This window comes from Methylophaga sp. (assembly GCF_030651745.1).
In genome coordinates, this window is sequence record NZ_JAUSCC010000086.1 from 1 (window position 1) to 49871 (window position 49871).

A 49871-nucleotide genomic window follows, 5' to 3' on the forward strand; every position below is an offset into this window, starting at 1 on the left:
ATGCGGGGTTTTTTGTTTGTGGCAATTATTAAAAAATTATCTGGTCGGCAGTATGAAATTTGTTGATGAAGCGAAAATAAAAATCAGCGCGGGTGCCGGCGGTAATGGTTGCCTGAGCTTTCGTCGTGAAAAATATATCCCTTTCGGTGGTCCGGATGGTGGTGATGGTGGCGACGGTGGCGATGTGTATTTGCTGGCAGACACGCAAGTAAATACGCTGATTGATTTCCGCTATAAACGTAACTTTAAAGCGCAACGCGGTGAACATGGTCGCGGCAAACTATGCAGTGGCGCCCGCGGTGAAGATTTAATTATCAAAGTACCGGTTGGCACCGAAGCCTGGGATGAAGACACCAATGAGTTAATTGGTGATTTAGCTAAGCATGGCGATAAACTGATGGTGGCAAAAGGTGGCTGGCACGGTCTGGGCAATGCCCGTTATAAATCCAGTATCAATCGCGCTCCACGTCAAACATCAGATGGAACTCCAGGCGAAGAACGCACTTTGCGTTTGGAAATGAAATTACTGGCTGATGTTGGATTGCTGGGTTTACCCAACGCCGGAAAATCGACATTTATCAGTCAGGTTTCTGCCGCTCAGCCCAAAGTAGCTGATTATCCGTTTACTACATTGCATCCAAACCTTGGCGTGGTAACGCTGAAAGATGTGCGCAGCTTTGTTATTGCCGATATTCCCGGTCTGGTGGAAGGCGCAGCAGAAGGCGCCGGTTTAGGTATCCAGTTCCTGAAACATTTAACGCGCACTCGTTTGTTATTACATCTGGTTGATATGGCACCCGTTGATGTAAAACAGGATCCAGTAGAAAGCGTTAATATCATTAACCGTGAATTACTTCATTACAGTGATGCGCTGGGCAAGCAGCCGCAGTGGCTGATTCTGAATAAAATGGATTTGGTTCCGGATGATATCCGTGACGAACTTACACAGGAAGTCTTGACTCGACTCAATTGGCAAGGCCCAGTCTATAAAATCAGTGGACAGACTGGTGAAGGTTGCACAAAGTTGTGTGAAGATATCATGCAATATCTGGATGATTTACGTCAGAGTGAGCAGCCTCCCGCTAACCCCATTGAGGAATAATTGTGGAACATCCGCATCAGCAACTTTTATCAACCAAACGTTGGGTGATTAAAATTGGTAGTGCTTTATTGACCAAGCCTGGAGAAGGTTTGGATGTGGATCGCATTCACTGGTTAAGTGGTGAAATCGCCGAGTTAAGAAAGCAGGGCAAAGAAATTGTATTGGTCACCTCCGGATCCGTTGCTGCAGGTATGCAGAGACTGGGTTGGCGTCGGCGTCCACATGCTTTGCATCAATTACAAGCCGCAGCCAGTGTCGGTCAGATGGGTCTTATCCATGCTTACGCTACTGCTTGTGAGCAACATGGTATTCATACTGCCCAAATTCTACTGACCCATTCTGATTTAGCCGATCGTGGCCGTCATTTGAATGCCCGCAGCGCATTACATACTCTTTTAGAAATGGGCATTCTGCCAGTGGTTAATGAAAACGATACCATCGCGACCGATGAAATTCGTTTTGGTGACAATGACACGTTAGCGGCAATGACCGCCAATCTGGTTGAAGCCGATGTGTTGGTCATTCTCACCGATCAGGATGGCTTATTTGATAGTGATCCGCGTTTAAATCCCAATGCCAGAATGTTGGCAGCTTCCGCAGCCAACAATCCAAATCTCGACGGTATGGCCGGTGATAGCAAAGGTGAATTAGGCCGTGGCGGTATGGCAACCAAATTAGCAGCGGCCAGACGTGCAGCTCGCTCTGGTGCGACCACCGTGATTTTATCTGGCAAACATCCGTTGAATTTACGTCATCTGGCAGCAGGGCAGGGCGTTGGCACATTATTATGGCCGGATATCAAACCGATTAAAGCACGCCAGCAGTGGCTTGCCGGACATTTGATTCCCAAGGGCCGATTAATGTTGGATGATGGCGCCGTAGCAGTAATCAAACAGCATGGTCGTAGTATTTTACCGGTAGGTGTACGTCAGGTAGATGGTCAATTTACCCGTGGTGAGCTGGTTTTATGTACCGACTTACAGGGGCGTGAAGTGGCCCGTGGTCTGGTGAATTACAATGCCGATGAAGCCGTAAGAATTATGGGACAACCCAGCCAGGCGATTCAAAGTTTGCTGGGATATGTTGATGAGCCAGAGTTAATTCATCGTGATAACTTGGTTGTGACCGGATAAACCAGAAAATTACAGACATAAAAAAACCGGCAAGAGCCGGTTTTTTTTAGCTGATTCTATAGAACAGTCAATTACATTGCGCGGACAGCGTTATTTAAACGACTTTTGCCACGAGCAGCTGTATTTTTGTGGATGATGCCTTTGCGAGCCATACGATCCAGAACTGGTACAGCCGCTTTAAATGCAGCAACTGCTTGTTCTTTATCACCAGCGATAATCGCTTTTCTAATTGCTTTTACTTTAGTACGCATCGCAGAACGCTGACTAGCGTTTAACTGACGGCTAACTTCTGCCTGACGGGCGCGTTTCTTTGCTTGTGCTGAGTTTGCCAAAGTGTTTCTCCTAAGAATCAGCTATTTGTATATGAACCGGGCATTATCCTGATTTTGCTACCATTTGTAAATGGTATGATGCTTTCTTTTTTCAAGTACGAGTGAATGATGCGAATTATAACAGCGAATTTGAATGGGATCCGAGCCGCTGCACGAAAAGGATTCTTTGTCTGGTTAACCAAGCAAGACGCGGACGTAGTGTGTATTCAAGAGACTAAAGCGCAAATACATCAACTTGAAGACAATATTTTTACTCCGGAAGGCTACCATTGCTATTACCACGATGCAGTTAAAAAGGGTTACAGCGGTGTGGCCATTTACAGTCGACAAAAACCGGACGAAGTCATCACAGGTATGGGTAACGCTGAATTCGATATTGAAGGCCGTTATATCGAAGCCCGATTCGGTAAGCTCAGTGTTATCTCGTTGTATCTGCCGTCAGGTACCTCTGGTGATGAACGCCAACAAGCCAAATACCGTTGCATGGCTTTTTTTGAAAACAAAATGCAGGAAATGAAAGATTCGGGCCGGGATTACATCATTTGCGGCGATTGGAATATTGCCCATAAAAATGAAGATATCCGAAACTGGAGAGGCAACCAGAAAAACTCCGGCTTTTTACCAGAAGAACGTGCCTGGCTGGACAAGTTGTTTTACGAGATGAATTTTGTCGATGCGTTTCGTGAACTACCGCAAGCCGAACATGAGTACACCTGGTGGTCAAACCGCGGCCAGGCCTGGGCTAATAACACAGGGTGGCGTATTGATTACCATATCCTGAGCCCAAGCTTAAAAGGCAAAGTCAAAGCCAGTGACATATATCGAGATGAACGCTTCTCAGATCATGCACCGCTGACTATTGATTACGATTACGAACTCCCAAAATAATGAACTTTCCTGGTTTGTTTCTCTCTGATTAGCACCTATCACTGAGAAACAAATCATGTTTTCATTCTTTAAGTCAGACCCGGTCAAAAAACTGAAAAAGCAATTAGCTGAAAAACAGCATCAGGCAATGTTGGCGCAACGAAATGGTGATATGCGAAAGTTTGCTGTGCTTACTGAGGAATCTCAGGAGTTGGTGGATAAAATTAAGCGGCTTGAATCTTAATCCAGGGTAGGTTGGGTTGAGAAACGAAACCCAACAATCTGATTAATATTTTTGACCTTGTCGCTGCCGCTGGGCGTTCATTTATTTTGCTTGCCCATAAATTCATCAGGAATGAATTTGGATGCCGGAGGCACCCGAAGGGCGAGCGACATGTATGTCGCGAATCAAAATAAACGAACCAAACAAAAGGGCATATACGGTTCACATACATCGGTAACAGTTTAATTCAACTACATGGGTTACACCCGAATCGCCCCATAACTTGTATTGTGACTTCCAACTTAGCAATGTCGGACTAAAGCCCGAGTTCATTTCTTTTGTTTGCCCAAAATAAACGAACCAAACAAAAAGACAGCCCATGCTCGCCCTGCGGGTTCCCTGCGCTTCTCGATCTGGTCGGGCATGACGGAAACTCCCTTCGGTCAAACAACCGTCATGTTGATCCGACCAGCTCTGCGATGCTCGGCGTCGCATAAGGGCGTTAGGGAAAACCGTTGAGGTTGGCGACAAAATCCCCTTTTGTGTTGACGAGTAGCGGCTTTTTGTCAGGATTAGAGACTTACCTGTTTGAGCGAAGCGAGTTTGGTGAGTCTCCCTGACAAAAAACGCAACGCAGTGAAGCCGCAGGCCAACACAAGGGGTGCCCTTGGGTTGTTAGGGAATTGGGCACGCAATTCCCTGACTCGCATTCATGCGAAATCTGAGTGATGAAGTCCTTCGGACTGGTTGGGGATAGCAATAAGCTGGTTCACGGCATCCACGCCATTCCCTAGACAGCTTCTGCGTCAAACTTAGCTGCTGAAAATATTAATAAATCGAAGCCCTAACACAACGAATAACCCCATAATCATAGGCTTCATCCAACGCTTCAAAAACGTTTTTTAAGCTATCAGCTTCATCACCTAATGATTCAATGGTCGAGATGATTTCATTGAATTCGTTATCTTGCAGATCCAGCACATTTTTAACATCCAGCAGCCCGGCTTCAATGCCATCTGACAGATGACTGTATACCGTGCTGACTTTTAATTCGCGTTGTTTGGCAATCTGCTCGGGATTCAAGCCTTGTTCATGCAGCATCAACGTCTGATTCACCGTGTCACGTAAGCCGTTATTCAATAATTCCGATAACGGATATTGCTGGACCACGGCCAAAAACTGCTGACCATAACGCTCCAGCTTTTGGGTGCCAACCCCGGAAATACGTGACATAGCTTGCATATCGCCAGGGCGGGTCTGACACATTTCCTGCAGGGTGGTGTCATGAAAAATGACAAATGGCGGCACGCCATTTTGCTTGGCGATATCAGAACGTAACTGGCGTAACGCTTCCCAGAGCTCCTGATCCTGAGGTCGCACGGCGGATTGTTTTTTATCCTTTTTATTGAGCGTTTGTTTGGCTTGTTGTTTGCGTAGCAGTAATTTTTGCTCGCCGCGTAAAATTGCCCGGCATTTTTCAGTCAGACGCAGCGCTCCATAGCGATTGATATCAATATCAAGATAGCCGGTGGCAATCAGTTGGCGAAAAATACCGCGCCACTGCGTGGCTGTGAGATCTGCACCAATACCAAAAGTGGTGAGCTGATCATGCTGATTGGTTTTGATACGTTCATCATCGCTGCCAATCAACACATCGATTAAGTAATTCACCCCAAAACGCTGGTCAGTTCGATACACACATGACAAGGCTTTTTGAGCAACTTCGGTGGCATCAAAATGTTCTGGCGGATTCTGGCAGTTGTCACATTGGCCGCAGGTTTCTGGTGAGACTTCATCAAAATATGCCAACAAAGCATGTCGTCTGCAGTGAATGGATTCGCATAAACCCAGCATGGCATCCAGTTTGTGATGTTCGACCCGTTTGATAAGGTCCGGCGCATCGGAATTCTGCATAAACTGGCGCAAGGTGATCACATCCTGCAGGCCGTAGGCCATCCAGGCATTGGCTGGCAAACCATCACGGCCAGCGCGGCCGGTTTCCTGATAATAGGCTTCGATATTTTTTGGTAGATTCAAATGCGCTACAAAGCGCACATCGGGTTTATCAATGCCCATACCAAAGGCAATGGTGGCGACAATAATCACGCCTTCTTCGCGCAAAAATCGTTGCTGATGCTGCGCTCGCATTTGTGACGACAAACCGGCGTGATAAGGCAAAGCAACCCGACCTTGATCGGTCAGCCACTCGGCAATGGCTTCGACTTTTTTCCGCGACAGACAATAGACAATCCCGGCGTCATTGGCATGCTGACTTTCAATAAACTGCCAAAGCTGTTGTTTGGCCTGATTGGCTTCAGCAATTGCGTAAAAGATATTACTTCGGTCGAAACTGTTCAGATAGACATTGGCATCGTGCAGGTTGAGTTGTTCGATGATTTCAACACGAGTGCGTTTATCGGCTGTGGCGGTCAGGGCGATACGCGGGATAGTTGGAAAACGTTCATGCAGCATGCTCAGCTGCTGATATTCGGGCCGGAAATCATGACCCCATTGCGATACACAATGCGCTTCATCAATGGCAAATAGCGATACCGGAATACGTGACAGCATCGCCAGCGTACGTTCATTTAATAAACGTTCGGGTGCCATATACAGTAAATCGATCTGCCCGGCTTCGAGCTGCATTTCAACATCACGGGCTTCGGCTGCCGATAAACTGGAATTCAAAAAAGCCGCGTTTACTCCCAGTTGTTGCAGCGCCATCACTTGATCCTGCATTAAGGCAATCAGTGGTGACACAACGATTCCAGTGCCAGGACGGATTAATGCCGGAATCTGGTAACACAAGGACTTACCGCCACCGGTCGGCATCAGTACCAAGGCATCGCCTCCGGCAATCACATGATCAACGATTGTTTGCTGGTTATGACGAAAAGCACTGAAACCAAATACGTTTTGTAACACTTCCAGCGCGGGTTGCCCGACGGTTTGCATAAGCACTTCAAATGAAAAAGGAAAGGGGCATTATGGCAAATTGGCCTTGTTTTAACATGACAGACGGTCGATAAATTCGGTTTATCGTTAAAAGGCAGGCAAAATAGGCCCAGCAAAACACAATGAGTCATCCCAAATCATTCAAACTTTGGGAGTAAATCTAAATTTTAGGAAGATAAATGAAAGAAATTACAGTTGATAGCAACCCTAGTGCAGCACGTTTAAAAGAATTGGGCGTTGCTCACTGGCCTACATGGCAAAAAGAAGTCTCTGTCTTCCCTTGGGCATTTGTAACCACAGAAGTAGCGTTTATTGTTGAAGGTGAATGCGTCATGACACCTGCTGATGGTGGCCCCGCAACGACATTCAAGGCCGGTGATTTAGTAGTATTTCCGAATGGTTATAAAGGTACTTGGGAAGTTAAAAAAGCTTTGAAGAAGCAATTCAAGCACAAGGATGGCAATTTTGTGAAATGTGCTCTCAGCCGTTTTAAAATTTTGAAAAATCGCTTTAAATCAAAATCTTAAATTAATCCATGTTGCTTGTTAGATTTGGATAAATGCAATTAATCTCAACAGAAAGCTGTCATTCCCGCGCAGGCAGGATTTAAAACAGTGGGTGTTGGATTGAGGAACGAAACCCAACAATCTGATTGAGGTTTTCGACTTTGTCGCTGCCGCTGGGCGTTCATTTATTTTGCTTGCCCAAAAGAAACGAACCAAAGAAAAGGGCAGCCCATACTCGCCCTGCGGGTTCCCTGCGCTTCTCGATCTGGTCGGGCATGACGGAAACTCGCTGCGCTCAAACAGCCGTCATGCTGATCCGACCAGCTCTGCGATGCTCGGCTTCGCATAAGGGCGATCAGGGAATGAATGTTCAGTTAAGTCCCCGAAATCCCCTTTTGTGCTGCCGATAAAAATGGCTGTCTCAGGAGCAGAAATCGGAATGTTTGAGCGCAGCGAGTTTTTTCGATTTCCCTGAGATAGCCATTTTTATCGGGAAGCCGCAGGCCAGCACAAGGGGTGCCTTTTCTTTTGGTTCGTTTTCTTTGGGCAAACAAAGAAAATGAACTCGCCCCATAGGGCGAAACTTTGTGCCAAAAACATTTTGATTTTTTGGGTTTCGCAAGCTCAACCCAAACTACGGGCTTTTGGGAATGTTATGGTCTGTGACATGTGTATAATTTCATACACAAAATATTAAATGGAAATGCCAACTTTGAATACAAGGCTTGATAGTCCAACACATGAAACGTATCAATTAAGTAGTGAAGATGCTGTTCATTGGCTGAAAAGTCTTGAAGGAGGATCTGTTGATTTAGTCATAACGGATCCTCCATACGAGTCTTTGGAAAAACATCGAAAAATCGGTACAACCACTAGACTAAAAAATAGCAAATCATCTAGTAACCCATGGTTTGAAATTTTTCCAAACTCAAGATTTGAAGAGCTTCTTATTGAAATTTATCGAGTACTCAAAAATAACAGTCACTTTTATCTTTTTTGTGATCAAGAAACGGCTTTCTTTATTAAACCAATAGCGGAGTCTGTTGGCTTTAAATTTTGGAAACCAATTATATGGGACAAAATGGCGATTGGCATGGGATATCATTATCGAGCGAGATATGAATTTATTTTGTTTTTTGAAAAAGGCAAGAGGAAGCTCAATGATTTATCTATTCCAGACATATTGAGCGAAAAAAGGATTTGGAGAGGATACCCTACTGAGAAGCCGATAAATTTAGCTAAAACACTGATTCTTCAAAGCACTTCCGTCAGGCAAATGGTTATTGATCCATTTTGTGGCGTCGGTTTTGTGGGATGTGCTTCTGTAGAATTAAATAGAATATTTAAAGGAAACGACATCAACTCTGACGCGGTCGGCATAACTAAAAAAAGAATAGATACGATTAAACAAATTCTTTAAATTTTCTTACCCATGCTTTAAGCGTTTGTGCTCTTCTACTGCTTGTCGAATCACTAAGTCCATTGCAGTTATGAATAAGGAATTCGGTGGCAGTTTCTTCGTTGATATCGACAATATTATTCACATTCTGATTTCTCATCCAAAGGAACCCACATTCTGTTTCCTCGAACTGCCGTTGAATAACGTTAATGTATTCTTGCTCGGTTGGAGAGTGAAGAGCCTTGGCACCGATAGGAGTAAGTTTCGAGTAATCATGGATTAAACCTAATATTTCACATGCATCCCTGTAATAACTTACTTGTCGTGGAGCCATATTTAACAACTCAGATGTTACAAATCCGTTTTGCTCTAATATTTGTAGATACAATTTAAGCCTTTCTAAGCTATCAGCTTGAGGCACCATTGTACTGTCTAAATATGTTCCAAGCCTATCGCTCACTTCTTCAATTAACTCTTCAACATATTGATGAGTAAGGTCTACGACTGGTTCGGTAGACTCTTCATCTATGAGTTGAATATTTAATTTATTAGATAATATGAGTGAAAATAATCTGTGAACAGTTCTTAGGTCTATATCTTTATTGTCTAATGCCTCAATAAACTCTTCTTTACTACTAATCTTTATTAAAGCTTCATATCCCTTTGTTTTGAACTCTTCTAGGTTATCGGCTTTAACTCTATATACGAATGAGCCAGCCAAGGCATCTTTTGCAAAAAATTGGGATGACAAGTCGAAATTTTTTAAATAGTTTTTGCAAAAACGACTAAATGCTTCTGATACTTCATTTAATGTTTCGGAAACGATATCGTTGTTGTTATTTTTGGCTATGCGAATCCGATGAGTATGTTTGCGTTTCCCATCAACATTAATATTTTCACTAATGAAAATAGTATTATTGGGTAATAAAAAGGGTAGATTTTTTGATTTCTGCTCTTCTTGTAGTATCTGGCCGGTCTCAAGATCCTCTTTCAGAACTAATATTCGAGATTGGCCAGTTTGTTTTATAACATCAATTATAGGAATGCTTTTTTGTTCAAGTTTATTGGCTCTCTCTGCAGATACCGGAGTTATAAGCCATCTATCGTGTGTATCATCACAGCCCAGGCTATAACAAAAATAAATTTGATCATATTCGTTTAGTGCACTGAATATAATCGGTTGGTCATAGAAGCTATAAACATTGTGATAATACAATGTTCCGAAGCAACATCTCTTGAATTCAAGATCAGATTTTTTCATATTAATTCAAAACCATTTGGGAATTGGCCCTCATATAACCACACAGTAATATGCTTGCTTTTCCTCAAGGCTAGACCGTGATTTTCCAAGATATATCCAGCAGCAACTTCCTCATTTTTAAATCTCTCAGGACTTTCTTCTTTTTTTGCTCTGATTGCATTTTCTGAGTTAAAAAATGACGTGCCATAAAATTCCGGCTTATTTCGTATTTCATCTCTATTAATCAGATGTTTTTGTTTAGGATCTTTATAGCTTGGAAGAAAGTCATCAGCAACAGGGGGAGAGTTTTGAACAAATCTAAAAAGATATGCCTCAATTGGGGTTGCGTTTGAAGGGGGAATAGTTAAGTGTGTGGGATAATCTTCCGGCCACTTATTTTGTGTCATTCCATAACCTCCATCCTTATCAAAGCTAGGGAATAATAAGTGGATAAACCATTAATTTCAATATATTTTCAGTTGCAGTTTTTACAAGGTGAGCATTTGACTTACAACTATTAACTCAGGTTTTTGATTTCAATACTACAACCATCTCAGATTAATAGCTGATTATAGTTTTTGATAAATGGAGAATTATCAAAAATATCGTTTACTTCCAGGTTAACTTAAAATCCAACTGCGCCTGCCTCTTTTCAACAGTCACCGGCAAATCAAACCCACTCAAACTCAACCCCACCAATCTAACCGGTTTATCACCAGCCTCCGTCCGTGCTAATAATTTCGGAATCCATTCCTGCAAATCAGCAAAGCCAATACTGTGTTCCAGCGTTTGTGCCCGAGTGACTTGTTGAAAGTCAGCGTATTTCACTTTAACGGTAACGGTTCTGCCTTGCATGTTGCGTTTGGATAAGCTTTCAATCACTTGTTCAGCGAGGCCCAACAGGATGTTGGTCAGCTCAGGAATGGAGAGAATATCTTCAGCGAAGGTGGTTTCTTTGCCTAGCGATTTTCGGATGCGTTGGCTGCGGACGGGGCGTTCGTCAATGGCACGGGCGATGTTGTAATAATACTGGCCTGATTTGCCGAATCGTTCGTTGAGTTCGGTTAAGGTTTTTTGTCTTAGGTCATTGCCGGTGTGGATGCCGAGATTTTTCATTTTGGCTTCGGTGGCGGGGCCGATGCCATGAAATTTGCCAATCGGTAGTTTGCTGACAAAGTCCTGGCCTTGTTCTGGGCGAATCAGATACAGGCCATTGGGTTTATCCATATCTGAGGCGATTTTGGCGAGGAATTTATTATAGGAAACACCCGCCGAGGCGGTGAGCTGGGTTTCGGCGAGGATTTCATTTTTGATGGCTTTGGCAATTAAGGTGGCGGAACCGTTAAAGGCTTCTGTGTAAGTGACATCCAGATAGGCTTCATCAAGTGATAGCGGTTCAACTTCTGAGGCATAGCGCCAGAAAATCTCACGGATTTTATCGGAGGCTTCCCGGTAGGCTTCAAAGCGGGGCCGCACAAAAATCGCTTGCGGACAAAGCCGATAAGCTCGCGCCGAAGACATCGCAGAATGAATACCGAATTTACGTGCCTCATAGCTGCATGCTGCCACCACCCCACGACTGTCAGGCTGACCGCCGACGATAAGTGGTTTGCCTTTGAGTTCGGGAAAATCGCGTTGTTCTACCGAAGCAAAAAAAGCGTCCATATCGACGTGTATGATTTTTCGTTGTTTGGCCATTGATATATGGTGTTAGTGAGTTCTCAGTATTTTCTCATAATCGCGGTGAAGATGTGGGGCAGATATTTCAATCTCGAACTGACGGACATTTCAGAGTGGATTGCAGGTGGCGTCAATGTTACTTTAGCGGATTAAACCTCATCAGTGAGCTTACGTTTGATTGCAAGTATCCGTTCCTGGCAGGAAAGTCTGCGGGCTTTTCTTACCCCACAAGTCGTGACTATGCTGTTTCTCGGTATTGCGGCGGGTCTGCCGTTATTACTGATTTTTTCTTCACTCAGTTTATGGTTACGTGAAGCCGGTGTTGACCGCAGCGCAGTAACCTATTTCAGCTGGGCGGCGTTGGGTTATTCATTCAAATTTGTCTGGGCGCCGCTGCTGGATATTCTGCCGCTGCCGATCCTGAATCGTTTGTTGGGTCGACGACGCAGTTGGTTATTTCTGTCGCAATTGATGATTATCACTTCGATTATCTTGATGGCGATGGTAGATCCGGCAACGCATTCCTTGACATTAATGGCTGTTGCTGCTGTTTTACTGGGTTTTTCTGCCGCGACACAGGATGTGGTGATTGATGCCTATCGTATCGAATCTGCTGATGTCCGTTTGCAGGCGTTAATGTCTGCCAGCTATATCGCCGGATATCGAATCGGTATGTTGATGGCCGGGGCCGGTGCGTTAATGCTGGCCAGTTATTTCGGTTCGGAAATGGGCGAATATGACTACCTGGCGTGGCGACAAAGCTATTTGATTATGGCGGCGCTGATGCTGATCGGGGTGGTTACCACCTTGTTAAGCCCTGAGCCTGAGGTGAATAAAAAGGTTCATGAAGATCGCAAGCGAGATTATCTGGGCTTGATGCTGACCTTTGCTTTATCCATCAGTGGTTTTATTGGCTGTTTTTACCTTACCGGTGATTGGGCGGTACAGGCGCGATTGCAATTACTTTCCTGGGTGAATAATGGCCCGTTGGCTGCTGTAGCAGTTGAGATGGTTCGTTTAGTGCTGGCCACCATTGTGGCGGTGATTATTGCCCGAATGTTGATATTAATGGGCTGGGTACAGAAGAGCATTGTGCATCGCAGCTATGTTGAGCCGGTGCAGGATTTCTTTAAACGCTATGGCATGTCGATGGCGTTGTTGTTGTTGTTGTTAATTGGTTTATATCGCATTTCCGATATCGTGCTGGGCGTGATTGCCAATGTGTTTTATCAGGATATGGGCTTTACCAAACCGGAAATTGCCACTGTGGTGAAAACCTTTGGTTTGTTTATGACCATTGTCGGAGGTTTCCTCGGTGGGATCCTGGCATTACGATTCGGGGTGATGCGAATTCTGTTTATCGGGGCTGTTTTATCTGCGCTGACCAATCTGTTGTTTATGCTGCTCGCGCAAATGGGCAACGATATCGTGATGTTGTATATCGTGATTTCTGCTGACAACCTGTCTGGCGGCTTGGCCAGTGCAGCATTTATTGCCTTTTTATCCAGTCTGACCAATATCTCGTTTACTGCGGTGCAATACGCCATTTTCAGTTCTCTGATGACCTTGCTGCCAAAAATTCTCGGTGGTTATTCCGGAACCATGGTTGAGAGCATGGGCTATGAGCAATTCTTTTTGCTCACGGCATTAATGGGCATTCCGGTGTTGCTGCTGATAGTTATGGCTGCCAGACGTTTTCGAATTGATGATTAGCTGAGCAATCGCATGTGGCGCTGGCTGTTAATTATCGTGGTGATTTTTTTCGGTTGGCGTCATTGTTCGACGGCTGAGATTCACTATGCCGCGCCAAACACTCTCATTGAGCAGGCACCGCTACAATCTGAGATTACCGGCATTTCACCCATTCTGGTGAAGAATTATGCCATTCAACCTGTTGCCGATTTCAGCCTTGAAGCCCGAGTATTAGCCAGAGAAGACTATCGTCTGGGCCGTGAAGCTGATTTATCTCCCACCGATTTGGTGTTGGGCTGGGGGAAGATGGCCGATCCCGACGTTGTAAAACAAATCAATATTCGCCAGTCCGGTCGCTGGTATTTTTGGCAAGTTCAGTCGTTTCCGATACCGCGTCGTCAGATCGAAATTCAAAGTGCCAATATGCATTTTATTCCGGCTGATGAAGAGGTCGGCAGAATACTCAAGCAGATAAGGCCCGGCCAATTAATCGCGCTGCAGGGTTATCTGGTTAATGTAAACGCTGAAGATGGATGGCGCTGGCGCAGTTCACTTAGCCGGGAAGATACCGGTGCCAATGCCTGTGAATTGATTTACGTAAAACAATTGAAAATCATTTCCTGACGGCGTTTTGAGCTGAGGGCTAACGGGAAATATCCCCGAAATGTTTATGGTATGTTGAGGTTTTGCATAAACCATCAGGAGATCCCCATGTCGAACACCGCTGTTTCAATCAGTGATTACCAAGCCATAGCCAGCGTGATCCAGCATTATATTGATGGCGCTATCTCAGGTAAGGGCGAACAAATGCGACCTGCTTTTCATCAGGATGCCACTATTTATGGTTATGTCGGTCCGGATTTATTTGCTGGGCCCATTCAGGGACTGTATGACTGGAATGATGAAAATGGTCCAGCCAAAGATATGAAATCAATCATTACCCATATCGATGTGGTTGGCACCGCGGCCAGCGTCAGGCTCGAATCAGATAACTGGACCGGTCATCGCTTTACCGATTTTTTCAATCTGCTGAAAATTGATGGCAAGTGGCAGGTGATGAATAAAGTGTTTCATCTGCACGACGAAAGTTAAACAGCCAGTCCCTAAGCTGCTGGATTAATCCAGCAGCTTGTAACACGGTTTGTAAGCATGTTCGTCCTGACCCAATTTCATCCGTTTTTCGCGGACAAATTTGTGTAACAGATCATCAATAGCGCGTAGCAGTTCGGGAGCACCGTTAATAACGTAAGGGCCATGTTTGGCCACTTCACGAATACCAAAGGCTTTGACGTTGCCGGCGACAATCCCGGAAAACGCCGAACGTAAGTTGCTGGCCAGTTCATGGCGTGGCATATCGGGAAACAAACGTAATGACGCCATGTTTTCATGAGTTGGAATAAATGGTTGTTGCAGCATCGGGTCGATATGCAGCTGCCAGTTAAAGTAATAGGCATCCTGTGATTCACGGCGAGCAGCATGGACGCTGTCTACTGACTCTCGGATGATATGACCAACGGTTGCCGGTTCACCAATCACTATTTGATACAGCTCAGCAATTTCATCACCCAGACAACGACGCAAGAATTTATCCAGCGTATCGAAATATTCACGACAGGATTCCGGGCCGGCAAATACCAGCGGAATACCTTGTTTGTTTTCCGGGTGCAGTAAAATGCTCAGCAAATAGAAGATTTCTTCGACGGTGCCGACGCCACCGGGGAACACAATAAAACTATGACCTAAGCGGACAAAGGCTTCGAGGCGTTTTTCAATATCCGGCATGATCACCAGTTCATTAACAATCGCATTCGGTGATTCAGAAGCAATAATGCCCGGTTCGCTGATACCAATATAACGACCGGTTTTAATTTGCTGTTTGGCGTGACCCACTGCCGCACCTTTCATCGGGCCTTTCATTGCACCGATACCGCAGCCGGTAATGATATCCAGATTACGCAGACCTAATTCGTATCCGACATGTTTGGCGTAATTATATTCATCACGAGGAATGGAGTGACCGCCCCAGCACACCACCAGATTGGGTGTTGTATTTGGTTTGATGGCATCGGCATTACGCAGGATCATAAATACGCTATCAGTGATCTGCTGAGATGTCGGCGAGGTTTGCTCTGCCAGAATTTTAAAATCGGTATAAACAATGTCACGTAGCGCTGATGACAAATGCTCCTGAATACCGCGAATAATCTTGTCGTCAACAAATGATTGTGCAGGCGCATTCTTGATTTCCAATACCACGCCACGCGATTGCGGCACCAGTTTGATATCAAAATCCGCATAGGTTTTAAAAATCTGTTCAGCATCATCCTGATGACTGTCGGTATTTAAGATTGCCAGCGCGCAATCGCGAAACAAACGATGCAGATCTGCACTGGTGTTACTGATGCGTTGGATCTCTTCCTGTGACAGCAGGTTTAATGTTCTTAACGGACGAATCGTGGTGTATTCAATTTTGTTCATAGACTTCTAGTGATGAAAAAGACAAACACACATACTCCCATTGTTGGCAGTGGGAATCAATGTAAGAGTCGATGAGGGCTAGAACAACTGTTGGTTTTTACTGGTACAAGAAAGCCGAGCCGGATTGATTCCGGCTTGGTCTCTTTTGAAAATGAAGGTGTTTTATCGCTGCTGAACGTAAGCGCGCCAGCTTTTGAGATGAGTGATATCCGTTGCCTCTTGAATCGCATATGGCTCACAGATAAAGCCTGTATACCATTGCTGATCAGCCAGTTGAATCTTGCCAATGCCTAATGGAGCAGGGATGCCTGCAACAAAAGAGCCGAAACTGGCGGTGGGCAATTCCCATAACTCGACTTCAATGGCTTCGCCATGCAGTTCATCGCGGATAAGTCCAGGACGCGCTGGCGGTCCGCCTGCCAGAGCATACAGACGATAACAGGGGGCAGTTTGGGTGGCACGGATAAGCTTGCCACCGCGTTCACTTAATTGCCAATTAAGTGGTTGTCCCTGTAGATGTGCGCCGCAGACGGCGACACGAATGCGATCCATTATTCCGGCATTTAAGCTGTGAGACTCTGGTAGTGGTGTACCGGTCGCACCTAATGGCAGTTTCAAATATTGCTGCAACCGATTGGCATAAGATAGCAGGCGAGTGTCACTGAAGGCTCTGGAAAACAGGGTCACGCCAAAGGGCATTCCGTTTGAGGTAAAGCCCGCTGGAGCAGCCACTGCGCTGCAGTCGAGCAGATTCATAAAGTTGGTGTAATAACCCAGCTGGCTGTTGAGCGTAATCGGATCAGCCAACACTTCGTCGATCTTGTAAATCGTCCCGGCAGTAGGCGTCAGAATAAAATCAACGTTTTCCAACATCGGTGAGACTTGCTGTTTGCAATGCTGCAGTTGGTATTCGGCGTTAAACAAATCCTCAGCTGAAGCTGTTTTATGGGTATCAAGAATTTGCTGTAAAACCGGCAACATGGCTTCGCGGTTGACAGAATCAGTCGCAATGCGTCGTTCGGCAACCCAAGGGCCTTCATATAACAATCTGGCCGCGGTCAGAAACGGTTCAAAATCAATTTTCTCACAGGTGCCGCCTAGCGATTTCAGTGTTTCAACGGTTTGGTAAAAGCCTGTTTCAATGTCTTTGTTACCAAAAAACTGCAATTGATCGGCTTGCGGGATGGCAAAAAGAAAGCTATCGGCTGCAATTTGGCCATAGTTGCGCCGATTGGTGTCCTTGTTCGGCCGGGAAAAGTCATCCTTGGCATCGTGGCTTGCGGTGACTTCGAATACACGATTTGCATCATCGGTGGTCAGACTGAAAATAGAAATACAATCCAGACTTTTACAAGCCGGTATCAGCCCATGATTACTCAATAGGCCGCGTGAAGGTTTCAAGCCGATAAGATTATTAAAGGCGGCCGGTACCCGACCCGAACCGGCGGTATCCGTACCCAAAGAAAAACTCACCAATCCCAATGCCACCGCTACTGCAGACCCCGAACTGGAACCGCCGGAAATATAGTCGGGATCAAAACTATTGTGGCAGACACCCCATTTGTCAGGAGAACGAACCCCGACCAGGCCGGTGGCAAACTGATCCATATTGGTTTTGCCAATCGGAATCGCTCCGGCAGCAATCAGTAATTCCACTACATGAGCGGATTGTTCGGCTTTGTAGCGAAAGGCTTCACAGCCAGCGGTGACATCGACACCGGCCAATTCAATATTGTCTTTGATCGCAAACGGAATGCCATACAACGGCAGATTGTCCGGCGAGTGGCCGATCAGTTTATCCAGATATGGCTGAATGGCTTCCCGCGATAACAGGCTTATCCAGATATTGCGATCGGCAAATGCGTTGGCACGGGCCAACACATCATCAATCAGTTTATGCGGCGATAGCCTGCCATCACGATAGGCTTTATGGATGGCATCAATGGTCATATCCATCATTGTGCCTCCCATTCGATGACTAATAGCCGATCACCCATGCTGACCTGTGCGCCTGGCTGGCGTTTTATTTCGGTGACCGTGCCCGATTGCGTAGCGGTTATCTGGATTTCCATTTTCATGGCTTCAAGGATCATCAGCACATCGCCTTCATTAACCGTTGTGCCGATTTCCACTTCCACCTTCCAGACACTGCAGTTAAGCGGGCTATCAACCGAAATGGCATTTTCCGGAAGCGGTGCGCTGGCTTCATCCACAATTTGCGGCTCACTGGCACTGTCAAAATGCAGCAGGCCATCACGTTTCCAGCGCTCAAGTTCCAGTTCAAAAGCCTGTTCCCGCTGGCGGGTAAAGCTGTCAATTGATTCACTGTGCTGCTCAATAAACTGGTTATAGCGCTTGAGATTGAATGTGGTTTGTTCAATCTTCAGTGGATAATTGCCTTGTGGAAAATCACGACGGATTTGCATCAATTCATCATGGCTGACTTCATAAAACTTGATTTGATCAAAAAAGCGTAACAGCCACGGCTGGGTAAACTCAGTGGTTTTCAGATAACGGTTCCACATCTGCAGCGTCCGGCCAATAAACTGATAGCCGCCCGGTCCTTCCATGCCATAAACACAAAGATACGAACCGCCAATGCCGACTGAGTTTTCAGCGGTCCAGGTACGGGCAGGATTATATTTGGTGGTGACCAGTCGGTGGCGTGGATCCATAGGTGTGGCAACTGGTGCGCCCAGATAAACATCACCCAGTCCCATCACCAGATAACTGGCTTCAAACACAATACGTTTGACTTCATCAACCGAGCTGAGCCCGTTAATGCGACGAATAAATTCGATATTATCCGGGCACCATGGTGCATTTGGGCGAACCGATTGCATGTATTTTTCGATGGCTTGCTGACAGGCTTCGTCATTCCAGGAAATTGGTAAATGTACGATACGTGCAGGCACATCCATATCTTCGATATTGCTGATTTCCTGTTCAGCTTTTTTGAGAATGCCGACCAGGGTTTCAAGCGAAATTTCCAGCCCATCATAGTGGATCTGCAATGAGCGGATCCCCGGCGTGAGTTCGCGTAAACCTTTGATATTTTGTTGCTGTAACCACAGCATTAACGCATGCACTTTAAAGCGCAGATTGATATCCAGAACCAGTTCGCCGTATTCGACCAGCAGATAATGATCACCTGCCAGCCGGTAGCAGACATCAATACCGGTTTCGGGGGAAATCAGCGTGTCATAGATGGGTGAGCCAATTGGTGTTGGGACAACCTCGACAACTTGAGGACTTAGCTGATCAATGGATGCCAGCTGTGCCCGCTCCATGGCTCTGGCGGTATCAATCGACACCGGAATAAAGCGAACGCTGTCACCAGCCTTTAATTGGCCTAGTTTCCATAGTTCTGCGGTAATCACCGTGGCCGGACAAACAAAACCGCCTAATGATGGACCATCGGGGCCAAGAATAATCGGCATATCGCCGGTGAAATCAATGGTGCCGACGGCATAGGCATTATCATGAATATTCGATGGGTGTAATCCGGCTTCACCGCCTGTGCTTCTGGCCCATTCGGGGCGTGGGCCAATCAGTCGGATGCCGGTGCGGCTGGAGTTATAGTGGATTTTCCAGTCAGTTTCAAAAAAGGTGTTGATATCGTGTTCGGTGAAAAAATCAGGCGCGCCATGCGGACCGTAAATCACTTTAATATCCCAGTGAGAAGTGATCTCTGGTTTCACATCAACTGCGAGTTTTTTAACCTCAACCTTGGGTGTTTCACTCAATAAATGGATGACATCGCCGGTTTTCAGGGTGCGTCCGACATGGCCGCCAAATTGACCCAGTGTGAATGTGGAACGTGAACCCAGATAATTCGGACATTGAATGCCACCAGCCACCAACAGATAAGACCGAGCACCGCTGCCTTTTATCTGGCCCAGCGTCAGTTTGTCGCCGCTATTCACTGCATGGATTTGCCAGCACTCAATCGGCTCATCATTGAGTTTGGCCTCGATGCTGGCACCGGTAATAATAATCTGGCTGCGACAGTTAAAAACCAGTTCCGGGCCGCTTAAGGTGATTTCCAGTCCGGCGCAGTCTTCTGTATTGCCCATTAAACTATTTCCCAAACGGAATGACCAGTTATCGTAAGGACCGGAAGGCGGAATGCCGATATCCCAGTAACCTTGTCTGCCCGGATAGTCCTGCACTGTGGTCATGGTACCCGGTGATAACACGCTGAAGGTGCTGGGTTGATAGACAAAACTATCCAGATAACGGGTGGTGATGCTGGCGGATAAAAAGGCTGCATCATTGAGAATATGGCTGAGGTAGTCGGTATTGGTTTCGATGCCATAAATACTGATTTGTTGCAGTGCTGATAGCAGTTTGGCATGTGCTGATTCGCGGGTTTCAGCATAGCTGATGACTTTGGCAAGCATCGGATCAAAAAACGGCGAGATTTCGATACCCGGTTTAATCCAGTGATCGATACGCAAATCTGGCAGTTGTGGAAAAATTACTTCGGTTAACAAACCGGCAGCAGGCTGAAATTTTTTGAACGGATCTTCAGCATATAAACGTACCTGTATTGCATGACCATGAGGCTCAGGTGCAACAGTGGGTAATGTATCAGCCTGCGCGCCGACTTCAATCATCCAGCGAACCAGATCAACCTGATAGATGGCTTCGGTGACACCATGTTCTACCTGTAAGCGGGTATTTACTTCCAGAAAGTAAAACTGATGCGACTGAGCGTCGTAGACAAATTCCACGGTGCCGGCACTGCGATAATTGACGGCGGCCATTAACCTGACAGCCACCTCATGCATCGCCTGTCTTACATTATCCGGAATATTTGGCGCAGGGGCTTCTTCAATAACTTTCTGATTACGTCGTTGGCTGGAACAGTCACGATCGCCCAAAGCCAAAACATGTCCCTGACCATCGCCGATAATCTGAACTTCGATATGCCGGGCCTGGGTAATGAATTTTTCGATAAACACGCCATCATTGGAAAAGTTATTGGCACCCAGCCGCTTCACCGAATTAAAGGCATTTTTCAGCTCATCTTCGTTATCACAACGGCTCATGCCGATACCGCCACCACCGGCAGTGGATTTCAACATCACCGGATAACCGATGGTTTCAGCCATCACCAGGGCCTGATCAATATCCTGCAACAATTCTGAACCGGGTAATAATGGAACCTCATTCTGCTGCGCCAAAGCTCTGGCACTGTGTTTCAGGCCAAAGGCTTCCATCTGCTCTGCTGTCGGCCCGAGGAAAACCACATCATTGCCCTCGCAAAGCCTTGCAAAGTCAGGATTTTCACTTAAAAAGCCATAACCGGGATGAATGGCTTCTGCACCGGTTGCTCTGGCGATCTCCAGAATGCGTTGCTGATTCAGATAGGTGTCTGTGGCGCGGCCTTCGCCAAGTGAAAAAGCTTCATCAGCCATGCTGACATGCAATGAATCACGATCCGCTTCGGCATAAATGGCAACGGCCTGAATACCCATTTGGTGAAGGGTGCGAATAATTCGGGTGGCAATGGCCCCGCGGTTGGCAATTAAAATCTTCTTGAACATGGTTTTATCATCTCAAGGCGTGGGTCGTCCCACATCAAACCGGCGCGTTTCAAGTCGTCTCAAAACACGTTATTGCTGTTGTTTGTTCAGTCCCAGATATAAAGGCCTATCGGTGTCGGGTTATAGGCGTTACAAGGGTTATTCAGTTGCGGACAATTGGAAATCAACACGATGACATCCATTTCAGCCTGTAATTCAACGTATTTACCGGCTTCGGAAATACCATCGGCAAAGGTTAAACCGCCCTGTTCGGTGACCGGTACATTCATGAAAAAGTTGATGTTATGGGTGATGTCGCGTTTGCTGATACCAAACTGTTCATTTTCAGCGACGGCCAGCATCCAGCTGTCACGACAGGCATGCATGGTTTTTTTCTCCAGTGCATAACGCACAGTGTTGGACTCGGTAGCACAGGCTCCCCCCAACGTATCGTGACGTCCACAAGTATCCGCAGCAATCGTTAGCATGGGATTGCCCATATTGGTGAGCAATGTGGTGCCAGCTGTCAGATAAATATTTTTCTGTTCACGGATGGTGTCCATAGCACTGTACCGCTCGGATGGATCGGCAAGGCTGTAAAACAGGATATCGGCTGCCTGATTACCATGCAGATCGACGATGCGCAGGGTCTGGTTTTTCAGCAGTGGTTTCATCCAGTAGTCGCCGGCCAATACTTCTTCGTATCGGGCTGCCTGGTCGATGTTCAAATGACTTTCTTTAATCACGATCTGTTTATCCTTTGAGCGTTTAATGATGTGCACACAGGTGATAGAGCCGGTTGTTTTCAAAACCGCGCCGGTTTTCAGCACAGGCATTCAGGCAAATATCATCTTCTGCTACCGCTGGTGAATTACGCAGTTGATAGGTAACCGGTTTTTTTGGGTAGCTTTCGGCGGTGCTCATCGGGTGAGGGCAGGTGTGCAGCATCACCAAAGTGTCCATTTCAAAGCGTAAATCCAGGTAATCGCCGGCTTTACTGTGATTTTCCACAAAGCTCAGATTGCCGAGATCATCGGCTTTGATGCAGCTGAAAAGATTCAGGTTGGCTGCCATATCGCGTTTATTCAGCCCGTATTTGGCTAATTCGACTAAAAAGGCATGCTCGCCACTAATGGTTCGCTCATTGCGAAACTGCTGATAGTCTTTGATTCCCCAGGTGGCTTCCATCAGCGCATTGGTCAGGTTACCGCCGACAGTGTCGTGCCAGCCCAGAGTATCTTCGGTGATGGAGCAAAAGATGCGGCCCATATCGGAATACAAGCAGTGACCTTTGGTGAGTTTGAAGGTGTGCTGACACTTCAGCGTATCGGGTGCGTTATAGCGTTCCAGCGTATTCTCCGGGTTGTAAAACAGCATGCCGACATTGGCGCCGCCTTCTTTATCTATCAGTCGAAGGGTAGTGCCTTTGCGCATCAGCATAGACCAGTGGGTCCCACCTGGAAGGGTGTCCTGATATAAAACGTCTTTGTCTTTAATTTGTTCAATCATTTCATTTTGCCTGTTGTGTTATCAACGTATCTTGCATGTCATACATGGTGTGTTTTCGTGAACGTCCAACGGGGATGTCATAGGTGATGGATGCGCCATAGCGGTTAGGCTGATCGGGATCATGGCGCTGCTTATCAAACACCAGCAGTTGGGTGCCCAAAGAGAAGCCCTCGGACAGATCATGGGTGATCATAAAAATGGTGATATTGGTTTCACGCCAGATCTCCAGAATCAGCTCATGCATATCGGAGCGAATACCGGGATCCAATGCCCCAAAGGGTTCGTCCAGTAATAGGATCTGAGGTTTTTTGATTAATGCCTGGGCGATTGCCAACCTTTGCTGCATGCCGCCGGACAGTTCGCTTGGGTATTTGGTTAAGGCATGACCCAGGCCGACTTTTTCCAGCAGGGCGATGGCGCGTTCACGAATGGCTTTACGTTTTTTGCCAAAGCAGCGACCAAATAATGGCGATTCTTTGAACTCTTCACCAAGCATCACGTTTTCTACGACATTGAGATGGGAAAACACCGAATACTTCTGGAACACAATACCGCGATCGGCACCCGGTTCATTGGCGATCGGCGAACCATTCAATAACAGTTCGCCGCGAGTCGGCTGCTCAGTGCCCAACAGCATTTTCAGAAAGGTGGTCTTGCCACAACCGGATGCGCCGACCAGCGTGACAAACTCGCCAGCTTTAACATCCAGATTGATGTTTTCCAGCACAATGTTGTCGCCGTACTCTTTCCACAGGTTTTTGATCTGGATATCGTTCATTTGCTTTCTCCCTGATCGGCCGAATGCCAGGGGAAGACGCTTTTTGATAAACGTCTTAACAGGAAGTCCATCAAGAATGCCAACAGCGTTATCCACACCACATAGGGCAAGATAATGTCCATCGACATATAACGCCTGACCAGGAAGATCCGATAGCCCAGGCCTTCGGTGGCCGAGATGGCTTCTGCTGCTATCAGAAATAACCACGCTGAGCCCAGACTCAAGCGAACCGCATCAATCAGTTTCGGTAATACCTGTGGTAATACCACACGTAGAATCAGTTGCCAGCTATTCGCTCCGAGGGTTTGGGCTTTAATGATGATTTCATGTGGTAATGCCATCACCCTGAGCTGCACATCACGGATCAGAAACGGTGTGATCCCAAGCACAATCAGCATCACTTTGGAGAGTTCGCCAAGACCAAAGATGATGAACAATATCGGCAGGATGGCTAACGGCGGTACCAGCGAAATAATGGTGATGACCGGCGCTATTCCCGCTCTGACGAGCGGGATAATGCCGATCAGAATGCCTATAATCAGACCGCTCAGCGCACTGATTCCCACTCCAAGCCCTAAACGTTGCAAGCTGGCAGTGGTATCAGCCCATAACAAATACTCACCAGTCCGTTTACTGGGTTCAAATGCCATCGTTGTAATCGCATTCACAAACGATTCAAACGACGGCATCAATTTATCATTTGGGTTGATTGCCAGCCGTTCATTTGAAAAGTAGCAATACACCATCGCAATCACAATGAATGGCAACAGGCCCAGAATGCACTTGCCGATCACCCCTGGTCGCTGGTTGATTATTCTCTTCACGAGAATCTCCCTGTATTACGAACCTTAGAGAGCGTTATCCGCGGCCATTTTCATAAAGCTGGAATCAAACCGGAGTTTGACGTTGCTCTCATTGCCTGCCACGCCACCATTGGGATAGGCAATACCGATAAAGTCAGCATCCATTGCGCCATCACCGAGCAGACCGTGATCAAAAGAGAATTCAGTAATATGTTTCATGGTGGCAGGGAGTTGTTCACTTTCTGCAAAACTAACCGCTTCAGCAGCGGTGTAGAACATGTTGGTGGCATTTAGCTGAGCTTGATATCCAGCGAGATCAGTACCTGAGGCCTGAGCCATCATGGTTAACGCCTCTTCATCACCAGCCTGCATTTTGGTCATAATTTCATACCAGGCGCCGGTTAAGGCTTTACCAAACGCCGGATTCGCTGCAAGGGTTTCAGTGTTGACCACTAATAAATCGATGATTTCGCCAGGGATATCAGATGAATCAAACACCATTGTAGTGTTTGGCAAAGCGGTGATTTCAGAGAGCAATGGATTCCAGGTTACTGTGGAGGTGACATCCGCAGCGTTAAACACACCTACCAGATCGGCATCAGAGGTGTTCACCACGGTGACATCACGTTCACTCAACTGCACGCTATCAAGCGCACGAGCCAACAGATAATGAGAAACCGATAATTCCACCAGATTGACGCGTTGACCTTTAATGTCGGTCAGTTTTTTGTCAGTTCCTTTCAGCACAACGCCATCGTTACCATTTGAAAAATCACCGATGATCAACGCTGTGCTATCCACGCCACCTGCCGCCGGAATGGTTAACGCATCCATATTTGTCATGGTGCAACCATCAAACTGGCCAGCGGTATATTGATTGATGGATTCGATATAGTCGTTTATCTGTACCACATCGATTTCGATGCCGTATTTATCTGCCCACTTTTTGACGATCCCAGCGTTATCGGCATAATCCCAAGGCATCCAACCAGCGTAGATGGTCCAGGCAATGCTGAATTTGGTTTTGGCTTCAGCATGTGCTGATAAAGGGGAAAAAAAAGCGGAAACAGAGAGCAGCAAAACGCTGCAAATGCGGAGAAAGGAATGCTTCATTTGGTGATACCTCACAGCTTAAGTTATGAACACGGTGAAAGAGATGTTTTATTCAAACAATCTCCCGGGCTTTTATCCCTCCGTGTAACCTTCGCTGTGAAGGTCGGTCACTCTCGGTCCAGACGTTATTTGCATAACCGGAACCCTAGAGACCTATTGCAGTTCTTTCGGTGTATTAAAACACCTCTGACACGCTGACTGACATTAAAGCATCATTCAGGCCAGTTTAGTCTTATATAAATATATTTAGTTAAATCAATTATTTAAAGCTTTTCCAGCTATTGCTAGGTATTTAGTTTTTGCACCTGAATTGTGCATGGTAGACCGATTATGCCCAATCATGGAGCGTTGTTTCAGTGATGAAACCAAGCATTGATCGTTGTCTGGTCATTTCCTTTCCAAAAAAAAGCCCCAAATATATGGGGCTTAGAAAGATTACTTTACACTTTTACTATTAGGTGACCTCTAGAACGGAATATCATCATCGTAATAATCGGCTTCACCACCTGAACCATAATCCGGGCCGGCAGAGGCTGACGCGGGTTGTGGGTTGTTGTAATTACTTTTCGCTGCTGGTTGAGAAGGGCGGCCTTGATTGTAATCCTGATTATCACTGCTTCCACCGCCGGCACCCTTGCTGTCCAGCATGGTCATTTCGTTGGCAATGATCTCGGTAGAGTATTGATCCTGACCTTGCTGGTTTTGCCATTTACGGGTCTGAATGCGGCCTTCAATATAGACTTGTGAACCTTTACGCAGATATTGCTGAGCGATTTCACCCAGTTTGTTGCGAAGCACAACGCGATGCCATTCAGTACGCTCCTGACGTTCACCGGTTTGTTTATCACGCCAGCTTTCTGAGGTGGCAATCCGCAAATTACAGATCGAGCCACCATTAGGAAAAGCTCGGCTTTCAGGATCGACCCCGAGTCTGCCAACCAGAATTACTTTGTTTACTGACATGGTGAATTCCTTTACTAATTCAAATTTTCGTTCATTTTACGCATAAATCAGACACGCTTCGAGTTCATGCAAATCGATATCATCGGCGAGAAACTTCACGTACGCAATCCTCTCTTCCAGCACAACCACGATCTCAACTACGCCCTTAATGGCATTCAGCCGTTCGACAAATTCATCAGCGGTCTCGGCGGTCACTTCATTTAACGGAATAATGCGGCTACTGTAATGTTTTGGTGCCTGCATCGGTAACATCATCATTAACCATCCGACACTGATCAGTCCAGCTGACCAGAATATCCAGCTGATATCACCAATACTGTAAATAATGCCGCCCAAAATACCACCGAGAAATGCACCGATAAATTGTGCACTGGAATAAATCCCCATCGCCGTGCCTTTGTTTTTAATCGGGCTGAGTTTGGACATCATCGACGGCAGACTGGCTTCGAGAATATTAAACGCGGTAAAAAACAACCATAAGCACACCATCAACATGGCTAATGAACCTGGCAATAACGCCCAGCCCAGTTGTGCAACAGCCAATACAGCAATGGCACCGGTAAATACCATTTTCATTTTGCGTTGTTTTTCGGCCAGCAGAATAAACGGCACCATGGTGATAAATGCCAGCAATAACACCGGTAAATAAGTCAGTGCTAAATCGGCTTTGGCCACACCGGCATAATCCTGTAAAGCAATCGGTAACGCAAAAAAGCTTAAGGTCAGCAATAAATGCAGTACCAAAATACTGATGACCAATCGCATGATGGAAGTATTTGCCAACACCTCGCTAATTTGTGCGCGGGCAGGTTTCATATCTTGATGTTGCTTGTGTCTATACGGAGTGGGCACCCACCAACGCAAAACAATCATGCCGAAAATAGCCATCAATGCGGTGGCCCAAAAGATACCATCCAGTCCAATCCAGCTTTCCAGGGCAGCGCCGCCTGCTAATGCCACTGAAAATGATAAACCGATACTGATCCCAATCGCGGCCATGGCTTTGGTGCGATGTTGGTCGCGAGTTAAATCCGCTGTTAACGCCATTACCACGGCAGCAATCGCACCACTGCCTTGTAACAATCGTCCAACAATGACCGTATAAATGGAATCAGCCATTGCTGCCATCAAACTGCCCAAGGCAAACAGGATCAAACCTATATAGATAACTTTTTTTCGCCCGATACGATCGGAGAGCATGCCAAACGGAATTTGCAACAAGGCCTGGGTTAAACCATAGGCACCAATGGCGAGACCGATTAACAACGGCGTGCTGTGGGAATACTGTTGAGCGGAGAGCGAAAATACCGGCAAAATCATAAACAACCCGAGCATTCGCAGGGCGAATATGAGTGATAAACCGGAAATAGTACGTTTCTCCAGCGCACTAAGTGCGTCAGATGTGGCTTGCTTTTGCGTCATGATAGGGTGACAGAGTATATTGATCCGTTGGATTTTACTACGGAACAGGCATGAAAAATATCAGTATTCGCGGCGCCCGTACGCACAACCTGAAAAACATTGATCTGGACCTGCCCAGAGATGCGCTGATTGTCATTACCGGCTTGTCGGGATCAGGCAAATCGTCGCTCGCATTTGACACTTTATATGCGGAAGGTCAGCGCCGTTATGTGGAATCGCTGTCTGCCTATGCCAGACAGTTTTTATCAATGATGGAAAAGCCCGATGTCGATCATATCGAAGGGCTTTCACCGGCTATTTCCATCGAGCAGAAATCAACTTCGCATAATCCGCGTTCCACTGTTGGCACCATCACCGAAATTTACGATTATTTAAGACTATTGCTGGCGCGTGCTGGCGAACCACGCTGCCCGACACATCATTTGCCTTTGGAAGCGCAGACTGTCAGTCAGATGGTCGATACCGTTTTAGCCATGCCGGAAGGCAAACGTCTGATGTTGCTGGCTCCGGTGATTCAGGATCGCAAGGGTGAACATTTATCTGTATTTGAAGGGCTGCGTGCCCAAGGCTTTGTGCGTGCCCGAGTCAACGGCGAAGTGGTTGAACTGGATGATCCACCTGAACTGGAATTACGCAAAAAACACACCATTGAAGCCGTTGTCGACCGCTTTAAAGTGCGTGACGATCTTCAGCAACGGTTAGCCGAATCATTTGAAACCGCTTTAAAACTCGCGGATGGCGTGGCCAAAGTGGTGTCAATGGACGATGACACTGATCAAACTCTGTTTTCTGCCCGTTTTGCCTGCTCTGAATGTGGTTATTCGATTGCCGAACTTGAACCACGCATGTTTTCCTTTAATAACCCTGCCGGTGCCTGCCCCACCTGCGATGGACTGGGCATTAAGCAGTTTGTTGACCCTGCTCGCGTTGTAGCACATCCTGAAATGAGCTTGGCAGCTGGTGCGATCCGTGGCTGGGATCGACGCAATGCTTATTATTACCAAATGATTTTATCGTTGGCCGAGCATTATCAGTTTGATATTGATGCGGCATTTGACTCGCTTCCGGAAAATGTCCGCCAAGTGATTTTGTATGGCAGTGGTCGTACCGAAATTGATTTCAGTTATATCAGCGATCGGGGCAAACGCGTCACCCGTAAACATGCTTTTGAAGGCATTATTCCGAATCTGCAACGCCGTTATCATGAGACAGAATCAGGCAGTGTGCGAGATGAACTGGCCAAATTCCATTCGATCCGGGCCTGCCCGGATTGCCATGGCACCCGTTTGACGGAAGCGGCGCGTAATGTATTTATTAATGAAACTAATTTGCCTGAAATCACTTCGATGCCGATTGGTGAAGCCACAAAATTTTTCCAGCAATTGGAATTGCCTGGTAAACGAGGCGAAATCGCCAGCAAGATCGTCAGTGAGATCAGTGCTCGGTTAAGTTTCCTGGTGAATGTCGGGCTGGATTATCTTTCGCTGGCTCGCAGTGCCGATACCTTGTCCGGTGGTGAAGCACAGCGAATTCGTTTGGCCAGCCAGATCGGTGCCGGTCTGGTGGGAGTAATGTACATCCTTGATGAACCGTCGATTGGTCTGCATCAGCGTGATAATGATCGTTTGCTGGCAACCTTGACCCGACTGCGTGATCTGGGCAATACGGTAATTGTGGTTGAACATGATGAAGATGCGATTCGCAGTGCGGATTATGTATTGGATATCGGACCAGGTGCTGGTGTACATGGCGGTGAAATTGTTGCTCGTGGCACGCCACAAGACATCATGGATAGCGAGCATTCACTTACCGGACAATACCTGTCAGGTCGACGTAAAATTGAAATTCCGGCGAAACGTGAAGCGGCACATGCTGGCAAATCAATTGGTCTGCGTGGTGCTTGCGGCAATAATCTGAAAAACGTCGATGTCGATATTCCGATAGGTCTGATGACTTGTGTGACGGGTGTTTCGGGATCTGGCAAATCCACGCTGATTAATGAAACGTTGTTGAAGCTGACCTCCAAAACCCTGAATGGCGCATCGGAAGAACCAGCTCCGCACACCGATATTCTTGGCTTGGAACAGTTAGATAAAGTGGTTGCGATTAACCAAAGCCCGATCGGAAGAACACCTCGTTCCAATCCGGCGACTTACACCGGTTTATTTACGCCGATTCGGGAATTATTTGCCGGAACTCAAGAAGCTAGAGCACGCGGCTATGGGCCGGGACGATTCAGTTTTAATGTTAAAGGCGGTCGTTGCGAAGCCTGCCAGGGCGATGGACTAATTAAAGTCGAAATGCACTTTTTGCCCGATATTTATGTGCCTTGTGATGTGTGTAAGGGCCAGCGCTATAACCGTGAAACCTTGGATATTCGCTACAAAGGTAAAACCATTACCGAAGTACTGGATATGACCATTGAAGATGCCAATGTATTTTTCGAAAATATTCCGGTGGTGGCGAAAAAACTGCAAACACTGATTGATGTTGGGCTGACCTATATCAAGCTCGGACAAAATGCTACAACGTTGTCAGGTGGTGAAGCGCAGCGGGTTAAATTAGCCAAAGAACTATCAAAACGTGATACCGGAAAAACGCTGTATATTCTGGATGAGCCGACTACCGGTCTGCATTTTTACGATATCGAGCAATTGCTGAAAGTGCTGCATCACCTGCGGGATCGCGGCAATACCATTGTGGTGATTGAGCATAATCTGGATGTAGTGAAAACAGCCGACTGGGTGATTGATATGGGTCCTGAAGGCGGTGCTGGCGGTGGAGAGATAATTGCCGTCGGTACCCCGGAACAGATTGCCGAACATCCACGTTCGCATACCGGACATTATTTGAAGCCATTACTGAAATGAGTCTTGAACAGGAAATGAAACTCGCCGTCAGCGGCGAGACTAAACTGAACCTTGCCGAGCTGGATTGGTTGCTGGCGATGACCTCTGAGCAACATCAGTTGCAACTGCGCACGGAATATTTCGATACACCGCGGCTGAAACTGAAGCAGCAGGGCATCGCCTTACGACTGCGACAAGTCGATGATCAGTGGGTACAGACTGTAAAGACCAGTGGCAAAGTTCAGGATGGGCTGCATCAGCGTGAAGAGTGGGAACATCCGGTGCTGAATGGGGAGTTTGATCTGCCATTGTTGCGTCAGACCCCATTGGCTCCGATAGTTGATGACAGTGGCAGCTGGAAGCAATTGCAACGCTTGTTTTATACCAAGTTCCAGCGTGATGTGTATTTGCTTGAAGCGCCGCAGGATACCGTGATTGAGCTGGCTTATGATTTTGGCGAAGCCGGATCAGGTGAACAACGCGCGATGATTCATGAAATTGAACTCGAATTACGCCACGGTTCACTGCAACAGCTGCAGCAAGTGGCGGAACGGCTGAAAACAGAGTTGAACCTGAGTTATAACAATCGCAGTAAGGCCGAAATCGGTTATCAGTTATATCAACAGACCCTAGCGCGCTGACATTCCTCTGGCACTTTCAAATTTCCAGGTACGGATAATGGTCAGCATATCGCTGCCTTGCAGAACGTCCTCGGGAATCGCAGCATACGGCGCACCCAGACGCACAATACGCACCGCCGCATCATCCAGTACTTTATGGCCTGATGAACGTGATACCACAATGCCATCCGGCGGCACACTGCCATCCGGTTTGATATCCACTGATAACATCAGGCTGCCATTAATACCTTGATCTTTGGCTTCCTGCGGGTAGTTCATATTGCCAATGCGTTCCACCTTCATTTCCCAGGCTCGCATATAAGCCGCAGCAGAATATTCTTTAGTTGATGCTGAAATACGCCGTTTTTTCGGTGTTTCACTCAATGATTTACTGTTGTTCTCCATAGCGCTTTGCAAAGAACCAATTTCATTACGCGCCCGGGCGATCAGTTCTGATCCTGACAACTGGGGTGTTTCCATTTCAATGGTTTCGATAGCATCGACAACGGATTCGGTAATGTTTTCCGTTGTCTCGACTTTACGGTCGGCATTTTCAGTAGTGACTTTTTTGCTGGCGGTTTCAGGTTCTGGCTTAGCTTCAACTGGCTGTGCAGGTGTTTCAACCACTGGTGGTTCTGGCTTTGGCGCAGCCTCAACCACGGCAGGCACCTCTTCTACTGGTGGTGTTTCATCCAGAACGGGTTCTGGAGTCGCCGTTTCAACCGGAACAGGTTCCAGTTCTGTGATTGGTGCAGGCAAGGGTTCTATTGCTGCTGGTGGTTCTTCGGCAATGGGCGCAGCCATATCGGGGGTTGGTTCTGGCGATTTTTCTTTGGTGTCACCGCCACCTTCGTTAGTAACTTGTGCCAGATAACTTGGCTCTTCTGGTGCCTGTTCAGTTTGTTGTTTCACCAGCGTGATATCAAGCTGATTGACTGGCGCGTTGGTCGGCGGAGAGGTTACGTTAAAACTGACAGCAAACACCACGATCGCATGCAGAATTACTGAGCCAATAATGGTCAGAATAAAGCGATCAGTGGCGCTTGAAGTGCGAATCATTTAACTACTCTTGCGGGATGTCACGAATAACAGGTTCACGATCATGTCCGGTTAGTCTGACACGTTGCTGCATCGCCGGACTCATTTCGACTTCGCCATCTTCGGTGACCAGCATGACCATATCAAGTCCCATCTCAGCCGCGACCGTTGGCCAGTCACTGCCAGCGACAAAAATAGCGGTGGCCGCCGCATCCGCCAGAGAAGCATTCTTATGAATCACGGTAGAAGACATTGCCTGATCGGCTGGATAGCCGGTTCGTGGATCCAGAATATGTGGATAGCGTTTGCCTTCGTAGATAAAAAATCGTTCGTAATCGCCAGAGCTGAACACACTTTCATCATCGCTGACTGCAACGGAAGCCAGAACTCTGTCATGACGCGGGTGGCGAATACCAATAATCCAAGGCCGCTCACCATGTTTACCGATAGCGCGTAAATCGCCACCGATATTAACCACCGCATGTTGAATACCCTGTTGTTGCAATATGGCGATTGCGTTATCAACAGCATAGCCTTTGGCAAAGCCGCCAAAACCTAATCTGACGTTGGTGTTGTTACTGGTTAATACACCATTTTCGATTTGGATATCGTCCATAGTCGGACTGTCAGCCAGCCAGACATCAATATCGTCTTGTGATGGCGGTGGGCGAGATTCAAACCAGTTGTCCTGTTCATAGCCCCATAACCTGAACAAATTGCCAGCTGCCGGATTGAATAATTGACCGCTTTCACGGGCCAATGTCTGAGCCAGTAAAATAACCGATGCGACGTTTTCATCGACTTCGATCGGCTCGCCCGCAGCGATGGCATCATTGATTTTGGTTAACACACTGGGTTGCCAGGCATGCCAGAGATCATTTACATCAGAAAATGATTGTTCCAGTGCGTCGATGGTTTTGGCCGCGGCCTCCTGATCAACACCATAAAGACTGACGTCAATTTCAGTACCAAATGCATAAAACTTGGCTTGCAATGCACGATCACTGTCTCCGCAAGCCGTTAATAAACTTAAACCAATAACCAGTAAAAGGCTGTGTACAACAGTCTTCATAAATGCGCCTCAATACAATTCATCAAATCTCCGGCAATATTCAGATTAAATTGCCGATCCAGCTCACGAATACAGGTCGGGCTGGTCACATTAATTTCGGTGAGATAATCACCAATGACATCCAGACCAACAAATAACAGACCTTTTTCACGCAATTTCGGTCCGACTTGCTGGCAAATCCAACGATCTCTCTCCGTTAATTCGCGGCCTTCACCACGGCCTCCTGCTGCCAGATTGCCACGGGTTTCACCTGCTGCAGGAATGCGCGCTAACGCATAGGGCACCGGTTCACCGTTGATCAGCAAAATGCGTTTATCACCGTCTTTGATTGCCGGTAAATATTGCTGCACCATTACCGATTTTTTGCCTTGATCGGTCAAGGTTTCGACAATCACGGAAAAATTGGGATCGCCTTGGCTGACTTTGAAAATCGAAGCGCCACCCATGCCATCCAGCGGTTTGATAATAATATCGCCATGTTGTTGCTGAAACTCACGCATCAGTGATTTCTTGCGAGTCACCAGGGTGGGCGGGCAACATTGGGGGAACCAGGCAGTAAACAGTTTTTCATTGGCATCGCGCAGGCTTTGCGGGTGATTGACCACCAATACACCTTCAGACTGCGCCTGTTCGAGCAGGTAGGTGCTGTAGATATATTCCATATCAAACGGCGGATCTTTGCGCATCAGAATCGCATCAAGTTCATTCAATCGGCGGGTGGTCGGCTCGCCCAATTGATACCAGTTGTCCGCATTATCAGTAACTTGCAAATCCCGCATGCTGGCCATCACTTTGCCCTGGTTCAGATACAGATCCTGCTGTTCCATATACTGAATAGTCCAGCCTTTGGCCTGAGCGGCCAGCAGCATCGCAAAACTGCTGTCTTTTTTGATATTGATGGCCGAAATCGGGTCCATCACGATGCCGATAAGTCGCGACATGATTCTGCTCTTTAACGTTTCAAGGGTCGCTGCATTGTACCGTATCTGTTTCCTCACGGTGGCAGTCACAAAATTGGATTACAACGAAAGCCTCCAATGATTGCTGAGTTGTCTCTACAAGCCACGGTGTTATTCGCTATAATCAGTGCATTTTTAGTCATGCGAAGACAATTTTCTCAATGAGTGATTCTGCGGCAACCGTGGCGGCCACGCCAAAAACCTTTCAAGAGCTGATTCTGCGCCTGCAACAATACTGGGCGGAGCAAGGCTGTGTGTTATTGCAACCCTACGATATGGAAGTAGGTGCGGGCACTTTCCATCCAGCAACCTTTTTACGCGCTATCGGCCCGGAGCCATGGAGTGCGGCCTATGTGCAGCCTTCGCGTCGTCCGACGGACGGCCGTTATGGCGATAACCCCAATCGGCTGCAGCACTATTATCAGTTTCAGGTGTTGATCAAACCATCGCCGTTGAATATTCAGGAACTGTATCTTGGCTCGCTGAGAATGCTGGGTATTGATACCAGCATTCACGATATTCGTTTTGTGGAAGATAACTGGGAATCACCAACGCTAGGTGCCTGGGGATTGGGTTGGGAAGTCTGGTTAAACGGTATGGAGGTGACACAGTTCACCTACTTCCAGCAGGTTGGCGGCCTCGAATGCAAGCCGGTCAGCGGTGAAATCACCTATGGTCTGGAACGTATCGCCATGTATCTGCAAGGTGTTGCCAGTGTTTATGATCTGGTGTGGGCTGATGGTCCATTAGGTAAGGTGACTTATGGCGACGTGTTTCACCAAAACGAAGTCGAAATGTCCACCTATAACTTTGAACACGCCAATACCGAACATTTGTTCCAGCAGTTCGATACCTGTGAAAAAGAGAGTGAAAGAATGATTGCAGCGGGCTTGCCGTTACCTGCTTATGAAATGGTTTTAAAAGCATCGCATACGTTTAACTTACTGGATGCACGTAAAGCAATTTCGGTTACCGAAAGACAACGTTTTATTTTGCGGGTCAGAACCTTGGCCAGAGCCGTGGCACAAGCCTATTACGATCGCCGCGAGTCATTAGGTTTTCCGATGTTAGCCAATCAGGATGAGGTGCAGTCATGAGTGATGTACGTGATTTCCTGTTGGAACTGGGTACTGAAGAATTACCGCCTAAAGCCTTATCGACATTGAGTGATGCGTTATTGAAAGGCATCGAAAAAGGGTTAACTGAGGCGGAACTGAGTTTTTCAGCTTCAAAAGCGTATGCCAGCCCTCGCCGTTTGGCAGTGGTCATCAACGGACTGCAGACACATCAGGCTGATCGCCAGGTTGAAAAACGTGGTCCTGCCGTCACTGCCGGGTTTGATGAGGATGGCAATCCAACCAAAGCGTTGCAAGGTTTTGCCCGTTCCTGTGGTGTGGATGTGGACGCACTGGAAACATTGGAAACGGATAAAGGTGCCTGGCTGGTGTATCGCGAACAACAGGCGGGTCAAGCAGCAGGCGAATTGTTACCAGAGATTGTGAAACAGGCATTAGCCGCTTTGCCAATCCCTAAACGTATGCGCTGGGGAAGCCTGTCGGAAGAATTTGTCAGACCGGTGCATTGGCTGATCTTGATGTTAGGTGATGAAGTTATTCCTGCCAGTCTGCTGGGGGTGCAATCCGATCAGCTGAGCTATGGGCACCGTTTTCATCATCCACATGCTATCCGTATCAGCACTGCTCAGACTTATGCGCCGCAATTACTCAGTGAAGGCCATGTCATGGTCGATTTTGCGCAGCGTCGTGAAGCGATCCGTGGACAGGTGAATGAGTTGGCAAGTCAGCTGGGTGGTCAGGCCATCATTGACGATGAACTGCTTGATGAAGTGACCGGTCTGGTGGAATGGCCAGTCGCCTTATCAGGCGAATTTGATAAACGTTTTCTGGAATTACCGTCGCAAGCGTTGATTTCCTCAATGCAAGGTCATCAAAAATATTTCCCGGTAGAAGATGCTGCAGGAAAGTTACTGCCATTTTTTATCACCGTTTGTAATATCGAAAGTCGCGATCCGGCACAGGTTATTGCCGGAAATGAGCGGGTAATTCTGCCGCGATTAAGTGATGCGGCATTTTTCTGGGATACCGATCGTAAACGGCCATTAGCGGATCGTCAGGAACAACTGAAAACCATCGTGTTCCAGAATCAACTGGGCACGGTTCACGACAAATCTCAGCGTGTTGCCAAACTGGCTGGATTTATTGCCGACAAAATCGGTGGTGATTCGACTTTGGCACAACGTGCTGCGATGTTGGCTAAATGTGATTTGGTGACTGAAATGGTCGGTGAGTTTCCTGAATTGCAAGGCATTATGGGCAGTTTTTACGCCCGCCTGGATGGTGAGCCGGAAGAGCTTGCTTTGGCGATGGATGAACAATATTTACCGCGCTTCGCTGGCGATGCATTGCCACAAGGCAAAACCGGTCAGGCACTGAGTCTGGCTGAAAAAATCGATACCTTATGTGGTTTGTTTGGTATTGGTCAGCCACCATCAGGTGCCAAGGATCCGTTTGCGCTACGTCGCGCTGCGTTAGGTGTATTACGGATTATTATCGAAAACAATCTGGATCTGGATCTGGCGGAATTACTGCAGCAGTCAGTGCAAAGCTATGATCAACAACTTACTGAAACCGATATTGTTGCTCCGGTATTACAGTATCTGTTTGACCGCTTGCGCGGATATTCAGCAGATGCCGGACACCATGGTGATGTATTTGAAGCAGTACTGGCCTTGCAGCCGACACGTCCGTTGGACTTTATGCAACGCATGCAAGCAGTATCAGCTTTCCGTGCAATGGAGCAGGCTGAAGCTTTGGCGGCGGGCAATAAACGTATTGATAATATCCTGCGGAAAAATGATGCGTATGAAGCGGATCATCAATTAAATCCTGATTTGCTAGAAGAACCGGCCGAACAGCAATTGGCCGAAACCTTAAAACGCGTATCAGCGGATGTTGCACCGATGATGCAGCAGGCGGATTACACTGGCGTACTACGTCGTTTGGCCGATATGCGTGAAAGTATTGATGCGTTTTTTGACGAAGTCATGGTTATGGCAGAAGATGAAGCAATTCGCCATAATCGCCTGGCGCTGTTAAATCAGACTCGGGCATTGTTTCTGGGTGTGGCGGATATTTCCCGATTACAAAATTAGGATGCGTATATGTCGCTGATAATTCTCGATCGTGACGGTGTAATAAACCATGATTCCGATGATTTTATTAAATCTCCGGCAGAATGGGAGCCGATTGAAGGCAGTCTGGAAGCCATTGCGAGACTGAATTACGCCGGTTATCGGGTAGTGATAATCACCAACCAGTCCGGTATTGCCCGTGGCTTGCTGGATGTGGAAACCCTCAACCGCATTCATAGCAAAATGCGACGCATGTTGGCGCAGGTTGGCGGACGTATTGAAGCTATCTTTTTCTGTCCGCATGGCCCTGATGATAATTGCGATTGTCGCAAACCCAAAGATGCGGCATTTAAGGAGCTTGCACACCGCTTGCGAGTGAATCTGGATCGTGTTCCTGCTGTAGGTGATTCCCTGCGCGATATTCAGGCGGCACAATCTGCCGGTGCAAAACCCATATTGGTACGTACCGGTAAAGGCGAAAAAACGCTTAAAAAAGGTATCCCGAAAGGTGTGCCGGTGTATGACAATCTGGCTGCAGTTGCCGACGCATTATTGGAAGCCGCTATTTGATGCAGACTTTTCGTTCGTTCATTTTCCTGATTATTTATGCCGTAACCGCCATCCTGTTTTCTATTATTGGCGTGCTTATCTGGCCATTGCCTTTTAAACAGCGTTACTGGGTGGTGAGCCGTTGGGCGGTGATGAATATCTGGTTATTAAAAGTGATTTGCGGTCTAAAGCTGGAAGTTGAAGGACGAGAAAACATTCCTGATGAACCTTGTGTGGTGTTGTGTAAACATCAATCTGCCTGGGAAACTCTGGCGTTACAGGCGGTGTTTCCCCCCCAGGTCTGGGTATTGAAACGGGAACTGTTATGGATCCCGTTTTTTGGTTGGGGACTGGCTTCGTTACGCCCCATCGCTATTGATCGCAATGCAGGTCGTCAAGCGTTAAATCAGGTGATTGAGCAAGGCAAAGAAAGGTTACAATCAGGTGCGATGGTGGTGGTGTTTCCTGAAGGCACCCGTTTACCGCCCGGTACCATGGGACGATTTGGTATCGGTGGTGCTCGATTAGCTGTTGATGCCGGCGTATCGGTTGTCCCGGTCGCACATAATGCAGGTAGTTTTTGGGCCAAAAGAGGCTTTTTGAAACGACCGGGTGTGATCAAAATGGTGATTGGCGCTAAGATTAACACTCAGGATTTATCGGCTACTGCCGTTAACCAGCAAGCGTATGACTGGATGACATTATCCATGACCCAATTGGAAGGGAAGACACCGGTGCAATTTAATAAAGGTGAGCAGCGTGGCGAGAGCTGAAGGCATTTTACGGTTACTAATTGTTGATGATTCGCTGACGGAAGCTGATGCCGTTATCAATACCTTGCGCAGTGCCGGTCATGCTGTCAGAGCTGGACGAGAGCATGATTTTGATGCCGTCGAAAAGTGTCTGGCTAAACAAAGCTGGGATCTGCTTATTTGCCGTGACCATTTACCCGCATTAGCCCCAATCGAAATTGTTAATTTAATCAAACATCTTGGTAAGGATTTACCTTGTGTTGTGATTACCGACAATAAAAATGCCGAAAAAGAGCTGTTTCGCAGTGGCGTACAAGATGTCATTTTAAAAGGCGATGTGGAACGACTGAAGTTTGTCACCGAGCGTGAACTGGATAATTTATTTATGCGTCGTTTAGGACGGCGTAATGAACGTGCACTGCGTGAGAGCGAAAAACGATCACGGGCGTTGCTGGAAAGTTCTCGTGATGCGGTGGCGTATATGCATGAAGGTATGCATATCTATGTCAATCGCGCCTATCTTGCTCTTTTTGGCTATCAAGATCAGGAAGACATTGATGGTTTGCCGATTCTGGATTTGATTGATAGTGAAGATCATGCCAAGTTCAAAATGGTCTTTCGTCAGTTTACTGAACAAGCCGATGCCAAGCCGGCAACGGTGACAGCCCAATGCCTTAAAAGTGGTGGCTATGCCTTTGTTGCTGATATCGAATTCAGTCATGCACAGGTTGAAGGCGAAGATTGTACTCAGGTAGTGGTGCGTGACCGAAGTGTAGCTGCCAGTGATGATGATAATGAGCAGCTCAAAAGAGTACGTGATTTTGATTCTCTGACAGGTTTATATAGCCGCACACGATTTGTTGATGAACTGCAACTCGCGGTTAACCGGGCTGCTGAAAACCAGAGTGATTCTGCTTTGCTGTACATGGTGTTGGATGATTTTCAGCAAATAAAAGAAATGGTAGGGCTTGCTACCAGTGATACGGTCATCAAAAGTGTTGCCGATCTGTTATTGAGTACGGCACAGGAAGGGGAAATATTAGGTCGTTATGGCGACCAGATTTTTACCATGGTGATCCCCAGTGCCGATGAAAGTTTTGTTAATGACAGAGCCCAGGCTTACCTGAAAACGGTTGATGAGTTTGTCTCTCATGCCAACGGTAAGATTATGGATTTACATTGCAGCATTGGTATTGCTCGTATTGGTGAAAATGTGGCTTCTGCACAAACGGCTTTGGAAAACGCCGATAAGGCATGTACTCAGGCCCAGCATGCTGGTGGCAATCAGGCGGCCAGATTCCAGGAAAAACTGATTCAGCCAGAGGTTGATAATGTTTCCGTCTGGAAGTCGACTTTGCAAAACGCCTTAAATAAAGATTTATTCACACTCCATTTCCAGCCGATTGTCGGTTTACATGGTCCGCAGCAAGAATTGTATGACGTTTTATTAAGACTGCAGGAAAGCGATAAAACATTGCGCGCTGAAGAGTTTATCCAATACGCCATCAAATTGCAGATGATGACAGAAGTGGATAAATGGGTGATTCGTACAGCACTTAAAAAACTTTCAGAGCATCGGAAATCTCATCCCAAAACACGATTTTTTATCAAGCTTTCCGAGCAAACGTTACGTGAAAAAGACTATGTGGACTGGTTATCGGCCACTTTGTCCGCACACAATTTAACAGGACAGGCTTTGATTTTTGAAATCAGTGAGACGGCCGCTTTGGAAAATCTGGAAGATACTAAAAATATCATTGCCAAACTTAAGGCCATTGGCTGTGAGTTTGGCTTAGAGCATTTTGGCTCGGGCATCGACTTCTCACACAGCCTGAGTGTTCTGGATGTCGATTATCTGAAGATTAACGGCAATTTTGTCGAAAACATGGCAAACGACACTGAAAATCAGGCCGCGATTAAAGCCATTGTTGAAATAGCAAAGCAGGCTGGCAAACGCACCATTGCTGAGTTTGTTTCTGATGCCGTGAGCATGGCCCTGTTGTGGCGATTGGGTGCAGATTACGCCCAAGGCTTTTATATTCATCAACCGTCAGACAAGCTTGATTACAACTTTGAAGAAGAAGATTTCTAAACAAGTTACAGATATAAAAAAAGCCGGTTAAAAACCGGCTTTTTTTTGTAATAAGTTAGCGACGCCCTGTACGCAACGCTTCAATACGTTTTTCCAGAGGGGGGTGAGTCATAAACAAAGCACTGATACCACCACGCCCACCAGAAATACCCATAGCATGTAACTGATCCGGTAACGGCTCATCAGAGGTTCCGGCGAGGCGTTGCAATGCAGCAACCATCTTACCCGAACCGACTAATCGGGCTGCACCTGCATCAGCACGAAACTCACGTTGGCGACTAAACCACATCACAATAATACTGGCGAGAATACCCAGCACTAATTCTGCAATGATGGAGGTGATCCAGAATGCCGGTCCATGACCCCGCTCGGTTTTAAATACCACGCGATCTACCAGATGGCCAATGACACGCGCCAATACGATAACAAAGGTATTTACCACACCTTGGATCAACGCCATCGTCACCATATCACCGTTCGCAACGTGACTGACTTCATGAGCAAGTACGGCCTCAACTTCATCCTGTGTCATTGATTGCATTAAACCTGTACTGACTGCAACCAAGGCATTATTCCGGTTCATGCCGGTAGCAAAGGCATTCGGTTGGGGAGAGTTGTAAATAGCGACTTCAGGCATACCAATACCGGCTTGCTGTGCCTGACGAGCCACAGTATCAACCAGCCATTTTTCTGTCTGATTTTTCGGTGCGGTAATCACCTGCGCTCCTGTCAGACGTTTCGCTGTCCATTTGGAAATCGCCAATGAAATAAATGAACCGCTAAAACCAATTACCGCAGCAAAAATCAGCAACGAGGTCATATTCAATCCAGTGCCTTGCTCATCGAGCAGACTGTCAATGCCAAGTAATCGCATTGTCACGCTTAATACTGCTAACACCGCAATATTGGTGGCGAGATACAACATGATTCGTTTCATTCGAAATTCCTTAAGAGTAAGTTGACAGTAATATGGGTAGTGAGTGGTCTGTTTTCAAGCTGAGACAGATAAATTTTCAATCAGTTTGTTTGCAAAGTCATGACCATCAAAATGATCTGGATCCGTATGCTCTAGCAATAAATTGCACAGGATCTCACCTGGTTCGATAATGCTGTCTGTTGCCGGCCGATCAAAACAATAATCTGGCCAGGCAAAATCTGCCGGAATAGTGATCTTGTGTGGTGCAAAACAAAACCATAACAGTTGTTTTCTGCTGGCAAGTTGCATTGGTATCTCCGGCAGTTGACCGGCTGAAGTCATCAGTTGCCAACTGATGATCGGTAAATCTTCGGGGAGTAACTGGCAGGATGCGGTGGGGCGCGGATTTATCTCCAGCAGGAAAATCTCTCCTGATGAATTGATCATGAAGTCCAATGACATTAACCCCCCTAAATCAAGATGTCGGCTAAGCTTTTGCAAAGCATGATGAATAGTTTGTTGTTGTTTATCATCAAGCAGCAAATTGTTGCTAATGGCTTGCAAAGTGAAATCATTTAAAGCGGGATTTACAGTAAATTGTTGGTTGATAAGTAAGACGTGAAAAGCATTTCCGCTTGCCAGAAATAATACTGAAGCACTGATGCCATCTATTTGCTGTTGAAAGTAAACGTCAGAGTGCTTCGAGATCGAGTCTGCATCGGCGATGTGGGTTCCGCCCCAGGCGGCAGCAGATTTTGCTAACCAGTTTCCTGTGAATGGTTGGTCTTTGGTAAATCGGGTTGAGGGATACGGCAATGCTAACCTGTCCAGCAAGGCTATCCATTTTGTAGGTGTCGATAGCTGTTCAATACTGGTATAAGACGGACCAGCGTAACGGATATGGTTTGGTAGTTCCGACAGCAACGGATAGAGACGTTCGATCCCGGTCCCAAAGATTAAGCTGCATGGTTGAGCATCGCTTAGACGAATGATCGCCTGCAGCCATAAATGCTGGTTTGCTTTATTTGCTTCGGGGAGTTTGAGATAGCGATCAGCGACCTGAAGGGTATCAAGGTCACCATAGCAATCAGCAACACGGACAAGATAGCCTTCCCGTGCTGCTGATTGCGCCAGCATTCGTCCACTTTGAGCGACGACTAACAGGAGCTTGGGACGTTCAAACATGTCCGGCTCCTATGGGGTTTTAAACCAGTTTACGCGCACCTTCAAAAGCATTACGGAAATCCAGATAGACCGGTTTATCACTTTCCAATGTTTCTCTGAGTAAGGCCTGTTGCAGTTTGTACTTCACATTGCCGACAGCCAGTGCACCGATACCTACTGCTTTAGGGCATTGTGGAGCAAATTTAAGTGGTTCACCGTTATGCATCAGCTCGACGCCTTCGATTCCCAACGGTGCAACCGCGTTGACGTCACCAGCCACTTTTAATTGTTTGGCATCTTCAAGTACAGAAGCATTCAAAACTTGAACACCTGCTTTTGCAGTACAGAAAACCACATCGGCATCACTTAACAGACGAGCTTTATCAGCATCGGATGCTGCAGTCGTGGCACGTAAATTTACGCCATAACGTTTACGTGCTTCGTCAGAAAATTGCAGCGCAGTATCTAATGAAAAGTGATCAACAATGGTTGTCTGCGCGCCTTGCAGTGCGGCAATAACAGCTGTGGCTAAGCCCACAGGACCGGTTCCACCAAAAACGACGGCTTTGCAGCCTTTGTAATCCTGATTGAAATGTTTTTTGAGTTCACGCTCAACACAGGCTACCAGAGCTGCTGCCGTGGTAAATGCACCACTTGGGTCAGCAAATACCGGGATTTCAAAAGGAGGAACCATGGCCGATTTGGCGGCATCAAGCATATCCATCGCCAGACCAATATCTCGTCCACCGATAAAAAGACCGGTTTTTTTCACGCCAGCAGGACCGCGAGAGAAAATAGCATCTTGCGTTAATCCCGCTACTTCATTCAACTCAACATTGTTGTACGGCATGATGATGTCATAACCGGCATCCAGCGCCATGTTGATATCAAACGGACTGTTTTGCTTCATAGGATTGAGCATATGAATGATGGAACGCTTGGACATATTAATCCCTCACTGTGTTATTAAAATGTTTGGTCTGGCTGTCGATTGTAATGCTTGCACCCTGATTTACACCAGCTGCGTTAAGTAATTCAATATTCTGTAACTGCGGATCGGAGTTTATCTTGCCACGAAATTCAGCGATAAGCTGATCGGCTTTGGATTGACTGTCGGTAAATACACAACAGGTTGGTCCCCATGAACTCTGAGCCATACCATTAAAACCTAATGATTTAGCGTGTTCTAATAGCATAGCAATAGGTTTACTGGTGTATTGACCACCTTGCGCCGGGGCAAAATGCTGGCCGATCAATGTTTGAATTTCACTAACCGCACTACCGAACAAATCAATATCTTGCTCAATTAATGCCGGTAATAATTGCATCAGTGTTAAATGACAGATTCGTTGACTGTGTTGCAACGGAAATTCTGGCAGGGTTTGAAATGCTTGAATTTCAGTTTGGCCGTGAATACCTTGATGAGTTTTGTCCATCAACATCACCAATCGCCATTGGGATGGAAAGGCCTGCTGAAATAAGCGGACAGGTGTTGGAGAGTGAGCCCCTAAGCCTGCATCCACCACAAAACCGCCGTTATCAAATGTGCTGATTCCAATACCAGAACGTTTTCCCCGATCCAGTGCCTGAGCGATGTCTGGAGTTGACACATCAAGTTGATGGTAGGTAGCTAAAAGCCGGCCAATAACCAGAGCAAGCTGGGTACCAGAGCCCAGTCCGGCATGTTCTGGAATCAATGAATGAATATTGATTGTGGTTTTACGTGAAGCCGTGGGGATAGTCTTCCCCAAGGTGAGATAAAACTGATTGATCAGTTTGGTGATTTTGTGTTTCGTCGCATCGGTGATAGTGATATCAGATTGGTGCTGTTCAGCGGAATCAGCAAGGCTGAGTTTGGTATGGTGACTGTTTACCGCTAAACCAATACTGCCAAAATGGCGGCCTAAGCCGCCATTCAGATCCAGAAAACCAAGGTGAAGTCTTGCCGGAGCCTGTACAAAAATCGTTTGATGACTGACAGGTGATACCGGTTGTTGCATTGTTGTCACTAGGCGTTATCAATCTTGCAAGCGATGTCGTAGATAGTGGTTTCGTCCAAAAACAAATCATTGGTATCAAATAAAGAAGCAACAGCGCCACGGTGAACTTTCATTTTGAAATTACCAATCGCAATTGCACCGTAAAAGCGAACGCCCTGTTTTTCGGTACCGTTATCCATCACTTCCATGCCTTCAACACCGAGTGGCGGAACAGCATTTACGTCAGCAATAACTTCAAGGGTTTTGCTGGAAGTCCAGGTTGATTCAGGAACGATACAAACACCTGCTGGGCCAGCAGCTATCGCTACATGCGCATCCTTGAGTAATGCTTCAACGGCTTCATCACTTCGGGTTTCACCAGGAATAATCTCTACGCCGTACGCTTTTTTCATATGGTCTACAGTAGCTTTGCTTCGCGCCATGCTACGGCAGGTTAAAACAACCTTTGCTGCACCTTCTTTCAATAGATACAGTGCGGTGCGTTGACCTACGGGACCAGCACCCATGATCACCACATTTTTGCCGGTGATGTCATAGTCGGTCATAACCTTGCGAGCAATTGCTGCTGCTGTGGTATTAGAACCATTTGGATCCAGCATTACCGAAACACGTACCGGGCCAAAGAATGCTTTTTTAACTGCTTCACCGACTAATTCACTCGCCGCAACGTTTGAACCACCAATGAAAATTGCGCTGTTTTTTAGATTTTTTCCGCCACGTGTAAAGATCATGCCGTGAACATGAGCAGTGACATTGTCACGGGTCGCTCCACCATGGGCGATGATGTTATCGACACCTGAATCGTAAGCGACAGCTTGGTCAAATGTGCTCGCTACAATATCAGTATCGAGGTGAAGCAGTAATTTTTTCATCATGTTCTCCGGCATTAAGCATGGCTTGATGGGTGATAGGTTGACGCTGGATTTTACCCTATGTTGTTTGTGTGAGGAAATTAAACTGCGTCAGTGTTTCGCTTGAAAAGATTGATTGGCGGTCTGGTATAGTGTCAATATCCTGCTTTTCAGTAGGAACTTATCTTTTTGATTGCCAGTCACACCAGCACCATATAATAAAATCTTTAGGAGTAGAGAATGAAGAAAGCCAGTCTGACAGTTCTTTTGGCCAGTATGACAATGTTATCTGCTACAGCATTTGCTGATGGCAAAGCTGATTTCAACACTGTTGCAAAAGTTCAATTCGTCAACGATTGTATGCAAGCCAATACCAAACTAAACCTGTATGAAGGTGTTAATAAATGTTCATGTGTGGTTGATGAACTAGATAATGCTTTTACACAAACTGAATTTGAAGATATCAGTACAGCTTATATGTATCGTAATCTCCCGGCAGATCGCGGTGCTCAGTTCCGTGATCACGAAGAATTACGCAAAGAGATAAAAAAATACGAAGAAGTTTCTGCTGCAGCCTATAAAAACTGCCGTATTCAGCCGTAATACTTCACAAAGTTAAAATAAAAAAGGCCGTTGATACGGCCTTTTTTATGTCATAGAGAAATCTAAATTTGTTTATCCATGCTGTAAGTCATTTCTTTACTGTCACTGACGACAGCCTTTAATACACCATGTTTTTGTGGAGTAAAGTTAAACCGTACGCTGGGATCCTCACTGATAGAAATTCCGGCTTCTAAGGTAATCAGGTTTTCACCGGCAAATTCAATCACCATTTCTTTGACGTAGTGTGGTGGGATATAACCACGGGTTTTTTGATCAAACTGTAAACCGCTGTTATTCGGATGGCTCACTACCACCTGAGCTTGGGTCGTTTCACCGATATTGGCATCACGCATACGGATCTGCATTTTGCCAAGTCTAGCCATTGCGGCTTCCATATCTTTTCCTGCCGGTGCACTACAACCACCGGAAGCTTTTACAAAACGTGAAACCATATGCAGCGATCCATCATTCATTTCTGCAATAGCACGCATATCGGTGTATTGATCAATTCTGACGCGGGTGGCGATATCTATTTCACCCAGTGCCGGTGATAAATGGAAATTGGCTGAATATGGCATCGGATTTTTATCGATGATGATATGAATGTTTTTAATATATCTATCAGCTGTTTGTGGTTGCAGCGATTTGACGCTTATCGGAACAATCGCAGCATCTTCAGCTCGAGTGGGAGCTTCCAGCACCAGCAAATCGTCCGCATTTTCGCGAATTTCACGATCACCAAAATAGGTCTGTTTAAGTCCAGCCCATAACTCTTGTTCAGCAGTCGCTGCATGCGCGGTAAAGTTAACACTCATTAGCATGGCGACCATGCCGGTAAAAATACAAAAGCGCCCCATGATTTTCTCTCCCCTGGTTATTATTATTCCCACTCCAATTCAACGAATGCAGCGGTGACATTTCGACGATGATAATCTTCAAAAAGTTTCCATTTTTCAGCTTCTTGCTGGCCAACCGAGGCAATGGCTTCTTCAATGGTTCCCATGTCATTAATGATGAATCTTATTTCTTCTCGAATGGTTGTCAGATAGTTCAGTAAATTCTGCCAGCCAACCGATTCATCACTCGCAAAAGCCGTTCCATGTCCAGGAATGATCATCGCAGCATCAAGCTCTACCAATTTGTTAATCGCATCAATCCAACCGTTAATGCTGCCATCCAAGGCTGGAACACGTTCCACAAACAACAAATCTCCGGTCCACAGAGTACTGGTTTTGACATCATAAACGGTTAAATCATGATCTGTGTGTGCCGTGGTATAGGCAGTTAATATGAGAGGACGATTCCCCAAATCCAGTCGAAGCGGTGATTCAATGCTGACGAGAATATCTGCTTCGATAAACTCAGTACCTTGATAAGCCTTTCCCAATGTTTCCGAAAACTGCATGGCGTAATGTGATTTACGACTTGCCATGGCTGCCGGAGATTTCTCATGACCGATAAATTTGGGGTTGTCTGCTTTAAACGCTGCATTCCCTAATATATGGTCGGGATGAACATGGGTATTGATGACATAACAGATGGGAAGTTCGGTTTCCAAACGAACAGCGGCATGCAATAACTCACCTTCTCGAAAACTGCCACCGCTATCGATGACTGCAACACATTCATCGCCAATGATGAATCCAACGTTAGCAATTGCACCTAGGTTTTTATCGTCTGCTTCTTCATGACCGCCTTGGTGATAAAAGACGCTATCTGAAACTTGCTGTATGACATAACGCTCATCAAGAGCAGTCGAGGCCATAGCTGACCAGGGGATCAAGACGGATAACAATAAAAACAATAAAGGCATGTAGATGACTCACTAAACGACGTCGCTTGAGCTGATACAATAGCGCACTTTATCGCAATCCATCTATATCGCTAGCAGAGAACTTTTGACTATGACAATTCGCACGCGTTTTGCACCCAGCCCGACCGGATATTTACATGTGGGGGGCGCTCGTACCGCTCTTTTTTCCTGGTTGTATGCCAGAAAACATGGAGGCCGATTTGTTTTAAGGATTGAAGACACGGATTTGGAACGCTCCTCCGCAGAATCGGTTAACGCGATTCTTGAAGGCATGACCTGGATGGGCTTGGATTATGACGAAGGGCCTTTTTATCAAACTCAACGTTTTGATCGTTATAAAGAGATCATTCAGCAATTAATGGATCAGGGCGACGCGTATTACTGTTATTGCAGTAAAGACGAACTCGAAGCCATGCGTGAAGAGCAGCGGGCCAACAAGCAAAAACCTCGCTATAACGGTAAATGCCGTCATTTAACTACGCCGCGTGAAGGCGTTGAGCCGGTTATCCGCTTTAAAAACCCAACGGTAGGCCAAGTGGTGGTCGAAGATGCCATTCGTGGCAATGTGGTTTTTGAAAACAGTGAACTGGATGATTTGATTATTGCTCGTCCAGACGGCACGCCTACCTACAATCTCACTGTAGTGGTGGATGATGTGGATATGCAGATGACTCACGTGATTCGTGGTGATGATCATTTGAATAACTCTCCACGGCAAATCAATATTTTTAAAGCTTTAGGTGCCAAACCACCGGTATTTGCTCATGTGCCTATGATCTTAGGGGATGATGGAGCAAGGCTTTCCAAGCGTCATGGTGCCGTCAGTGTCATGAGCTATCGTGATGCGGGCTATCTTCCTGAGGCATTATTAAATTATCTGGTCAGATTAGGCTGGTCACATGGTGATCAAGAGATCTTTTCATTGGCTGAGATGACACAGTTATTTGATATTAAAGATGTGAATAAAGCTGCATCTAGTTTTAATACTGAGAAATTACTCTGGTTGAATCAGCACTATATTAAAACCAGCGCTCCCGAATATGTGGCTCAGCATTTAAGCTGGCATATGGGCGAATTGGGAATTGATCCTGCAGAAGGTCCGGCTTTGGTAGATATCGTGGTGTTGTTACAGGAACGTGCGAAAACGCTTAAAGAGATGGCTGAATCCAGTGTGTATTTTTATCGGGATGTAGATAGCTATGACGAAAAAGCGGCACAGAAAAACCTGAACGAAACCAGCTTGCCGTTGCTGGAAGCAGTACTGGAAGCGTTAAGTGAACTCACTGATTGGCTGGCTGAACCTATTCATGACGTCATCAAAAATTGTGCTGAAAAACATGAGGTTGGCATGGGTAAGGTGGCACAGCCTATTCGTGTTGCTATTACCGGAAACACGGTTTCACCTTCTTTGGATGCGACACTTCAGTTGTATGGTCGTGAGCGCGCACTCGCTGCAATTAAGCGAGCAATAGTATGGATCAAAGATCATGCCTGATTTTTAGCTAAAAAATAAAGTCCTTTATTTACAGTAGCTTATGTTGTCGGGAAATTATTCCCGAAAAATAGATGGAAATGCTCACAAAAAACTTGAGTAAAGTTCTTGACGAACTCGGGAAGTGGGATTAAGGTTCGTCATACGCATGAGGTTCATCCCGAACAAGTCGTGACGTAAATACTAAAAAGTAAATAGAGGACAACTTTATGAAGCTGAAAACA

Annotated in this window: 43 protein-coding genes and 1 riboswitch; of the genes, 18 read left to right on the top strand and 25 right to left on the bottom strand. The window is 46.5% G+C overall.

Translation table 11 applies throughout. From position 1 onward, the window contains the following. The first annotated feature begins 52 nt into the window (after positions 1 to 52). Both cgtA and proB read left to right on the top strand, forming a co-directional pair. Entirely contained in the window at positions 53 to 1102 is a 1050-nt protein-coding gene (gene cgtA / locus Q7V21_RS10175; protein WP_304917233.1) for an Obg family GTPase CgtA, read from the top strand. Between the two features lie 2 nt (positions 1103 to 1104). Next, a complete protein-coding gene (gene proB, locus Q7V21_RS10180; RefSeq protein ID WP_304917193.1) occupies positions 1105 to 2235 on the top strand; it encodes a glutamate 5-kinase in 1131 nt (376 codons plus the stop codon). Between the two features lie 71 nt (positions 2236 to 2306). On the opposite strand, the gene rpsT is transcribed toward proB, so the two are convergent. Further along, entirely contained in the window at positions 2307 to 2567 is a 261-nt protein-coding gene (gene rpsT, locus Q7V21_RS10185) for a 30S ribosomal protein S20 (RefSeq protein WP_136554862.1), read from the bottom strand. Positions 2568 to 2675: 108 nt separating this feature from the next. Here rpsT and Q7V21_RS10190 point away from each other — a divergent pair, with 108 nt between their 5' ends. Together Q7V21_RS10190 and Q7V21_RS10195 are read left to right on the top strand one after the other, a co-directional pair. Then, positions 2676 to 3455 (top strand): exodeoxyribonuclease III, encoded by a 780-nt coding sequence (locus Q7V21_RS10190; protein WP_304917234.1) that lies wholly within the window; start codon positions 2676 to 2678, stop codon positions 3453 to 3455. A gap of 55 nt (positions 3456 to 3510) precedes the next feature. Beyond that, a complete protein-coding gene (locus Q7V21_RS10195) occupies positions 3511 to 3678 on the top strand; it encodes a DUF6435 family protein (protein WP_304917194.1) in 168 nt (55 codons plus the stop codon). 807 nt (positions 3679 to 4485) lie between these two features. On the opposite strand, the gene recQ is transcribed toward Q7V21_RS10195, so the two are convergent. Further along, complete coding sequence (gene recQ, locus Q7V21_RS10200; RefSeq protein WP_304917195.1) at positions 4486 to 6612, bottom strand: DNA helicase RecQ; 2127 nt, start codon at positions 6610 to 6612, stop codon at positions 4486 to 4488. Positions 6613 to 6791: 179 nt separating this feature from the next. Here recQ and Q7V21_RS10205 point away from each other — a divergent pair, with 179 nt between their 5' ends. Continuing rightward, the gene (locus tag Q7V21_RS10205; protein WP_304917196.1) at positions 6792 to 7139 is read left to right on the top strand and encodes a cupin domain-containing protein; all 348 of its coding nucleotides are present in this window, start codon (positions 6792 to 6794) and stop codon (positions 7137 to 7139) included. A 676-nt stretch (positions 7140 to 7815) separates the two neighbouring features. Beyond that, on the top strand, positions 7816 to 8538 hold the full coding sequence (locus Q7V21_RS10210; protein ID WP_304917197.1) for a site-specific DNA-methyltransferase: 723 nt from the start codon (positions 7816 to 7818) through the stop codon (positions 8536 to 8538). Here Q7V21_RS10210 and Q7V21_RS10215 read toward each other — a convergent pair. The 3 genes from Q7V21_RS10215 to dinB all read right to left on the bottom strand — a co-directional run bounded on the left by Q7V21_RS10215 (position 8522) and on the right by dinB (position 11455). Continuing rightward, the gene (locus tag Q7V21_RS10215; RefSeq protein WP_304917198.1) at positions 8522 to 9778 is read right to left on the bottom strand and encodes a DUF6575 domain-containing protein; all 1257 of its coding nucleotides are present in this window, start codon (positions 9776 to 9778) and stop codon (positions 8522 to 8524) included. The genes Q7V21_RS10210 and Q7V21_RS10215 overlap by 17 nt on opposite strands. Further along, positions 9775 to 10164, bottom strand: a complete 390-nt coding sequence (locus Q7V21_RS10220; RefSeq protein WP_304917199.1) for a hypothetical protein — start codon at positions 10162 to 10164, stop codon at positions 9775 to 9777. Before Q7V21_RS10220 ends, Q7V21_RS10215 begins: the two co-directional genes overlap by 4 nt. Before the next feature lie 202 nt (positions 10165 to 10366). Next, positions 10367 to 11455, bottom strand: a complete 1089-nt coding sequence (gene dinB / locus Q7V21_RS10225) for a DNA polymerase IV (protein WP_304917200.1) — start codon at positions 11453 to 11455, stop codon at positions 10367 to 10369. A 144-nt stretch (positions 11456 to 11599) separates the two neighbouring features. Here dinB and Q7V21_RS10230 point away from each other — a divergent pair, with 144 nt between their 5' ends. The 3 genes from Q7V21_RS10230 (at position 11600) to Q7V21_RS10240 (ending at position 14221) form a co-directional block, all read left to right on the top strand. After that, the gene (locus Q7V21_RS10230; protein WP_304917201.1) at positions 11600 to 13150 is read left to right on the top strand and encodes an MFS transporter; all 1551 of its coding nucleotides are present in this window, start codon (positions 11600 to 11602) and stop codon (positions 13148 to 13150) included. A gap of 12 nt (positions 13151 to 13162) precedes the next feature. Beyond that, on the top strand, positions 13163 to 13753 hold the full coding sequence (locus Q7V21_RS10235) for a hypothetical protein (protein ID WP_304917202.1): 591 nt from the start codon (positions 13163 to 13165) through the stop codon (positions 13751 to 13753). A gap of 87 nt (positions 13754 to 13840) precedes the next feature. Beyond that, positions 13841 to 14221 carry a nuclear transport factor 2 family protein gene (locus Q7V21_RS10240; RefSeq protein ID WP_304917203.1) on the top strand — a complete coding sequence of 127 codons (381 nt, stop codon included), beginning with the start codon at positions 13841 to 13843 and terminating at the stop codon, positions 14219 to 14221. 24 nt (positions 14222 to 14245) lie between these two features. Here Q7V21_RS10240 and ppnN read toward each other — a convergent pair whose 3' ends face one another. From ppnN to Q7V21_RS10290, 10 genes are all read right to left on the bottom strand, one after another. Then, complete coding sequence (gene ppnN, locus Q7V21_RS10245; RefSeq protein WP_304917204.1) at positions 14246 to 15607, bottom strand: nucleotide 5'-monophosphate nucleosidase PpnN; 1362 nt, start codon at positions 15605 to 15607, stop codon at positions 14246 to 14248. Positions 15608 to 15769: 162 nt separating this feature from the next. Further along, positions 15770 to 17566, bottom strand: a complete 1797-nt coding sequence (atzF, locus tag Q7V21_RS10250; RefSeq protein WP_304917205.1) for an allophanate hydrolase — start codon at positions 17564 to 17566, stop codon at positions 15770 to 15772. Then, positions 17563 to 21159 carry an urea carboxylase gene (gene uca / locus Q7V21_RS10255; protein ID WP_304917206.1) on the bottom strand — a complete coding sequence of 1199 codons (3597 nt, stop codon included), beginning with the start codon at positions 21157 to 21159 and terminating at the stop codon, positions 17563 to 17565. Before uca ends, atzF begins: the two co-directional genes overlap by 4 nt. An 86-nt stretch (positions 21160 to 21245) precedes the next feature. Beyond that, positions 21246 to 21884 (bottom strand): urea amidolyase associated protein UAAP2, encoded by a 639-nt coding sequence (locus Q7V21_RS10260; protein WP_304917207.1) that lies wholly within the window; start codon positions 21882 to 21884, stop codon positions 21246 to 21248. A gap of 22 nt (positions 21885 to 21906) precedes the next feature. Further along, the gene (locus tag Q7V21_RS10265) at positions 21907 to 22647 is read right to left on the bottom strand and encodes an urea amidolyase associated protein UAAP1 (protein ID WP_304917208.1); all 741 of its coding nucleotides are present in this window, start codon (positions 22645 to 22647) and stop codon (positions 21907 to 21909) included. A gap of 1 nt (position 22648) precedes the next feature. Further along, positions 22649 to 23425, bottom strand: a complete 777-nt coding sequence (locus Q7V21_RS10270) for an ABC transporter ATP-binding protein (RefSeq protein ID WP_304917209.1) — start codon at positions 23423 to 23425, stop codon at positions 22649 to 22651. Next, entirely contained in the window at positions 23422 to 24249 is an 828-nt protein-coding gene (locus Q7V21_RS10275; protein WP_304917210.1) for an ABC transporter permease, read from the bottom strand. Before Q7V21_RS10275 ends, Q7V21_RS10270 begins: the two co-directional genes overlap by 4 nt. Positions 24250 to 24273: 24 nt before the next feature. Further along, a complete protein-coding gene (locus tag Q7V21_RS10280) occupies positions 24274 to 25341 on the bottom strand; it encodes a putative urea ABC transporter substrate-binding protein (protein ID WP_304917211.1) in 1068 nt (355 codons plus the stop codon). A 59-nt stretch (positions 25342 to 25400) separates the two neighbouring features. Then, a riboswitch (guanidine-I (ykkC/yxkD leader) is annotated at positions 25401 to 25501 on the bottom strand. Positions 25502 to 25806: 305 nt separating this feature from the next. Next, positions 25807 to 26304: a single-stranded DNA-binding protein gene (gene ssb, locus Q7V21_RS10285; protein ID WP_304917212.1), complete on the bottom strand. Its 498-nt coding sequence runs from the start codon at positions 26302 to 26304 to the stop codon at positions 25807 to 25809. 36 nt (positions 26305 to 26340) lie between these two features. Continuing rightward, positions 26341 to 27726: an MFS transporter gene (locus tag Q7V21_RS10290; protein WP_304917213.1), complete on the bottom strand. Its 1386-nt coding sequence runs from the start codon at positions 27724 to 27726 to the stop codon at positions 26341 to 26343. A 50-nt stretch (positions 27727 to 27776) separates the two neighbouring features. Here Q7V21_RS10290 and uvrA point away from each other — a divergent pair, with 50 nt between their 5' ends. Further along, positions 27777 to 30596 carry an excinuclease ABC subunit UvrA gene (gene uvrA, locus Q7V21_RS10295; protein WP_304917214.1) on the top strand — a complete coding sequence of 940 codons (2820 nt, stop codon included), beginning with the start codon at positions 27777 to 27779 and terminating at the stop codon, positions 30594 to 30596. Beyond that, positions 30593 to 31216, top strand: coding sequence for a CYTH domain-containing protein (locus tag Q7V21_RS10300; protein WP_304917215.1), 624 nt, complete (start codon positions 30593 to 30595; stop codon positions 31214 to 31216). Before uvrA ends, Q7V21_RS10300 begins: the two co-directional genes overlap by 4 nt. Here Q7V21_RS10300 and Q7V21_RS10305 read toward each other — a convergent pair. Genes Q7V21_RS10305 through gshB form a run of 3 tightly spaced genes read right to left on the bottom strand, consistent with a single transcriptional unit; the run spans position 31205 to position 34246 of the window. Beyond that, positions 31205 to 32254: an energy transducer TonB gene (locus tag Q7V21_RS10305; RefSeq protein WP_304917216.1), complete on the bottom strand. Its 1050-nt coding sequence runs from the start codon at positions 32252 to 32254 to the stop codon at positions 31205 to 31207. The genes Q7V21_RS10300 and Q7V21_RS10305 overlap by 12 nt on opposite strands. Positions 32255 to 32258: 4 nt before the next feature. Continuing rightward, a complete protein-coding gene (locus Q7V21_RS10310; RefSeq protein ID WP_304917217.1) occupies positions 32259 to 33305 on the bottom strand; it encodes an FAD:protein FMN transferase in 1047 nt (348 codons plus the stop codon). After that, positions 33302 to 34246 carry a glutathione synthase gene (gene gshB, locus Q7V21_RS10315; RefSeq protein WP_304917218.1) on the bottom strand — a complete coding sequence of 315 codons (945 nt, stop codon included), beginning with the start codon at positions 34244 to 34246 and terminating at the stop codon, positions 33302 to 33304. The genes Q7V21_RS10310 and gshB overlap by 4 nt, the downstream gene beginning before the upstream one ends. Before the next feature lie 179 nt (positions 34247 to 34425). On the opposite strand from gshB, the gene glyQ reads away from it, so the two are divergent. From glyQ to Q7V21_RS10340, 5 genes are read left to right on the top strand one after another with little or no spacing between them, the layout of a single operon-like run. Further along, the gene (gene glyQ, locus Q7V21_RS10320; protein WP_304917219.1) at positions 34426 to 35361 is read left to right on the top strand and encodes a glycine--tRNA ligase subunit alpha; all 936 of its coding nucleotides are present in this window, start codon (positions 34426 to 34428) and stop codon (positions 35359 to 35361) included. After that, entirely contained in the window at positions 35358 to 37436 is a 2079-nt protein-coding gene (gene glyS, locus Q7V21_RS10325; protein WP_304917220.1) for a glycine--tRNA ligase subunit beta, read from the top strand. Before glyQ ends, glyS begins: the two co-directional genes overlap by 4 nt. A 9-nt stretch (positions 37437 to 37445) precedes the next feature. Then, positions 37446 to 37985 carry a D-glycero-beta-D-manno-heptose 1,7-bisphosphate 7-phosphatase gene (gene gmhB / locus Q7V21_RS10330; RefSeq protein WP_304917221.1) on the top strand — a complete coding sequence of 180 codons (540 nt, stop codon included), beginning with the start codon at positions 37446 to 37448 and terminating at the stop codon, positions 37983 to 37985. Further along, on the top strand, positions 37985 to 38737 hold the full coding sequence (locus Q7V21_RS10335) for a 1-acyl-sn-glycerol-3-phosphate acyltransferase (RefSeq protein WP_304917222.1): 753 nt from the start codon (positions 37985 to 37987) through the stop codon (positions 38735 to 38737). The genes gmhB and Q7V21_RS10335 overlap by 1 nt, the downstream gene beginning before the upstream one ends. Next, the gene (locus Q7V21_RS10340) at positions 38724 to 40808 is read left to right on the top strand and encodes an EAL domain-containing protein (RefSeq protein WP_304917223.1); all 2085 of its coding nucleotides are present in this window, start codon (positions 38724 to 38726) and stop codon (positions 40806 to 40808) included. The genes Q7V21_RS10335 and Q7V21_RS10340 overlap by 14 nt, the downstream gene beginning before the upstream one ends. A gap of 55 nt (positions 40809 to 40863) precedes the next feature. On the opposite strand, the gene htpX is transcribed toward Q7V21_RS10340, so the two are convergent. From htpX to Q7V21_RS10365, 5 genes are read right to left on the bottom strand one after another with little or no spacing between them, the layout of a single operon-like run. After that, on the bottom strand, positions 40864 to 41745 hold the full coding sequence (gene htpX, locus Q7V21_RS10345; RefSeq protein ID WP_304917224.1) for a protease HtpX: 882 nt from the start codon (positions 41743 to 41745) through the stop codon (positions 40864 to 40866). A gap of 54 nt (positions 41746 to 41799) precedes the next feature. Beyond that, a complete protein-coding gene (locus Q7V21_RS10350) occupies positions 41800 to 42909 on the bottom strand; it encodes an ATP-grasp domain-containing protein (protein WP_304917225.1) in 1110 nt (369 codons plus the stop codon). Between the two features lie 19 nt (positions 42910 to 42928). After that, positions 42929 to 43834: an NAD(P)-dependent methylenetetrahydromethanopterin dehydrogenase gene (locus Q7V21_RS10355; RefSeq protein ID WP_304917226.1), complete on the bottom strand. Its 906-nt coding sequence runs from the start codon at positions 43832 to 43834 to the stop codon at positions 42929 to 42931. Position 43835: 1 nt separating this feature from the next. After that, a complete protein-coding gene (locus tag Q7V21_RS10360; RefSeq protein ID WP_304917227.1) occupies positions 43836 to 44888 on the bottom strand; it encodes a beta-ribofuranosylaminobenzene 5'-phosphate synthase family protein in 1053 nt (350 codons plus the stop codon). Positions 44889 to 44896: 8 nt separating this feature from the next. After that, positions 44897 to 45763, bottom strand: coding sequence for an NAD(P)-dependent methylenetetrahydromethanopterin dehydrogenase (locus tag Q7V21_RS10365; protein ID WP_304917228.1), 867 nt, complete (start codon positions 45761 to 45763; stop codon positions 44897 to 44899). A gap of 216 nt (positions 45764 to 45979) precedes the next feature. Here Q7V21_RS10365 and Q7V21_RS10370 point away from each other — a divergent pair, with 216 nt between their 5' ends. Continuing rightward, positions 45980 to 46342 carry a hypothetical protein gene (locus Q7V21_RS10370; protein ID WP_304917229.1) on the top strand — a complete coding sequence of 121 codons (363 nt, stop codon included), beginning with the start codon at positions 45980 to 45982 and terminating at the stop codon, positions 46340 to 46342. 62 nt (positions 46343 to 46404) lie between these two features. Here Q7V21_RS10370 and Q7V21_RS10375 read toward each other — a convergent pair whose 3' ends face one another. Further along, positions 46405 to 47199 carry a quinoprotein dehydrogenase-associated SoxYZ-like carrier gene (locus Q7V21_RS10375; protein WP_304917230.1) on the bottom strand — a complete coding sequence of 265 codons (795 nt, stop codon included), beginning with the start codon at positions 47197 to 47199 and terminating at the stop codon, positions 46405 to 46407. A 23-nt stretch (positions 47200 to 47222) separates the two neighbouring features. After that, positions 47223 to 48155, bottom strand: coding sequence for a quinoprotein relay system zinc metallohydrolase 2 (locus Q7V21_RS10380; RefSeq protein ID WP_304917231.1), 933 nt, complete (start codon positions 48153 to 48155; stop codon positions 47223 to 47225). Between the two features lie 91 nt (positions 48156 to 48246). On the opposite strand from Q7V21_RS10380, the gene gltX reads away from it, so the two are divergent. Then, the gene (gene gltX, locus Q7V21_RS10385) at positions 48247 to 49650 is read left to right on the top strand and encodes a glutamate--tRNA ligase (RefSeq protein ID WP_304917232.1); all 1404 of its coding nucleotides are present in this window, start codon (positions 48247 to 48249) and stop codon (positions 49648 to 49650) included. Positions 49651 to 49871: the final 221 nt, after the last annotated feature.

What these genes read in the sequence shown, in the direction of transcription:
- Q7V21_RS10335 (WP_304917222.1), top strand. Translation starts at nt 37,985, where the DNA reads ATGCAGACTTTTCGTTCGTTCATTTTCCTGATTATTTATGCCGTAACC.
- Q7V21_RS10190 (WP_304917234.1), top strand. Translation starts at nt 2,676, where the DNA reads ATGCGAATTATAACAGCGAATTTGAATGGGATCCGAGCCGCTGCACGA.
- Q7V21_RS10235 (WP_304917202.1), top strand. Translation starts at nt 13,163, where the DNA reads ATGTGGCGCTGGCTGTTAATTATCGTGGTGATTTTTTTCGGTTGGCGT.
- Q7V21_RS10350 (WP_304917225.1), bottom strand. Translation starts at nt 42,909, where the DNA reads ATGTTTGAACGTCCCAAGCTCCTGTTAGTCGTCGCTCAAAGTGGACGA.
- atzF (WP_304917205.1), bottom strand. Translation starts at nt 17,566, where the DNA reads ATGATGGATATGACCATTGATGCCATCCATAAAGCCTATCGTGATGGC.
- htpX (WP_304917224.1), bottom strand. Translation starts at nt 41,745, where the DNA reads ATGAAACGAATCATGTTGTATCTCGCCACCAATATTGCGGTGTTAGCA.
- Q7V21_RS10380 (WP_304917231.1), bottom strand. Translation starts at nt 48,155, where the DNA reads ATGCCTTTATTGTTTTTATTGTTATCCGTCTTGATCCCCTGGTCAGCT.
- gmhB (WP_304917221.1), top strand. Translation starts at nt 37,446, where the DNA reads ATGTCGCTGATAATTCTCGATCGTGACGGTGTAATAAACCATGATTCC.
- dinB (WP_304917200.1), bottom strand. Translation starts at nt 11,455, where the DNA reads ATGGCCAAACAACGAAAAATCATACACGTCGATATGGACGCTTTTTTT.
- cgtA (WP_304917233.1), top strand. Translation starts at nt 53, where the DNA reads ATGAAATTTGTTGATGAAGCGAAAATAAAAATCAGCGCGGGTGCCGGC.
- recQ (WP_304917195.1), bottom strand. Translation starts at nt 6,612, where the DNA reads ATGCAAACCGTCGGGCAACCCGCGCTGGAAGTGTTACAAAACGTATTT.
- Q7V21_RS10215 (WP_304917198.1), bottom strand. Translation starts at nt 9,778, where the DNA reads ATGAAAAAATCTGATCTTGAATTCAAGAGATGTTGCTTCGGAACATTG.
- Q7V21_RS10375 (WP_304917230.1), bottom strand. Translation starts at nt 47,199, where the DNA reads ATGGGGCGCTTTTGTATTTTTACCGGCATGGTCGCCATGCTAATGAGT.
- Q7V21_RS10210 (WP_304917197.1), top strand. Translation starts at nt 7,816, where the DNA reads ATGGAAATGCCAACTTTGAATACAAGGCTTGATAGTCCAACACATGAA.
- glyS (WP_304917220.1), top strand. Translation starts at nt 35,358, where the DNA reads ATGAGTGATGTACGTGATTTCCTGTTGGAACTGGGTACTGAAGAATTA.
- uca (WP_304917206.1), bottom strand. Translation starts at nt 21,159, where the DNA reads ATGTTCAAGAAGATTTTAATTGCCAACCGCGGGGCCATTGCCACCCGA.
- Q7V21_RS10205 (WP_304917196.1), top strand. Translation starts at nt 6,792, where the DNA reads ATGAAAGAAATTACAGTTGATAGCAACCCTAGTGCAGCACGTTTAAAA.
- Q7V21_RS10305 (WP_304917216.1), bottom strand. Translation starts at nt 32,254, where the DNA reads ATGATTCGCACTTCAAGCGCCACTGATCGCTTTATTCTGACCATTATT.
- ppnN (WP_304917204.1), bottom strand. Translation starts at nt 15,607, where the DNA reads ATGAACAAAATTGAATACACCACGATTCGTCCGTTAAGAACATTAAAC.
- ssb (WP_304917212.1), bottom strand. Translation starts at nt 26,304, where the DNA reads ATGTCAGTAAACAAAGTAATTCTGGTTGGCAGACTCGGGGTCGATCCT.
- Q7V21_RS10290 (WP_304917213.1), bottom strand. Translation starts at nt 27,726, where the DNA reads ATGACGCAAAAGCAAGCCACATCTGACGCACTTAGTGCGCTGGAGAAA.
- Q7V21_RS10370 (WP_304917229.1), top strand. Translation starts at nt 45,980, where the DNA reads ATGAAGAAAGCCAGTCTGACAGTTCTTTTGGCCAGTATGACAATGTTA.
- Q7V21_RS10240 (WP_304917203.1), top strand. Translation starts at nt 13,841, where the DNA reads ATGTCGAACACCGCTGTTTCAATCAGTGATTACCAAGCCATAGCCAGC.
- uvrA (WP_304917214.1), top strand. Translation starts at nt 27,777, where the DNA reads ATGAAAAATATCAGTATTCGCGGCGCCCGTACGCACAACCTGAAAAAC.
- Q7V21_RS10300 (WP_304917215.1), top strand. Translation starts at nt 30,593, where the DNA reads ATGAGTCTTGAACAGGAAATGAAACTCGCCGTCAGCGGCGAGACTAAA.
- gshB (WP_304917218.1), bottom strand. Translation starts at nt 34,246, where the DNA reads ATGTCGCGACTTATCGGCATCGTGATGGACCCGATTTCGGCCATCAAT.
- Q7V21_RS10360 (WP_304917227.1), bottom strand. Translation starts at nt 44,888, where the DNA reads ATGCAACAACCGGTATCACCTGTCAGTCATCAAACGATTTTTGTACAG.
- Q7V21_RS10195 (WP_304917194.1), top strand. Translation starts at nt 3,511, where the DNA reads ATGTTTTCATTCTTTAAGTCAGACCCGGTCAAAAAACTGAAAAAGCAA.
- gltX (WP_304917232.1), top strand. Translation starts at nt 48,247, where the DNA reads ATGACAATTCGCACGCGTTTTGCACCCAGCCCGACCGGATATTTACAT.
- Q7V21_RS10265 (WP_304917208.1), bottom strand. Translation starts at nt 22,647, where the DNA reads ATGATTGAACAAATTAAAGACAAAGACGTTTTATATCAGGACACCCTT.
- Q7V21_RS10270 (WP_304917209.1), bottom strand. Translation starts at nt 23,425, where the DNA reads ATGAACGATATCCAGATCAAAAACCTGTGGAAAGAGTACGGCGACAAC.
- Q7V21_RS10220 (WP_304917199.1), bottom strand. Translation starts at nt 10,164, where the DNA reads ATGACACAAAATAAGTGGCCGGAAGATTATCCCACACACTTAACTATT.
- Q7V21_RS10365 (WP_304917228.1), bottom strand. Translation starts at nt 45,763, where the DNA reads ATGATGAAAAAATTACTGCTTCACCTCGATACTGATATTGTAGCGAGC.
- Q7V21_RS10355 (WP_304917226.1), bottom strand. Translation starts at nt 43,834, where the DNA reads ATGTCCAAGCGTTCCATCATTCATATGCTCAATCCTATGAAGCAAAAC.
- Q7V21_RS10280 (WP_304917211.1), bottom strand. Translation starts at nt 25,341, where the DNA reads ATGAAGCATTCCTTTCTCCGCATTTGCAGCGTTTTGCTGCTCTCTGTT.
- glyQ (WP_304917219.1), top strand. Translation starts at nt 34,426, where the DNA reads ATGAGTGATTCTGCGGCAACCGTGGCGGCCACGCCAAAAACCTTTCAA.
- Q7V21_RS10310 (WP_304917217.1), bottom strand. Translation starts at nt 33,305, where the DNA reads ATGAAGACTGTTGTACACAGCCTTTTACTGGTTATTGGTTTAAGTTTA.